The 57671-nt window shown below is 39.0% G+C and carries 53 protein-coding genes, 1 pseudogene and 1 riboswitch (2 of these 55 only partly in view); of the genes and pseudogenes, 6 read left to right on the top strand and 48 right to left on the bottom strand.

The genetic code is table 11. The annotated features are described in order from the left end of the window. From HMPREF2984_RS07710 to HMPREF2984_RS07665, 10 genes are all read right to left on the bottom strand, one after another. Nucleotides 1-564: the 5' portion of a branched-chain amino acid ABC transporter permease gene (locus HMPREF2984_RS07710; protein ID WP_049533465.1), read on the bottom strand. Its footprint begins 387 nt before the window's first position; only the first 564 of its 951 coding nucleotides appear in the window; it begins with the start codon at nucleotides 562-564; its stop codon lies off the left edge, out of view. Between the two features lie 3 nt (nucleotides 565-567). Further along, entirely contained in the window at nucleotides 568-1437 is an 870-nt protein-coding gene (locus tag HMPREF2984_RS07705) for a branched-chain amino acid ABC transporter permease (protein WP_070671001.1), read from the bottom strand. 388 nt (nucleotides 1438-1825) lie between these two features. Beyond that, nucleotides 1826-2989, bottom strand: coding sequence for an ABC transporter substrate-binding protein (locus tag HMPREF2984_RS07700; protein ID WP_003028331.1), 1164 nt, complete (start codon nucleotides 2987-2989; stop codon nucleotides 1826-1828). A gap of 82 nt (nucleotides 2990-3071) precedes the next feature. Beyond that, a complete protein-coding gene (locus tag HMPREF2984_RS07695) occupies nucleotides 3072-3341 on the bottom strand; it encodes a YlbG family protein (RefSeq protein ID WP_022525177.1) in 270 nt (89 codons plus the stop codon). Nucleotides 3342-3432: 91 nt separating this feature from the next. After that, on the bottom strand, nucleotides 3433-4047 hold the full coding sequence (locus tag HMPREF2984_RS07690; RefSeq protein ID WP_223349572.1) for an ATP-dependent Clp protease proteolytic subunit: 615 nt from the start codon (nucleotides 4045-4047) through the stop codon (nucleotides 3433-3435). Between the two features lie 88 nt (nucleotides 4048-4135). Beyond that, nucleotides 4136-4765, bottom strand: a complete 630-nt coding sequence (gene upp, locus HMPREF2984_RS07685; protein ID WP_070671011.1) for a uracil phosphoribosyltransferase — start codon at nucleotides 4763-4765, stop codon at nucleotides 4136-4138. A gap of 97 nt (nucleotides 4766-4862) precedes the next feature. Then, the gene (mgtA, locus tag HMPREF2984_RS07680) at nucleotides 4863-7517 is read right to left on the bottom strand and encodes a magnesium-translocating P-type ATPase (protein ID WP_070670999.1); all 2655 of its coding nucleotides are present in this window, start codon (nucleotides 7515-7517) and stop codon (nucleotides 4863-4865) included. A 263-nt stretch (nucleotides 7518-7780) separates the two neighbouring features. Further along, a riboswitch (M-box (ykoK) riboswitch) is annotated at nucleotides 7781-7933 on the bottom strand. A gap of 69 nt (nucleotides 7934-8002) precedes the next feature. Further along, a complete protein-coding gene (locus HMPREF2984_RS07675) occupies nucleotides 8003-9169 on the bottom strand; it encodes a MalY/PatB family protein (protein WP_070670997.1) in 1167 nt (388 codons plus the stop codon). Nucleotide 9170: 1 nt separating this feature from the next. Next, nucleotides 9171-10265, bottom strand: coding sequence for a cystathionine gamma-synthase (locus tag HMPREF2984_RS07670; RefSeq protein ID WP_070670995.1), 1095 nt, complete (start codon nucleotides 10263-10265; stop codon nucleotides 9171-9173). Between the two features lie 228 nt (nucleotides 10266-10493). After that, on the bottom strand, nucleotides 10494-12122 hold the full coding sequence (locus HMPREF2984_RS07665) for a putative polysaccharide biosynthesis protein (protein WP_003043362.1): 1629 nt from the start codon (nucleotides 12120-12122) through the stop codon (nucleotides 10494-10496). Nucleotides 12123-12207: 85 nt separating this feature from the next. Between HMPREF2984_RS07665 and HMPREF2984_RS07660 the strand changes: the two genes are divergently transcribed. Further along, nucleotides 12208-13653 (top strand): UDP-N-acetylmuramoyl-L-alanyl-D-glutamate--L-lysine ligase, encoded by a 1446-nt coding sequence (locus HMPREF2984_RS07660; protein ID WP_070670993.1) that lies wholly within the window; start codon nucleotides 12208-12210, stop codon nucleotides 13651-13653. Between the two features lie 119 nt (nucleotides 13654-13772). Here the strand turns inward: HMPREF2984_RS07660 and HMPREF2984_RS07655 are convergent, their stop codons facing one another. The 8 genes from HMPREF2984_RS07655 to treP all read right to left on the bottom strand — a co-directional run bounded on the left by HMPREF2984_RS07655 (nucleotide 13773) and on the right by treP (nucleotide 24133). Next, a complete protein-coding gene (locus HMPREF2984_RS07655; protein WP_070670990.1) occupies nucleotides 13773-14531 on the bottom strand; it encodes a CPBP family intramembrane glutamic endopeptidase in 759 nt (252 codons plus the stop codon). 106 nt (nucleotides 14532-14637) lie between these two features. Further along, a complete protein-coding gene (locus HMPREF2984_RS07650; RefSeq protein ID WP_070670987.1) occupies nucleotides 14638-15309 on the bottom strand; it encodes a DUF1803 domain-containing protein in 672 nt (223 codons plus the stop codon). Then, nucleotides 15302-15814 carry a YiiX/YebB-like N1pC/P60 family cysteine hydrolase gene (locus HMPREF2984_RS07645; RefSeq protein WP_003028341.1) on the bottom strand — a complete coding sequence of 171 codons (513 nt, stop codon included), beginning with the start codon at nucleotides 15812-15814 and terminating at the stop codon, nucleotides 15302-15304. Before HMPREF2984_RS07645 ends, HMPREF2984_RS07650 begins: the two co-directional genes overlap by 8 nt. A 49-nt stretch (nucleotides 15815-15863) precedes the next feature. Next, complete coding sequence (locus tag HMPREF2984_RS07640; protein WP_070670984.1) at nucleotides 15864-16799, bottom strand: manganese-dependent inorganic pyrophosphatase; 936 nt, start codon at nucleotides 16797-16799, stop codon at nucleotides 15864-15866. Nucleotides 16800-16943: 144 nt separating this feature from the next. Further along, nucleotides 16944-17741: a pyruvate formate-lyase-activating protein gene (gene pflA, locus HMPREF2984_RS07635; protein ID WP_070670981.1), complete on the bottom strand. Its 798-nt coding sequence runs from the start codon at nucleotides 17739-17741 to the stop codon at nucleotides 16944-16946. A 168-nt stretch (nucleotides 17742-17909) separates the two neighbouring features. After that, nucleotides 17910-20120, bottom strand: a complete 2211-nt coding sequence (locus HMPREF2984_RS07630; RefSeq protein WP_049533477.1) for an endonuclease/exonuclease/phosphatase family protein — start codon at nucleotides 20118-20120, stop codon at nucleotides 17910-17912. A 159-nt stretch (nucleotides 20121-20279) separates the two neighbouring features. Then, nucleotides 20280-21911 carry an alpha,alpha-phosphotrehalase gene (gene treC, locus HMPREF2984_RS07625; RefSeq protein WP_049533478.1) on the bottom strand — a complete coding sequence of 544 codons (1632 nt, stop codon included), beginning with the start codon at nucleotides 21909-21911 and terminating at the stop codon, nucleotides 20280-20282. Nucleotides 21912-22120: 209 nt separating this feature from the next. Beyond that, on the bottom strand, nucleotides 22121-24133 hold the full coding sequence (gene treP, locus HMPREF2984_RS07620; protein WP_070670978.1) for a PTS system trehalose-specific EIIBC component: 2013 nt from the start codon (nucleotides 24131-24133) through the stop codon (nucleotides 22121-22123). 179 nt (nucleotides 24134-24312) lie between these two features. Here treP and treR point away from each other — a divergent pair, with 179 nt between their 5' ends. After that, nucleotides 24313-25023 carry a trehalose operon repressor gene (gene treR, locus HMPREF2984_RS07615; RefSeq protein WP_059221057.1) on the top strand — a complete coding sequence of 237 codons (711 nt, stop codon included), beginning with the start codon at nucleotides 24313-24315 and terminating at the stop codon, nucleotides 25021-25023. Nucleotides 25024-25173: 150 nt separating this feature from the next. Here treR and HMPREF2984_RS07610 read toward each other — a convergent pair whose 3' ends face one another. The 4 genes from HMPREF2984_RS07610 to HMPREF2984_RS07595 form a co-directional block, all read right to left on the bottom strand. Continuing rightward, entirely contained in the window at nucleotides 25174-26514 is a 1341-nt protein-coding gene (locus HMPREF2984_RS07610) for a hemolysin family protein (protein WP_070670975.1), read from the bottom strand. A gap of 116 nt (nucleotides 26515-26630) precedes the next feature. Beyond that, nucleotides 26631-28280, bottom strand: a complete 1650-nt coding sequence (locus HMPREF2984_RS07605) for a phosphoenolpyruvate carboxykinase (ATP) (RefSeq protein WP_070670972.1) — start codon at nucleotides 28278-28280, stop codon at nucleotides 26631-26633. Nucleotides 28281-28503: 223 nt separating this feature from the next. Continuing rightward, complete coding sequence (locus tag HMPREF2984_RS07600; RefSeq protein WP_070670970.1) at nucleotides 28504-29628, bottom strand: AI-2E family transporter; 1125 nt, start codon at nucleotides 29626-29628, stop codon at nucleotides 28504-28506. A 123-nt stretch (nucleotides 29629-29751) separates the two neighbouring features. Further along, entirely contained in the window at nucleotides 29752-30189 is a 438-nt protein-coding gene (locus tag HMPREF2984_RS07595; RefSeq protein WP_049533483.1) for a GNAT family N-acetyltransferase, read from the bottom strand. Nucleotides 30190-30252: 63 nt separating this feature from the next. Between HMPREF2984_RS07595 and HMPREF2984_RS07590 the strand changes: the two genes are divergently transcribed. After that, a complete protein-coding gene (locus tag HMPREF2984_RS07590) occupies nucleotides 30253-30666 on the top strand; it encodes a MarR family winged helix-turn-helix transcriptional regulator (protein ID WP_003028354.1) in 414 nt (137 codons plus the stop codon). A 235-nt stretch (nucleotides 30667-30901) separates the two neighbouring features. On the opposite strand, the gene ileS is transcribed toward HMPREF2984_RS07590, so the two are convergent. The 13 genes from ileS to typA all read right to left on the bottom strand — a co-directional run bounded on the left by ileS (nucleotide 30902) and on the right by typA (nucleotide 45588). Beyond that, nucleotides 30902-33694 carry an isoleucine--tRNA ligase gene (gene ileS, locus HMPREF2984_RS07585; RefSeq protein WP_070670967.1) on the bottom strand — a complete coding sequence of 931 codons (2793 nt, stop codon included), beginning with the start codon at nucleotides 33692-33694 and terminating at the stop codon, nucleotides 30902-30904. 262 nt (nucleotides 33695-33956) lie between these two features. Beyond that, nucleotides 33957-34742: a DivIVA domain-containing protein gene (locus HMPREF2984_RS07580; RefSeq protein ID WP_070670965.1), complete on the bottom strand. Its 786-nt coding sequence runs from the start codon at nucleotides 34740-34742 to the stop codon at nucleotides 33957-33959. A 9-nt stretch (nucleotides 34743-34751) separates the two neighbouring features. Beyond that, on the bottom strand, nucleotides 34752-35543 hold the full coding sequence (locus HMPREF2984_RS07575) for a YlmH family RNA-binding protein (protein ID WP_070670962.1): 792 nt from the start codon (nucleotides 35541-35543) through the stop codon (nucleotides 34752-34754). Nucleotides 35544-35547: 4 nt separating this feature from the next. Beyond that, nucleotides 35548-35811: a YggT family protein gene (locus HMPREF2984_RS07570; protein WP_070670959.1), complete on the bottom strand. Its 264-nt coding sequence runs from the start codon at nucleotides 35809-35811 to the stop codon at nucleotides 35548-35550. Nucleotides 35812-35815: 4 nt separating this feature from the next. Further along, on the bottom strand, nucleotides 35816-36361 hold the full coding sequence (locus HMPREF2984_RS07565; RefSeq protein WP_003043347.1) for a cell division protein SepF: 546 nt from the start codon (nucleotides 36359-36361) through the stop codon (nucleotides 35816-35818). Nucleotides 36362-36370: 9 nt separating this feature from the next. Next, nucleotides 36371-37042 carry a YggS family pyridoxal phosphate-dependent enzyme gene (locus tag HMPREF2984_RS07560; RefSeq protein ID WP_070670958.1) on the bottom strand — a complete coding sequence of 224 codons (672 nt, stop codon included), beginning with the start codon at nucleotides 37040-37042 and terminating at the stop codon, nucleotides 36371-36373. Between the two features lies 1 nt (nucleotide 37043). Further along, nucleotides 37044-38318 carry a cell division protein FtsZ gene (gene ftsZ / locus HMPREF2984_RS07555; RefSeq protein ID WP_003043178.1) on the bottom strand — a complete coding sequence of 425 codons (1275 nt, stop codon included), beginning with the start codon at nucleotides 38316-38318 and terminating at the stop codon, nucleotides 37044-37046. A gap of 18 nt (nucleotides 38319-38336) precedes the next feature. Continuing rightward, complete coding sequence (gene ftsA / locus HMPREF2984_RS07550) at nucleotides 38337-39722, bottom strand: cell division protein FtsA (RefSeq protein ID WP_049533486.1); 1386 nt, start codon at nucleotides 39720-39722, stop codon at nucleotides 38337-38339. A gap of 122 nt (nucleotides 39723-39844) precedes the next feature. Then, a complete protein-coding gene (locus tag HMPREF2984_RS07545) occupies nucleotides 39845-40903 on the bottom strand; it encodes a cell division protein FtsQ/DivIB (RefSeq protein WP_049533487.1) in 1059 nt (352 codons plus the stop codon). Beyond that, nucleotides 40900-41970: a UDP-N-acetylglucosamine--N-acetylmuramyl-(pentapeptide) pyrophosphoryl-undecaprenol N-acetylglucosamine transferase gene (locus tag HMPREF2984_RS07540; RefSeq protein ID WP_049533488.1), complete on the bottom strand. Its 1071-nt coding sequence runs from the start codon at nucleotides 41968-41970 to the stop codon at nucleotides 40900-40902. Before HMPREF2984_RS07540 ends, HMPREF2984_RS07545 begins: the two co-directional genes overlap by 4 nt. 1 nt (nucleotide 41971) lies before the next feature. Then, a complete protein-coding gene (gene murD / locus HMPREF2984_RS07535) occupies nucleotides 41972-43324 on the bottom strand; it encodes a UDP-N-acetylmuramoyl-L-alanine--D-glutamate ligase (protein WP_070670955.1) in 1353 nt (450 codons plus the stop codon). Between the two features lie 73 nt (nucleotides 43325-43397). Next, nucleotides 43398-43682, bottom strand: a complete 285-nt coding sequence (locus tag HMPREF2984_RS07530) for a DUF3165 family protein (protein ID WP_070670953.1) — start codon at nucleotides 43680-43682, stop codon at nucleotides 43398-43400. Between the two features lie 64 nt (nucleotides 43683-43746). Continuing rightward, nucleotides 43747-45588, bottom strand: a complete 1842-nt coding sequence (gene typA / locus HMPREF2984_RS07525) for a translational GTPase TypA (RefSeq protein ID WP_070670951.1) — start codon at nucleotides 45586-45588, stop codon at nucleotides 43747-43749. Between the two features lie 176 nt (nucleotides 45589-45764). Here typA and HMPREF2984_RS07520 point away from each other — a divergent pair, with 176 nt between their 5' ends. Beyond that, the gene (locus HMPREF2984_RS07520) at nucleotides 45765-46490 is read left to right on the top strand and encodes a 16S rRNA pseudouridine(516) synthase (protein ID WP_070670949.1); all 726 of its coding nucleotides are present in this window, start codon (nucleotides 45765-45767) and stop codon (nucleotides 46488-46490) included. 19 nt (nucleotides 46491-46509) lie between these two features. Here the strand turns inward: HMPREF2984_RS07520 and HMPREF2984_RS07515 are convergent, their stop codons facing one another. The 3 genes from HMPREF2984_RS07515 to HMPREF2984_RS07505 form a co-directional block, all read right to left on the bottom strand. Beyond that, entirely contained in the window at nucleotides 46510-46890 is a 381-nt protein-coding gene (locus HMPREF2984_RS07515) for a rhodanese-like domain-containing protein (RefSeq protein WP_070670947.1), read from the bottom strand. Further along, the gene (locus tag HMPREF2984_RS07510) at nucleotides 46884-47108 is read right to left on the bottom strand and encodes a YqgQ family protein (RefSeq protein ID WP_003025724.1); all 225 of its coding nucleotides are present in this window, start codon (nucleotides 47106-47108) and stop codon (nucleotides 46884-46886) included. Before HMPREF2984_RS07510 ends, HMPREF2984_RS07515 begins: the two co-directional genes overlap by 7 nt. A gap of 274 nt (nucleotides 47109-47382) precedes the next feature. Further along, a complete protein-coding gene (locus HMPREF2984_RS07505) occupies nucleotides 47383-47910 on the bottom strand; it encodes a Dps family protein (protein WP_003032411.1) in 528 nt (175 codons plus the stop codon). Nucleotides 47911-48063: 153 nt separating this feature from the next. Between HMPREF2984_RS07505 and HMPREF2984_RS07500 the strand changes: the two genes are divergently transcribed. After that, nucleotides 48064-48723, top strand: a complete 660-nt coding sequence (locus HMPREF2984_RS07500) for a prepilin peptidase (RefSeq protein WP_070670945.1) — start codon at nucleotides 48064-48066, stop codon at nucleotides 48721-48723. Between the two features lie 162 nt (nucleotides 48724-48885). Here the strand turns inward: HMPREF2984_RS07500 and HMPREF2984_RS07495 are convergent. The 10 genes and pseudogenes from HMPREF2984_RS07495 to HMPREF2984_RS07450 all read right to left on the bottom strand — a co-directional run bounded on the left by HMPREF2984_RS07495 (nucleotide 48886) and on the right by HMPREF2984_RS07450 (nucleotide 57194). After that, a pseudogene (locus HMPREF2984_RS07495) lies at nucleotides 48886-49623 on the bottom strand (pyridoxal-phosphate dependent enzyme). 384 nt (nucleotides 49624-50007) lie between these two features. Beyond that, on the bottom strand, nucleotides 50008-50538 hold the full coding sequence (locus tag HMPREF2984_RS07490) for a VanZ family protein (protein ID WP_070670943.1): 531 nt from the start codon (nucleotides 50536-50538) through the stop codon (nucleotides 50008-50010). Further along, nucleotides 50531-51613, bottom strand: a complete 1083-nt coding sequence (rlmN, locus tag HMPREF2984_RS07485; RefSeq protein ID WP_022525296.1) for a dual-specificity RNA methyltransferase RlmN — start codon at nucleotides 51611-51613, stop codon at nucleotides 50531-50533. Before rlmN ends, HMPREF2984_RS07490 begins: the two co-directional genes overlap by 8 nt. 33 nt (nucleotides 51614-51646) lie before the next feature. Continuing rightward, entirely contained in the window at nucleotides 51647-52210 is a 564-nt protein-coding gene (locus tag HMPREF2984_RS07480; protein WP_003043206.1) for a YutD family protein, read from the bottom strand. 139 nt (nucleotides 52211-52349) lie between these two features. After that, nucleotides 52350-53405, bottom strand: coding sequence for a SepM family pheromone-processing serine protease (locus HMPREF2984_RS07475; protein WP_070670941.1), 1056 nt, complete (start codon nucleotides 53403-53405; stop codon nucleotides 52350-52352). After that, a complete protein-coding gene (coaD, locus tag HMPREF2984_RS07470; RefSeq protein WP_021001374.1) occupies nucleotides 53386-53883 on the bottom strand; it encodes a pantetheine-phosphate adenylyltransferase in 498 nt (165 codons plus the stop codon). The genes HMPREF2984_RS07475 and coaD overlap by 20 nt, the downstream gene beginning before the upstream one ends. Continuing rightward, nucleotides 53873-54421 (bottom strand): 16S rRNA (guanine(966)-N(2))-methyltransferase RsmD, encoded by a 549-nt coding sequence (gene rsmD, locus HMPREF2984_RS07465; RefSeq protein WP_180363945.1) that lies wholly within the window; start codon nucleotides 54419-54421, stop codon nucleotides 53873-53875. The genes coaD and rsmD overlap by 11 nt, the downstream gene beginning before the upstream one ends. Nucleotides 54422-54610: 189 nt before the next feature. After that, nucleotides 54611-55153 (bottom strand): ribosome hibernation-promoting factor, HPF/YfiA family, encoded by a 543-nt coding sequence (gene raiA / locus HMPREF2984_RS07460; protein WP_003032381.1) that lies wholly within the window; start codon nucleotides 55151-55153, stop codon nucleotides 54611-54613. A 77-nt stretch (nucleotides 55154-55230) separates the two neighbouring features. Next, complete coding sequence (locus HMPREF2984_RS07455; RefSeq protein WP_070670939.1) at nucleotides 55231-55896, bottom strand: ComF family protein; 666 nt, start codon at nucleotides 55894-55896, stop codon at nucleotides 55231-55233. Beyond that, a complete protein-coding gene (locus HMPREF2984_RS07450) occupies nucleotides 55893-57194 on the bottom strand; it encodes an ATP-dependent helicase ComFA (protein ID WP_070670937.1) in 1302 nt (433 codons plus the stop codon). Before HMPREF2984_RS07450 ends, HMPREF2984_RS07455 begins: the two co-directional genes overlap by 4 nt. 56 nt (nucleotides 57195-57250) lie before the next feature. On the opposite strand from HMPREF2984_RS07450, the gene HMPREF2984_RS07445 reads away from it, so the two are divergent. Then, nucleotides 57251-57671 carry the 5' portion of a YigZ family protein gene (locus HMPREF2984_RS07445; protein WP_070670935.1) on the top strand. The gene runs 215 nt beyond the window's last position, so only the first 421 of its 636 coding nucleotides appear in the window; it begins with the start codon at nucleotides 57251-57253; its stop codon lies beyond the right edge, outside the window.

Here is a 57671-nt window from a genome sequence, read left to right as displayed (position 1 = left end):
TTCACGAACTGACAAGGTTGCTCGTCCAATTGGGCTGCGCAAGAAATTGATGGTTAAAATAGTTGTGATAACTACAAAGAAATACACCATTTGCCAATTGGTAAAAGCAGGAATACCCAAGATACCTGCGGCTCCGTTGGTCAAATCGCCTCCATTGATGATTAAAATCCGAATGATTTCAGAAACCCCAAGCGTGGCAATTGCTAGATAATCGCCCTTCAAACGAAGAGTAGGAATCCCGACAATCAAAGCGACTGCTCCTGCAATCAATGCCCCTAACACCATAGCCGCAAAAAAGGCAGGATAGGTAGCAGATTTCGAACCAATAATTGCAGCTGCATAAGCACCAATTGCCATGAAGCCAGCATGCCCCAGAGAAAATTGACCAGAAAAGCCGACAATCAAATTCAACCCTACTGCTAAAATAATGTTAATACCGATTTGCTGTAAGATTTGCAAGTAAAAATCATTCAAAACTCCAGCGCTGACAAGGAGAGTCAGCAAACCGTAACCAGCAAGAAGGAGCACAAACCATAGAATATTTACTTTTACATTCTTTTTCATCGCTTACACCTTCTCTTTCACATTCTTACCAAGAATACCTGCAGGACGGACAAGTAAAATCAAGATTAAGATACCGTACACAATCGCATCGCGGAAATCTGACATACCAAAAGCTGTCGCAAAGGTTTCTAATAGACCAATGACAAAGCCCCCCAGTGCTGCTCCGGGGATAATACCAATCCCACCAAGTACTGCTGCGACAAATGATTTCAGCCCTGGTGTCATTCCCATCAAAGGCTCAAGGGAATTATAATAAAGCGCGATGAGTACACCTGCTGCTCCTGCCAAAGCAGAACCTAAAGCAAAAGTGAAACTAATTGTACGATTGACATTGATTCCCATTAGCTGCGCTGCATCACTATCAACAGAAACTGCCCGCATGGCTTTTCCCATTTTAGTTTTTTGAACGATAACCTGCAGCAATACCATTAAAATCAAGGAAATGACCAAAATCATCAATTGGATATTTGTGAGACTAATCGGACCAAAATTATAACGAACCGTTTCAATCACTTGTGGGAACGAACGAGTATTGGCCCCCACAAAATAGACCATCACATATTCCAAGAAAAATGAAACACCAATCGCAGTAATCAAAGCTGCAATCCGAGTCGAATTTCTCAGTGGACGATACGCCAGAAACTCGACCAGCACACCTAAAATTGCCGTCCCAATCATTGCCAAAATCAAGGCAAGGAAAAAATTAAGATGAAGAGAGTTAATCAGGAAATAGCCCATAAAAGCGCCCATCATATAAATATCTCCATGAGCGAAGTTGATAAGCTTGATAATCCCATAAACCATGGTATAGCCGAGAGCGAGCAAAGCATAGACACTCCCTAAAATTAGACCATTAACAAGTTGTTGGAGCATGGCCACCACACTTTCTAATTATAGTATAGAAGAAAGAACTATGTGATCGTTCACATTTTCTTATCTATTGTGAAAAAAGAGCGAGTCAAGTCATCATTTCAAAAAAATTGATTTTTCTCACTCATCTATTCTAAGTTTGAGTAAATGAGACCTTTAAACCTTTTAAGTCTCATTTCACGGTTGACTGATTTTTAACAGCTTAAAACATATCTAACAATCAATCACTATGTCTTACAAACCTTAATGAAACATATTTTTAAGACTAAGACTTTTATCCCGCCTCTTTTCTTTTAACCCGTATAAAGAGAAGTAACTATCTACGATGTTCACCATAAATAGTTACTCTTTTATACACTATAAAATATATTTTAAGCAATCCTGCAAATGATTATGGCTTAACTGTTTCAGCTGCTGTGACCTTCCCATTGTTCATGGTCATCATAAAGGCTGTTTTAACAGTATTATGATTCTTGTCAAAGCTGGTATCACCTGTTACACCTTCAAAATTCTTTGTCTTAGCAAGGTTGTCTTTGATGTCAACAGATGTTTTCGCACCTTTGGCAGCATTGGCAACAAGATAAACAGAGTCGTATGCTAACGCTGCAAATGTTGAAGGTTCTTCATTGTTGTATTTAGCCTTGTAAGCTTCTAGGAATTTCTTAGCTTTCGCTGAGACATCAACTGTCGAAGAAAAACCTGAGATGTAGTATATATTTGAGGCTTTGGCTGGAGTTGCTTGTTGGACAAATTCCTCACCATTAAAGCCATCACCACCAACGATTGGCTTATCAATTCCCATACCACGCGCTTGGTTGACAATTTTACCAGCTTCCGTATAATAACCAGGAATGATAATCGCATCAAAATCTTTTCCCTTCATCTTGGTAAGTGCTGCTTGAAAATCTGTATCACCAGCGACAAACTTTTCATCTGCAACAATCTCACCTTTGTAGGCATTACGGAAAGCTTTTGCGATACCTTTGGCATAATCACTTGAGTTATCTGTATAAAGCACAACTTTTTTCGCTTTTAACTTTTCTGTCACATATTTAGAAATGATTTTCCCTTGGAAACTGTCTTGGAAAGTTCCGATGAATAAGTATTCTTGATTTTTCGTCAAACCGTCTTGTGTCGCACTAGGTGAAATCAAAGGCACACCTGCTTTTGTCGCATTGGGAACTGCCGCTGCTGTTGCACCAGAAGTTGCAGGTCCTACGACTGCATTTACTTTTGATTGGGTTACCAAGTTAGTCGTGACAGAAGCTGCTTCTGCTGTTTCAGATTTATTATCCTTGTCAACAACTTCAAGTTTCTTGCCATCAATACCACCAGCTTTGTTGATTTCATCAACAGCCAGTTGGGCACCTTTTTGTTCGGCTGTTCCATAAGCTGCTGTTGCACCAGTTTCTTCAAAGTTGAATCCGATTTTAATAGTCTTATCAGCAACTTTTGTACCAGTTGTATTGGAGCCACCTGACTTTACTTCCCCACAAGCGGCAAGAAGGGCAACACTTGCAAGGGCAACAAATGATAGAGCAAATTTTTTCTTCATATTCTTATCTCCTCGTTCCGAAATGATATGTTTAGAATATATCGAATTATCTGACAATTGTCAAGTGGTAAATGAGATTTTTTTATATGTTTACGTTTTCTTTATCTCTAAACAAGTTTCCAACAAAGTCTGTGTCCAATTCTTGAATGTGACAAACCCGTACTTGTTTGACATATTTTTCTTTAGATAACTTTTGCATCGTCTCTTCTACTTGCTCTGTCGGAACATACAACTGGAGGTAACGATGCTTTTTAGAATGGTAGACAATATCGCCAATAGTTTCTATTTTTTTCACATCTCGATTGTAATACAAATACACAATCAAACCTGTTCGTTCTTCTTTTTTAAACATGAATTTTCTTTCTAATTTAATTTTATCATTTATAAGTATATCAAAAAAATGCCCATCAGAGGACATTTTTCGTACAGTAATAAACAAATGATTAGTTTAAATTATTATTTGCCATGATTTCATCAATGAAACCATAATCCAAGGTTTCTTGAGCACTCATCCAATAATCGCGTTCTGCGTCTTTATGTACTTGCTTAATGGTTTTCCCTGAATTATCCGCAAGGATTTTCTCCAAGTTATTTCGGGTTTTCAGCAAATGCTCAGCCGCAATCGCCATATCGGTTTGTTGCGTACCGCTACCAGTTCCGCCCATTGGTTGGTGAATCAGGTATTCTGCATTCGGCAACATGAAGCGCTTGCCTTTAGCACCACTTGAAGCAATAATGGTTCCCATGGAAGCAGCCATCCCCATGACAATTGTTTGGACATCTGATTTGATGAAGTTCATGGTATCAACAATCGCTAGACCAGCTGATACGGAACCGCCTGGCGTATTGATGTAAAGATAAATATCTTTGGTATTATCCTGCGCATCAAGAAAAAGTAATTGCGCAATAATGGAATTAGCCATATTGTCCTCAACAGGACCCGTCAGCATAATAATGCGATCTTTTAATAAGCGTGAGTAAATATCGTAGGAACGTTCTCCACGGCTTGTTTGTTCAATAACTACAGGAATCATTGTATTCTCCTTTTCATCTGATATTTTAATCTGACTAACAATTTTTAGTGAGATTTTTCAAATATGAGACTATTATAGCCTTTTGGTCAAAAAAGGTCAAACATAAAACTCATTATTTTGTACCAAAAAGACGATCTCCTGCATCTCCCAATCCTGGAACGATATAGCCGTTTTCATTCAAATGATCATCAAGGGCTGCTGTAAAGATTTCCACGTCTGGGTGAGCTTCTTGTAAAGCTTTCACACCTTCTGGCGCTGAAACAAGGCAGACAAATTTAATATTGTGTGCTCCGCGTTTTTTCAATGAATCAATGGCTAAAATAGCTGAACCACCTGTCGCCAGCATGGGATCTACCACAAAGATTTGACGTTGGCTAATGTCTTCTGGTAACTTCACAAGGTACTCAACTGGTTTTAGGGTTTTTTCGTCGCGATACATGCCAATATGTCCGACTTTAGCAGCTGGCACAAGGCTCAAAAGACCGTCCACCATACCGATACCTGCACGTAAAATTGGGACAATAGCTAATTTTTTACCAGCCAATTGTTTTTGAACCGTCTTTGTAATGGGCGTTTCAATTTCCACATCTTCTAATGGTAAGTCACGTAAAACTTCATAGCCCATCAGCATAGCAATTTCATTTACTAACTCACGAAAAGCCTTAGTAGAGGTATCTGTGCGACGTAGGATAGACAATTTATGCTGAATGAGCGGATGTGCGATCACTTGAAATTTTTCCATGATTGGTTTTCCTTCTTTCAATTTATTCTTCTTATTATATCAAAAAAACATAAAAAAGGCTCGTGACAAACAAGCCTTTTCAAAGATTGTCAATTGCTTACAACCATTCATGGTATTTCTTAATATAAAGATGCTTCACAAACGTAACACTTGCCATATACAAAATCATGACAAGGATTAAGAATAAGAAATAAGTACCGTTTAATGGAGCCACTTTTAAAAGCGTAGCAAAAGGACCATAGGGCAATAAGGTTACAAAGAACACGGCTGCTAGCGTTGTCATAACTACAGACAAAGCCGGTCTGCTTTGAATAAACGGCAGTTTAGGTGAGCGCAGCATGTAGATAACCATGGTTTGCGTCCACATGGACTCAATAAACCAACCTGTTTGGAAAATGGTGATGAACTCACTAGACATCCCATGATGATAAACAGAACCTGTCATCATCGGTGCAATGATAAAGAACAAAATCAAGAAGGTCATACAGTCAAAAATAGAACTGATTGGACCAATCCAAGCCATGAAGCGCGTGATGGATTTGGCACTCCAAATGCGCGGTTTTTGCAAAAATTCACGGTCGACATTGTCAAATGGTAAAGCGATACATGAAATATCATACACCAAATTTAACACAATCAGATGAATCGGTGCCATAGGCAAAAATGGTAGGAAAATACTTGAAATCAACAAGGAAAAGATATTCCCGAAGTTGGAACTGACTGTCATCTTGATATATTTGGTCATATTAGCATAGACTTTTCGACCTTCTACCAAGCCTTTTTCAAGCACCAACAAGTCCTTATCTAATAGGATAACATCAGCTGTTTCTTTGGCAATATCGACAGCTGTATCAACTGAAATCCCTACATCAGCTACTTTCATAGAAGGTGCATCATTGATGCCGTCTCCCATATAACCAACCTTGTGCCCATTTGCTTTCAGCTGCAAAATGATACGCGCTTTTTGGTCGGGAGATAATTTCGCAAAAACAGTTGTGGTTTCAACAACTTTGCTCAATTCGTCATCCGACATCGTTTCAATCACAGAACCAAGTAGGATATGTTCTGCATCTAACCCAACTTTCTCACAGACCGCTTCTGTGACTTTTTCATTGTCACCTGTCAAAATTTTGGTGGCAACACCATATTCTGCTAAAGCCTTGATAGCAGGCGCTGCAGAAGGTTTTGGCGGGTCAAGAAAGGCAAGATACCCTGTCAAAATCATGTCTGACTCATCTTCTACTGTGTATTCATAGTCAGCATCTAAGTCTGAGCGATAGCTGACGCCCAGCACACGCAATCCTTGTTCATTTAACTGTGCAACTTCTGCTAAAATTTCTTGGCGAATCTCTTCTGTCAAAGGAAGGATTTCCCCTTTGTCTTCGACATAATTTGAAATAGACAGCATTTCCTCCAGAGCACCTTTTGTCACCATGCTGACGACATTCTCATCATCTCGAACCAACACACTCATGCGACGACGCTCAAAGTCAAAAGGCAATTCATCAATCTTCTTAAAAGTTTGGTCCAAGTTACGAACGATTTCGTGCTTTTCTGCTTCTTTTTCCGTCCGATTGATAATAGCACGATCCATCAGATTTTTTAGCCCTGTTTGATAATACGAATTAAGATAAGCTCTGCGAAGAACGGCTAAATCAAGCTCTCCATGAATATCAAGCGGATATTCCAAAACGATCTCATCTTGTGTCAGCGTTCCTGTTTTATCCGTACAAAGAATATCAATCGCTCCCAAATCTTGAATAGCATTAAGTTTCTTGATAACAACTTTTTCTTTTGCCATAAGAATGGAACCCTTAGCCAAGCTCGCAGTGATGACCATAGGTAACATTTCTGGTGTCAAACCAACACCGACACTAAGTGCAAATACACCAGCCTCTAGCCAATCCCCGTCTGTCAGACCATTGATAAGAAAGACAATGGGTACAAGTACCAACATGAGACGAATGAGCAACCATGAAATGCTGTTCATTTCCCGCTCAAATGAAGTTGGTTCATCATAAGTATTGAGCGTTTGCTCAATAGCACCCATCTTGGTATCATCTCCAACGACCAGAACAAGGGCAATGGCACGACCAGAAATCACATTGGTTCCCATAAAGCCAAGGGCTTCAGATTCAAGCAAGCTATCTGCCTCTTTTTCCTCACATTTATCCAGCGCCATTTTTTCAACAGCATCACTTTCGCCTGTCAAGCCTGACTGTTGCACGAAGAAGTCGCGCGAATCCAAGATTAGCACATCTGCTGGCAACATATCTCCTGCACTCAAGCGAATAATGTCTCCTACCACTAATTCTGTAATTGGAATTTCCTGTTCTTTTCCCTCACGAACGACTGTCACTGTATTGACAATCATACGTGAAAGATTGCTGGCTGCTTTGTCGCTCCGCAATTCTTGCACAAAGCGAATACTACCAGACAACAAGACAAGGACAACAATGATGATAAATGTCGTCGGATCTTCTTGCCCAGGCTTTGCCAGCCAAACATTGGTCACCAAGGATACCAATGCAATGAGTAAGAGAATGACGGTAAAAGGATTGATAATGGATTCATAAATTTTTTTAAAAATTGAATCTTCTTGCCCTTTAGTCAATTCATTTTCACCATATAAGTCGCGATTTTCTTCAACTTGCTCTTCTGTCAGTCCTGCTCTGGAAGTGTTGAAAAAAGTCATCGTATCCCCTACAGACATATGAAGAGCATTTGTTAATCTTTCTTTTGCTGTTTTCACTGATTTTCTCCTCTATCTAAGACGCATCCAAGCAATAAAATAACTGCACACAGCTTTTTGCTCAGGTGTCGTTCATTTGCTAGAGTCGATTCCAAAAGGAGCATGAGGAATGCTCAGATATGGCAATCGACTGATTTTCTGTTGACTCGGGTGATCATCATTTGGCATATTCCTCACTCCTTTCCCTTACGGTTTCCTTTTTTAAAAAAATCAGTTCAAAACAATAAAATCCTACCATGAAAAACATGGCAGGACTGTATGTCTTGTGTTACCGTTCAAGCTTTAACTCCGTAGGGCAATGAAATGACATTAGTCAAAACCTTAGCGATCTCAACTGCTAACCAGCGCATAGTGTCTCCACTACTTTGCGGTAGTCATCCGTATCCCTATGGTAGCCTCACCTACCGATTTTTCATACTAACTATACTCCTCTTAAGAACGATTGTCAACCCAAAATGGCTGTTTCTGAAAATTTCTTTTCATTCTTATTGTGGCAAACAACGCACGATTCTCTTGCAAATCTCTTCTACTAAGAGTTTTGGTGTTGCAATATTTAATCTTGCATGCAACTCCCCCTCTTTTCCATAGTCACTTCCTCGATTGAGAATGACTTTGGCTTGGTCATGCAACAAAGTAAAAAGTTCATCATCTGTCAAACCATAATCGCTAAAATCAAGCCAAATTAGATAAGTTCCTTGTGGTTTCATAACTTTTAACCGCGGAGCTTCTTTGGCAAAATAATCCACCGCAAATTGAATATTTTCTTCTAAAACAGCTTTTAATGCCACCAACCAAGGTTTGCCATAGCGATAGGCCGTTTCTGTCGCAATATAACCTAAACTTGACACTTCATGGTGGTTATTGGCAAGCTGCTGACGTTTAAACCGTGCACGCAATGCAGGATTTTCAATAACAGCATAGGAATTTTTAGTCCCTGCAATATTAAAGGTCTTGGTAGCGCTAGAAAGTACCAGAGCAAAGTCTTTAAAATCCGGTGAAACAGTATTAAAGGAAACATGCTCATGACCAAACAAGGTCAAATCTTGATGAATCTCATCTGATACCAAGATAACCTGGTGTTTTTGACAAAGATGACCGATTCTTTCCAAAACCTCTCTTTCCCAAACACGTCCTCCGGGATTGTGCGGACTGCAAAGAAGATACAATTTCACATTATTTTCGACAATCTCTTTTTCTAACTTCTCAAAGTCAATCTGAAATAGACCATTTTCTTCTTTGAGAGAATTAGATACCAATTTTCGATTGTTTAAGCGAATACTACGAGCAAAAGGTGGATAAACAGGAGAATTGATTAGAACAGCGTCTCCCTCTTTGGTAAAGGCTTGAATCGCAAGAGAAATAGCTGGCACAACACCTTCTACAAAAACGATATCTTCCTTATCAAACGAATACCGATGTTCGCTCTTTTCCCAATCCAACACCGCTTGGAGTAGCTCATCACTCGCATAAGTATAGCCATAAACCAACTGCTCTGCATAGTCATGAATCGCATTTTTTACTTCCGGCATGACCTCAAAGTCCATATCTGCAATCCATGCTGGCAGCAATTGAGGATCTGTCTCTGTCTCTTTCCACTTATAAGTGTGATGAGACAAGCGATTCGGTGCTGTTTGAAAATTGTATTTGCTCATATTATACCTCCAAAGCAAATTTTAAATCTGTGATCAAGTCTTGGCTGTCTTCGATTCCAATGGACAATCGCAATAAGTCATCTGTTAAACCGTAGGATTTCCGCACTTCTGCTGGAATATCTGCGTGTGTCTGAGTCGCAGGATAGGTAATCAAACTTTCTACTCCCCCCAAGCTTTCTGCAAAGGTAAAGACTTTTAACGTATTTAGCAAATGTGGAATAACTGCTTCATTTTTGACTTTAAAGGAAATCATGCCGCCTTTTCCCGGATAGAGAACCTCTTTTACTGCTGGCGAATCTTTCAAGAAAGCTGCTACAGCTTGTGCGTTTTTTGTTGAACGCTCCATACGTAGAGACAAAGTTTTCAAACCTCGAAGCAAGAGATAACTATCAAATGGAGATAAGACAGCTCCTGTCGTATTGAGATTGTAGAATAGATTCTTATAAAGCTCTTTGTCACTCGTCATAAGGGCACCAGCCAGAACGTCATTATGTCCTCCTAAGTACTTGGTCGCCGAATGAAGAACTAGGTCAGCACCATTTTCCAAAGGACGTTGATAGATTGGAGTATAAAATGTGTTATCTACAATAACCTTTGCACCTTTTGCATGAGCTTTTTCTGCAATAGCCGCAATATCAAACTCAAGCATTAACGGATTCGTCGGGGTTTCCAGATACACCACATCTATATCCTCTGTTAAAGCCGCAAGTAATTCTTCTTCCGTATTTGCATATGTAAAGTGAAAGCGCCCTTCTTGCTCCACTTGATGAAACCAGCGAAAAGAACCGCCATAAAGGTCACGAACTGCTAGAACCTTGCTTCCAACTGGAAAAACACTAAAAGCCAAAACAATGGCGCTCATTCCTGAGCTCGTAGCTAATGCATAATCCGCATGCTCAATGGCTGCTAACGTCTTTTCCAAGCTGCTTCGCGTTGGGTTTTTCGTGCGCGTATAGTCATATCCAGTGGATTTTCCAAATTCTGGATGCTGATAGGTCGTTGAAAAATGCAAAGGAGTTGTCAATGCACCTGTTGCTTCATCTGTTTTAATACCAGCATGAGCTAAAAGAGTATCTAATTGTAATTTTTTATCCATAATAAGCTCCATAAGATCGAAATAGAATCAATCAACCTTTATTATTCTAAGTGATTCTATTGTAACATCTTACGAAAATACTGTGTTTTGTTCTTTTCAAGAGCTAGATATAGTTTTAAACTATACTGACTATTCAAAAAATTATAGAACTTGATTGCAAGAATAGCTATTTTCATTATAGCTTAATTTTTATAATTTTTCTACAACATTAAAAAGCCTTGCAGCCTTTTAATGAATATGAAATTTTTGACGTAAGGTTTGAGCTTTCTCACCAATAAAGCGGTCTAACAAACGGACTCGCAAAGCCATTGCTCCATAAATAGCGATGCCCAAGCCACCGATGATAACCAAATAAAGCATACTCGAAATGCGTCCACTTGGATGAAAAACAAAGCCAAGTACGACTTCCACAATGGCAATCAAAAGAGCCATAACTGCTGTTAAAATCCCAATCAACAAACTCCGTTTGAAGAGAATGGTTTGATTGAGTCCAGTTACTTGACGAATGTGTTGGTACATCAGAATGATTGGAACGATGAGTCCAATTGTCGTTGCCAGAAGCGGTCCATAGGCTCTAAACAGATAAATAAATGGAATTTGCAAAATGAGCTTAACAAGAACTCCATAACCAAAATAGATAATCGCTTTACGATTTTGAAAAAGCGCCTGAATCATTGGCGACAAGACAGTATAGACGCCAAGAATAATCGTCTGTAACATAGCAAAAATGAAGAGTCCTAAGGCTAAACTATCTGGTCGTCCGTAGAAAATCGTGTACAAAGGACGGGCTACTAAGACAGAACCAATCGTTGCTGGTAAAAGAAACAGCAGTAACATACTCAAATTATCTTGAACTAAGCGCGCAGCCGCCTTTAAATCACCTTTGACATAGTTTTCTGTCAGCAAGGGAATCCCCACACCGCCGATCGAAGTTGCTACTGCAATCAAAATCATGGTAATCTTATTTGGATTAGCAGAGAAATAACTGAACATAACCACCAGCTGAGAATTGCTATAATTGGTGAACCATTTCATCGTATTGATAAATGTCATCTGGTCAATGATTTGGAAAAGCTGAATAGCAGAACCCGTGATGATAAAAGGAATGGCTTCACGAATCGTATCCACCAGCAAAGCACGGCTGTTGATTTCAGCACTATTAGCCGGTTTGTGTAAGATAGATGTCAAGAGATTGGTCTTCCAAAGAAAATAAACCAAAACCGCCATACTAGCAAACATACCGACAAAGGCTGCAAAAGTAGATTGGGTCACTGCAGCAACATAATCTTTAGTGCCCAATTTCATAATGAAGAATGTTGCAAGCAACATCCAAATCACACGAATGACTTGTTCAGCAATCTGGCTCATGGCATACGGTTTTAAATTGTTAAAACCTTGGAAAAATCCACGAATGACACTCATGGCTGGAAATACTAGCACAGCCCACGACAAACTTTGCATGACCGGAATCAGCTCTTTCCCAACTCCTGATACACGCGCAAAGAACGGTGATAAAAGATACATCACAACTGCAAAAATGACCCCCAACAAGAGCATGAATTTCAAAAATTCACGAATGAGAGTAAAACTATGATCTTTTTGATCCATCGTATTGTACTTGGCGACTTGCTTGGCGACTGCAACTGGAACTCCTGCCGTAGAAATCAGAAGAAACCAAGCATAAATATTGTAGCCCATAGTAAACAATCCATTGGCTTCTGCACCGTGTTTCCCCATCCAGATATACCAAGGAATGATATAAATTGCCCCTAAAAAGCGGCTGATAAAGTTACTAGCTGTCAGCCAAGCTGTTCCTAGCAGCATTTGTTTTTGTTGATTTGTTGTTTGTTGGTCCATACATAACCTCTAAAAATAGTCTCATCTTATTATAAACTTTTCCTTTCCGCTTGTAAAACCTCGCCATTAAGTTTACAATAGAAATATGATAACAATTGAAAACGCATTAAACATTTTAAAAAACGATCACAATTTCCGCGAGATTATCGACAAGGGACAATATTTTTATCATTATCGTAATCTTGTTTTTGAAAAAATCAGCTACGACAGCCGTGAAGTGGATGCTTCCACTCTTTTCTTTGTCAAGGGTGACAATTTTAAAAAAGAATTCTTGGAAAAAGCAGTGACAGCGGGTCTACAGCTTTATATCAGTGAAATGGATTTTGAAGTGGGAATTCCTGCTCTCATAGTCAATGACGTAAAACAAGCCATGAGCCTTCTTGCCATGGAATTTTATGGAAATCCACAAGACAAACTCAAATTGCTCGCTTTTACAGGAACCAAAGGAAAGACCACTTCTGCTTATTTCGCCTATCATATCCTCCAACAAAGTCACAAGCCAGCTCTCTTGTCTACCATGAACACGACGCTGGACGGAGAACATTTCTTCAAATCTGCTTTGACAACACCGGAAAGCTTGGATTTGTTCAAAATGATGGCGACAGCTGTTGAGAATGGACGAACTCATCTTATCATGGAGGTTTCCAGTCAAGCCTATCTGAAAAAGCGGGTTTATGGTTTGACCTTTGATGTTGGCGTTTTCCTCAATATTAGTCCTGATCACATCGGACCAATTGAACATCCAACATTTGAAGACTATTTTTATCATAAACGGCTTCTCATGGAAAATAGCCGAGCTGTGGTGGTCAATAGCGAAATGGACCATTTTGAAGTTTTGGCTGAGCAAGTTGCTTCCATGGATCATGATTTCTACGGACAGCATTCAGACAATCAAATTCGTCACTCGCAAGCCTTCTCTTTTGAAACCAGCGGAAAGTTAGCAGAGAAATTTGACATTCAGCTGATTGGTCGTTTCAACCAAGAAAATGCGCTTGCCGCTGTACTTGCTTGTCTCCGCTTGGGTGCTTCCGTTGCGGACATCAAGAAGGGAATCGCAAGCACGCGTGTCCCTGGACGTATGGAAGTGCTGACCCAACAAAATGGTGCCAAAGTGTTTGTGGATTACGCACACAATGGTGTCAGTCTCGCTAATCTCCTATCGGTCGTTCAAGAACATCAAAAAGGTAAGATTATTTTGGTGCTCGGTGCAACTGGAAATAAGGGCGAAAGTCGCCGCAAAGATTTTGGTCTACTAATCAATCAACATCCAGAATTAATGGTGATTTTAACCGCAGATGATCCAAATTACGAAGATCCAATTGCCATTGCCAAAGAAATTGCTTCTTACATATCCTTTGATGTTGATATGATTGCTGACCGCGAAGAAGCTATTAAAAAAGCCCTTGGCTTAACTAGTAAAAAAGGCGATGCTGTCATTCTAGCAGGCAAAGGCGCTGATTGCTACCAAATTATAAATGGTAAAAAAGCTAACTATCCAGGTGATTATGCAATTGCAGAAAAATATTTATAGAAACTAATAAAGGTCGAGACAAACGTTTTCGACCTTTAATTATTGAAGAAAAATTACAAATTTATACTAACAAATAGAGATGCACAATTCTTTAGAAATCAAAATCTTGCTTTATGATTTTATTTTCTCCAACTAATCAAAACATACATTAGACTTGATCCATACATATCCGCAAGAGCATGTACGAGGAAGAAAGGCAAGAGATTTTTAACCTTGTATTTGTAAAGGAAATAATAGAGAAGTCCAAAACCAACACCAATCGTCAGCGCCCAGAGCATCCCCTGATAGGTATGGAAAGAAACACGAATAATTGTCGAATAAAGAAGAACCCACCACTTATATTTATCTTTTACAGAGGTCAATAAACCTAAGAAGAAAAATTCTTCATAGAAGCCATTGAGCAAAGCATAGAGAATAGCCATAGGTGTCAAATCAATAAATTTGCGGAAAATTTCCGTCAGATCAATATATTTCCACAATTGCGGATCAAAATAATTGTATTCTCCGCTAAGAGTCGTCACTGTATCCGCGAGAATCCCCATAACCGCAAAGATAAAGGGAATCCAAAAGAGTACCGACCACGATAGACGAATCGGCAACTGCTTAAAGTCAAAACGGCGAAGTATTAAATAGGCTATCGTCAAAGCTAACATGAGAAGCTGCAATTCTAAATTACTGGAATAAGCTACTCCGTCACTTGCTGTTTTACTAACTGTATCTGTTACTGCTGCCGTAGTGGACGGTGACAAGCTCGCAAGATAAAGTTCTGTTGAGCGATAGATAAATTGTCCAAATAGCAGAGCTGTCACAATGACAATATCAAACCATTTCAAATACTTCAACAGCTGAGACGGACGAATTTTTGCTAAAAGATTCACGATACCTTCCTTTCATGCAACGAAACGATTTAGTGACTACCAAATCTTGCTAAACTTAAACCTTATACTTATAAATCTATCAAATAAACCTTAAAATTTTATTATTCTAAGGTTTATCTAATGCTTTCTTTACACGAAAGGTCAATGTTTCCTTATCAAAATCCAATTTTAATTCATATTTCCCTGCTTCGTTAGGCGCAATATAACCTAAAATCACTAGAGCATCTACAAAAATATCACGCCGTTTCTGCATCAGCTCAGTTTTGCGACCATATTTTAAGAGGAAGGTCGTCATATATTTTAAAGCATACTCAGGATTTACATCTCCTACCAAATCATAAAGTTTTTGTTGCTGATTGATCAATGGATATTGTTGCTCCAGCCTGTAAAAATAATTGGAAAGCGTCAACTGCTCTCTGAGAAAATCCGTTTTTTCTACTAAAATAGCTTGGTTTGTTTGATTGGTTAAATGCGTCTCAAAACGCATATTCAACAATTCTTGATAAAGAGGACTATCATCTCGCACAAAGACTTCCTGATCCAAAGACAAAGCCGTCACATTTTCCAACAGAGGAACGCTTTGACGATAGCGTTTATTTTCCCGAAGCACATAGCCTGCCTTGATATAATCCTCTATAGAGCGATCAATATTGGAAAAGTTTGCAAATTCATGCTTTATCTCTCGCAAAGTAACATCGTCATGTCGGTCTAAGTAATTTATCAATTTATGAAAAAAGGGCTGACGTGTCAAACGACTGGGATTGATTACTTTAATCATCTAATCTTCCTTTATAAACTAATTTTTCGGATTGAGCCAATTGACTAGGATTGGTTCCCGGCTGATGAAGAGGAACAGCTAGCCCCAATTCCTTGTAATACTGCTGCCAAAAAGGAGCAATTTTCTCATCTTCATCACCGAACTGCATAGCAATAGTTTCAAAAATGGGGAGAATTTCCGCAATATATTCAGAACAGTAAAAACCTGTCGCATTTGGATAAAAGCTATTGTTATAAGGCTTGTAAAGGTGTTGTTCTGCTCTTTTCCAGACAGCTTTCGCATCTATATCAGGGAAAACATAGACACCATAACATTCATCGTCCTGTAAAAATTCCTCTATCGGCAGTTTTATGACTCCCCGCTCGCTTGTCGCATGGTAAATCCAGCCGTCAAAAAAGATCGCCACATGATTATACCGCCCAGTTGATCGCTGAATAGCTTCTGCCATATCAGATTGACTGGACACAAAAAGCAAATCCCCATTTTGTAAATCTTGAATTTTCATAGAACTATTGTATCAAAAAAGGAGCCGAAACTCCTTTTTTATTCTATTCTTAAGCATTAAAACTTTCTGTTAATTGCGGAACGACTTGTTTCTTACGAGAAACAGCACCAGCAAGGAAAGCGTGGTTGTTTTCAAGAACAAAATTGAAAGCTGCTTCTACCTTATCCATATTGCGACCGATTGCCAGGATTTCTGAGTTTGAGTTGACAATGTCGGTAATCATCAAAACGAAGTCAGAATAACCATTGGCTGCGTTTGTTTTTTCAATAGCTGCTTCCAGTTCAGCTTGACGTTCTAAGACTTCTGCAATATCAACTGTGTTGACTTGTGCTACACGAACTTGGTTTCCGTTTAATTCAAATGTTTTAGCATCAATATCAATCAATTCCTCGGCTGTTTTGCTTGCTAAGTTCGTTCCAGCTTTAAGCATAGCCAAACCGTATTCTTCCAAATTCACACCAGCCAATTCAGCTAATTCTGGAGCAATGACCTTATCACTTGGATGTGTAGTAGGTGATTTCAAAAGAAGAGTGTCTGAAATCAAACCTGAGAGCATTAGACCTGCGAGTTCTTTTGGTACAGCTACACCAGATTCTTTAAACATGCGATAAACGATAGAAGAAGCTGAACCAACAGGCTCCAAACGCATATAAAGTGGGCTGGCTGTTTCAAAATTCGCTACACGGTGATGATCCACAACGCCATACACTTCTACTTCTGCAATGTCAGAAATAGATTGTTGAAATTCATTATGGTCTGTTAAAATGACTTGCTCAACTCCTTCTGCTTTGGCAGATGTCACCACACGCGGTGCTTTTACACCAAAAGTATCCAAGACAAACGCTGTTTCTTCATTTGGAGTCCCAAGAGCCACTGCTTCTGTATCCAAGCCATAAGCTTCACGCGCAAGATAAGCAAAGGCCACAGCTGAGCCAATCGCATCTGAATCTGGATTTTGATGACCGAAAACTAAAATTTTAGACATGATCGTACCTCGTAAACTTTTTATATACTTTATTTTAGCACAATTTTAAGATTTTCACAAAGAGAGGAATAGAAAAGCACTTAATCGTCAGTTTTTCTATCTAACTTCTTAGGTGCTGGTCAACATTTCACTTTCTACTTTTGATCAACTATTATGTATGCGATTCATATACTCTGTATAGGATTCGGTTTTCATGAGTTCTTTGGCATTTTTTACTCGGTCAGCAGTTGGTGGTTTTATGCCTTCTAATGGATAAGGAATACCCAATTCACGCCATTTGAATTCTCCCATTGTATGATACGGCAGCACTTCAAATTTATCAACTGTTTTTAAGGTTTTGACAAACTCACCTAACTCTTTTAAGTCGTCATCACGGTCTGTCAAAGTCGGAACCAAAACATGACGAATCCACATTGGAACACCTTTATCAGATAGATATTTTGCACATTCCAAAATATTTTTATTAGTATGTCCTGTTACAAATTTATGCTGGGCATCATTGATTTCTTTAATATCCAGCAACACTAAATCTGTCACTTCAAGCAGGCAATCAAAAACTTTGAGATATTCTGGTGTGTTGCGGAAAGGCATCGCACAAGTATCTAAAGTACAATGAATCCCCAGCTCTTTAGCCTTGGTAAAGAGAGCCGTCACAAAATTAATCTGCAAGAGGGCTTCACCACCACTTACTGTAATCCCACCTTTTTTACCCCAAAAACCACGATAACGAAGCGCTTCTTGCAAGACGTCTTCCACCGTTCGCTCTCTTGAATTATTTGTTTCCATTGCCCATGTATCTGGATTGTGACAATATTGACAACGCATCTTACAACCTTGTAAAAAGACAATGAAACGGATGCCAGGCCCGTCAACAGCTCCAAAGCTTTCAGTTGAATGGACCATTCCTGTTACTTTTCCATAATCAATTACTTCTTTTTCCATCGTCTTATCCTCTTGAAAACGTTTTATACTATTATTATAACACTTCTTTTCTAGATAGAGGCACAATTTGTCTATTTTTTAGAAAATAATCTGTTTTTCAGTTTCATTTTCAATATTTTTCAAAAAATGAGAGAAGTCTAAAACTCTCTCGTTTATCATCTATTCCTTTTAATCCGTCACTTTCTTTCGCCAAAAGAGGGTTGCACTTAGGATGACAAGCCCTACAACAGCGACTTCAGCACCTGTTGTTCCTGTAGATGGTAAAATTCTCTTTTTAGTTGGTTTATCATCTCTATTTGGTGGAGTTGTGCTGTCACCAGAAGGTTTTGGCTCAGTTGGTTGTGTCGGTGTCGTATTACCTTTCTTCTGACTAAAATCAAGCTGTGCAATAACGGGATCGTGATCTGACGCCCGACCGTGTTCTTCCATAAAGGAAGCATTGATATGAACTGGTGAGAATACTGTTTTATCCGCAATATTTTTTGAAACAAAGATATTGTCTAAACTTTGATTGCTGCCACGGTAGAAGTAAGAATACCGATCAGCTGCATCATGATTGAGCATCATATTTATCAATTCATTACCAGCCACTGCTTTGGCAGTTTCTGAAAATTCAAAGTCATTAAAGTCACCAGTCAAAACAAACTTCAAATTTGGATTTTGCTTCAACCCTTCTTTTACAAAGGCATTCAGCAACTTAGCTTGTTCAATCCGTTGTGCCAATGTATTTTGTACTGCAGGCTGTTTTGAACCATAAACCGCATCGTCCCCGAGCTTGGATTTCAAATGATTGGCAATCACGACAATCCGTTCGCCTTTAAATTCAAATTCTGCTGCTAAAGATTTTCTAACTCTTTCAAAGACTGGATTAGTTGGGTCTATTCTGGCAGGATTTTTCACCAAATGACCGTCCTTGAAAGCAGCCGCTTCTGTGCTACTTCCTGCTTCACGTTCTACTAGCTTCACTCGTTGAGGATTGTACAAGAAAGCTACACGAATATTGGAGCCAGGTTTTCCTCCATCTGCACCGTCAACAGGAGCTACTTCGACATACTTATACTCTTTGCCGCCTAATTGTTTAATCTTAGCGGCTAACTTTTCCCCGCTTTTAACACCACTTACTGTGCCGTCATTGACACTTCCGTTATTATCTTGAACTTCTATGAGTGTGATAATATCTGGACTATGGATTTCATTGATAAAGGATTTGGCAATTTTCTCCACTTTTGCGTCAGGTGTTTCCCCCGCTGCATTGTTCGCCGAGAAGTTTTCAATATTGTAAGAAGCAATCGTCAGTTTATCTTCACTTGGGTAAAGTTTAGAAACTTCTCTTTGCAAACCACCGTCCTGCAAAGCTGGCAATTGGGTTGGCTCCAATTTAAAGACTTTACTGCGATAACTCACGACTCCAACAACATCTTCATTAAAGTAATCTTTGGCTTTGGCAACAAACCTATTTCCTACATAAACTGGAATGGTTGCCGTATTTTGCGCATTCGGACGTAAATTGACGCCACCGATATTATTTAACGGTAATTCTTGATAGCCAGCAGGCAACAGGTAGATATCTCCGCGATATTGCGGCCCAAGCACACGAGGTTTTTTAACTGTTGTCAGCATGCCTTCCAGACTTTCCCAATAGTCCAAGGCATCATGCTCTGGATCATAGACAGTCGGAGTATTGTCTACGATATCTTTTGGCATACGCTCTGAAATATTGACAGGAGCTGGTAATGCCGCTGTTCCGTCTTTTGTTACCTTTGAAGCTATCAATTGCGTGACAGTTAAGCTATCAGCTGGTTTTTTAAATTGTTGGCCCGAACGGATGCTTAGCGACTCCATGTAACCTTCTTTAACTTCACCTTCAATCGTCAATCGGTCTCCAACGGCTACTTTTTCCTTTGAAACTACATAGATAGCATCTGAAGTCTTTGTGTTCCCGTCAGCTTTGATGTCTTGTGCATAAAAGCCATATTGATCCGTTTTAGTGACGACTACATTTGACACACGCACCTTTTTCCCATTATAAGGCGATTCATGTGCTTCGCCTTGAATTTGACCAATATTGGCTACCTCGGTAAATTCCGAAGCAGCGGCTCTTGCTTCACTGCTTGAAGCTTCTGTCTTAGGTGTTGCTTCGCTTGTGCTACTTGGTTCATTCGTACTACTCGTACTGCTTGCTGAACTTTCAGAAGTTGTTTCTGATGATTGCGACTGAGTTGTCGAAGCAACAGAACTAGACTCTGAAGTCGTTGTTACAGAAGTTTCTGAACTTGAAGAGCTCGCCTCATTTGCCTGAACAACAGGACTTAGAACGCAACTAGCTAACAAAATAGCTGTCGCAAACAATACAGGCAATTGCTTTGAAGTTTTTTTCATATATTCTCCTTTACATCATAATTTGGAAATCAAATTTCCTTGAGATGTATTTTTACCGTAATTATTATAAATAAAACAGAAGGATAATGCAAGCGCTTTCTCTTGGGTTTTAAAAAATCGGCTGAACAATTCAGTCGATTTTAGGATTTATTGCTACATTTAGTGTTTATTTACAATAATTGCCAAACTTTCATAAGGTCTTAAGGTTACAACTGCTGCTGTTTGAGCTTCTTCATAATTAGAAAGGAGCACTTCGCCATTTTGATACTCTGGTAAAATATCTATCGTAATCGGATCTGGATAGAAGTTATTGAGTACCAGAAGTTTTTCGGCCCCCAATTGACGCTCGAAAGCATAAACTTGCTGACTGTCTTCATAAACTGGTCGATAGCTGCCTTCGGCAATGATAGGAAGCTCCTTGCGAAGAGCAATCAGTTTTTGATAGAAAGTGAAAATCGGGCCCTGCATCTCATTTTCAACATTGATTTCAGGATAAGATTTCCCAGCTTTGAGCCAAGGGATGCCTGTCGTAAAGCCAGCATTCGCTGAATCATCCCACTGCATAGGAGTGCGAGAATTATCGCGAGATTTGGCCTGAATAATTGCAAAAGCTTCTTCTGGTGTGTTGCCTTGCTCCAGCAGCATCTGATAGGCATTGATAGATTCTACATCCACATAATCTGCCATAGAGTCATAGTCTGGATCCACCATGCCAATTTCTTCTCCCATATAGATATACGGCGTGCCGCGAGACAGATGAATGCTGGCCGCAAGCATGGTTGCTCCTTCATTACGGAAATGCTGAACATCAACAAAACGATTTAAAGCACGTGGCTGGTCGTGGTTGTTCCAAAATAGAGCACTCCAGCCGTCATGGTCACTCATTTCCTTGCCCCATGTATGGAAAAGACGCTTGAGCTCCTCAAAATCAAATTTTTTCAAGCTCCATTTTTGACCATTTTCATAATCCACCTTTAAATGATGGAAATTGAAGGCCATAGACAATTCGTGACGTGCCGGATCTGTATAGAGAATGCAGTTTTCAATAGTAGTCGCACTCATCTCCCCGACAGTTATAAATGAGTCAGCCTGTCCGAAAGTCGCTTCATTCAGCATGTGCAAGTAGTCGTGTACAATGGGCTTGTCCGTATAGGCAGGCTTACCATCATTTTCCGGACAGTTTTCCAACACCTCATCTTTTCCAATCAGATTGATGACATCAAAGCGAAAACCTTTGACACCCTTGTCCCGCCAAAAATTGACAACTTTGAAAAGTTCTTCACGGACATGAGGATTGCGCCAGTTAAGATCAGCTTGCGTCACATCAAAAAGATGCAGGTAGTACTTGCCCATTGTTCCAAAAGGCGCCCAGGCGCTGCCGCCAAACTTAGACAGCCAGTCTGTTGGCTCATCGCGCAGAAAGAAAAAATCTTGGTAGTACGGATCACCAGCTAAAGCTTTTTGAAACCATTCATGCTCAGTTGAGCAGTGATTTAAGACCATGTCCAGCATGAAATCAATGCCGTGCTCTCTTCCAACTTGGACCATCTCTTCAAAGTCAGACATCGTTCCAAAAAGAGGGTTGACAGCTGTGTAATCTGAAATATCATAACCATTATCACGCTGCGGGCTGGGATAGAAAGGATTGAGCCAGACCATACCCACTCCTAATTCTTTAAGGTAAGGAATTTTCTCAATAATACCTTGAAAATCTCCTATCCCATTGCCGGTCGTATCTTTAAATGATTTTGGATAAATTTGATAGACGACTTTTGTCTTATCTAATGCCATTTGTCTTCCTTTTCTATTTCTAAAAGAAAGAGGTGGGGCTTGCGCTCCTCCCCTTTATCGTTGTTACTTTTATTCTTTGCTACGAGCCTTTGTGCCTCTCGTTAAGAGATTGCTGCTTGGATTTCCAGCAGTGAGGCAAATGGATTACTGAGATAAATTTGTCTATTCGTTAGATAAAATCCTGCTCACCATAGCTCGTATCAAACATTTTACCCGATTCGAGTAGCTGTCATCAGCTTATCTCCACGTCTAACAGTTCGCGGTAATGTTCCCTGTTCATCAGCCTGAAATTGCTCTTGATTTGTGATAATCACAGGTGTTTCAGTCACTAAGCCAGCTTCCTGAATAGCTGCTATATCAAAACTAACCAGTTTCTGACCTACGCTCACTCTGTCTCCTTGAGCCACATGAGCTTCAAAACCTTTTCCGTCGAGATTAACAGTGTCCATACCGATATGCATGAGCAATTCGACACCTTCATCTGACACGATTCCAACAGCATGGTTGGTTGGGAAAAGTACTGATACTGTCCCGTTCACAGGGGCCACCAGTTCTCCCTCACTTGGAAGAATGACAACTCCTTGTCCCATCACGCCTTGAGCAAAGACGGGGTCAGTTGCTTGGCTTAATTCTTTGACTTCTCCAGTAAGCGGGCTGACAATTTCTGCAAAATCCACTTTTGCTGCTGCTTCTTTAGCTTCGTCAATCGCTTCAATTTGCGGTGATTTCACACTTTCATCTTCCGTTTTTGTAAGCATACCTGTCTTGCGGAAGAAGAAGGTCAATAGCATTGGTACTACAATGGCCACCAGCATAATAAAGAAGAATGGCAGCATGTATTTAGCTTGGATAGATAAAATACCTGGAATCCCACCGATTCCGATAGCATTGGCTGTTACGTTAAAGGTTACCGATAACAGACCTGCGATAGAAGAACCAATCATCCCTGCCACAAATGGGTAGACATACTTCACATTGACACCGAAAAGTGCTGGTTCTGTAACACCTAGATAAGCAGAAATCGTTGCTGGCAGAGAAATCTGTGCTTCACGTTCATTATGACGGTTCATCAAATAGTAAGCAAACACAGCTGAACCTTGAGCGATATTGGACAAGGCAATCATTGGCCATAGTGCTGTGCCACCTGTATCTGCAACCAGCTGTGTATCAATGGCATTAGTCATGTGGTGCAGACCAGTGATAACAAACGGAGCATAGAGAGCACCAAATATCGCACCAAAGAGCCATTTAACAGGACCAGTCAGACCAGCAAGCACCGCTGTTGACAGCCATTGTCCAAGTGTCCAACCAATTGGACCAAGGACTGTATGCGCTAGAATCAAGGCCGGAATCAAGGATAAGAATGGCACAAAAATCATGGACACAACTTCTGGAATGCGTTTGCGCCAGAAGATTTCAAGATAAGATAGCGACAATCCTGCAAGCAGAGCTGGAATAACTTGTGCTTGGTATCCAATTTTTCTAACTGTAAAGAAGCCAAAATCCCACACCCAGTTTTTAGCAATTTCTGAAGCCGGTGTGCTAGCTACTGAATAAGCATTGAGCAATTGCGGTGATACCAAACAGATTCCAAGAACAATTCCCAAAATCTGACTGGTTCCCATTTTACGAGAAACAGACCAAACAATACCAACAGGTAAGAAGTGAAAAATCGCTTCACCCGGTAGCCACAAGAATGAGTTTACCCCGCTCCAGAACTGTGATACATCCACAATTGTATTGTAAATCGGAGTACCGTCTTTAGCAAACTGAGCAACACCGTCAACCATTTTTTGACCGAGCGCCTGAATCTGCACACCTTCCAGAATATTGCGGAAACCGAGAATCAGCCCCCCAACGATAATGGCTGGAATAATTGGAGTGAAAATTTCCGCCAGCATTGTCATGACACGCTGTACTGGATTCTGATTGCTTTTGGCAGCAGCTTTGGCTGCTTCTTTTGATACTCCTTCAATCCCTGAAACAGCTGTAAAATCATTGTAGAAAATCGGCACATCATTTCCGATAATGACTTGAAACTGCCCTGCATTTGTAAAAGTTCCCTTTACAGCTGGAATGGCTTCAATTGCTTTTACGTCTGCCTTCTTTTCATCTGCCAATACAAAGCGCATCCGAGTTGCACAATGGCTGACAGCTGAGACATTCTCCTTGCCGCCGATAGCCTCTAATAGCGTCTTGGCGTCTTTCTCAAATTTTCCCATTTTCTGTTTGGCTAGGCTCAACCTAACACTCTCCTTCTTTTTTTCATCATTGTACAATTGATTGATACATTTATTGTAAACGATACCAAAGATGTCTGCAAGTTGTTTGTAGTAAAAAAGGCTCTTTTTTGGTAAAATTTATTTAGTTGTATGCTAAAAAGAAAACAAGTGAGGATATCATGAAAAAATATGAACAAATTTTTAAACTCTTAGAACAAGATATTCTAAACGAGAAATATCAGATGAATGATTATCTTCCTAGCGAACACGAACTTGTCCAGACCTACAAGGTCAGCCGTGACACGATTCGTAAATCGCTTGATTTGCTTCAAAAAGCTGGTCTCATTCAAAAAATGAGAGGTCAAGGCTCTAAAGTCATCCAACAAGAACAGATTGACTTTCCCGTTTCCAACCTAACTAGTTACCAAGAACTTGTCCGACAACATGGAATGAATTCTAAAACCAATGTCATCCAGTTAGAAAAAATTACAGTTGATAAAAAATTATCCAGTCTTACTGGTTTTCCTGAATATCGTCTGGTGTGGCGGATTATTCGCCAAAGGGTCGTTGACGGGATCGCCTCCGTCTTAGATATTGATTACCTTGATAAGAGTTTTGTCCCTTCTATTAGCCGTGAAATTGCAGAGCATTCAATTTATGCTTATTTAGAAGATGAACTGGGACTACACATTGCTTACGCCCAAAAAGAAATCACAATTGATCCAGCTACCAATCGTGATAAAATATTGATGAGCATTGGAAATGACCACCATGTCGTCTCTGTCAAATCAAAAGTCTATCTCGCAGACGGACAGCAATTTCAGTTTACAGATAGTCGTCATAAACTCGAAAAATTCCGTTTCGTTGACTTTGCCAAGCGGCAAAAATGATCATGACCCTTCACAAAATTCATTCTTCAATATTTAAAATAGCCAAAAAGGAAGGATGTCATCAATCTGCTTCCTTTATATTTAATGTCATTCACATATTTATAAAAGTAAAGCAAAATTATAAATTTTGAAAAATAAAAGAAGCTGAGATCATTTCTCAACTTCTTCCTCTTCTTCTACTATTTCAGAAACTTCTACTTTGAGCTTTGTCACTCGTCCATTTTTTACCTTATCATTGGTTAAAATGAGCTTTTTGCCCTGACTTTCCACTTCATAACTCAAACGCTCTTTCACGTCGGGTATCGAGCCTACGCCCGTCAAATAATAGCCCGCAATGGTATCAACGTCATCACTTTCCAGTTCAACTTCAAAATACTCGTTAAAGTCATTCAAACTCATGGTTCCAAGGACAAAGTAAGTATGGTCAGAAACCTGATACACCTCTACTTCGGCCTTGTCTGTTTCATCATCTATCTCACCGACAATTTCTTCCAGTAGGTCTTCCAGCGTTACAAGACCAGACATACCACCATATTCATCCAGCAATATCGCCATTTGATTTTGCGTATTCCGCAACTCTGTCAGCAAATCATCCACGAAAATCGTTTCTGGCACAAAGAGCGGTTCCTGCAAAATTTTTCGTAGTACAATATTATCAAAACCATTGGTAAACGCCTCATTTAACAGACGTTTGGTGTGAATAAGCCCAATAACATTATCCTTGTCATCATCATAGACTGGGATTCGTGAGAAATTCTGCCTCAAAATACTTTCGATAATTTCCTTGGTATCATCATTGATGTCCACCATAAACGCATCGGTACGCGGCACCATTACCTCACGCGCCATCATCTCATCTAGTGAAAAAATCCCCTGCAGCATTTCAATTTCATCTGCATCCAATGTTTCTTCACTATTGGTCAGCATATACTCAATCTCATCACGTGTCATTTTCTCATCTGCATCATCAAAAGTCATGGGAGTAATTCGACTGAGCAGATTGGTAGAGGCTGATAAAAGCCAAACAAAGGGACTGACAATTTTTCCCAAGAAGATGATAACTGGCGCTGTACGAACCGCTAAGGAATCTTTGAGGTTCAGAGCGATTCTCTTTGGATACAATTCACCAAAAACAATCGAAATATAAGTCAAAATAGCAACAGATAAAAAGCTTGCAATGGCTCTTGCAGTCTCGGAATTTCCCATCCAAGAAGCAATTTCCTGACCGAGTGTATTGGCCAAACTAGCCCCTGACAAAATCGTAATCAAAGTAATCCCAACTTGAATAGTGGACAGAAAATGATTAGGATTTTCCAAGACTTTTAACAAACGAATGTATTTTGCATCGCCTTCTTCAGCTTTTTGCTCTACACGAGCGCGATTTAAAGATACCATCGCCATCTCTGCTGCTGAAAAAAAGGCATTTAAAAGTGTTAAAACTAGTAATAGTAAAGCTTGCAGTAACAAGGTCTGACTGCTAGGGTCTTCCATGAATGTTCTCTCCTCATATATAAGTAATCTTAATTATAGCATACTTTTTGACTTCTTGCACAAGGAGTGTTAAAAAGAAAGTTTGAAGGAAGATTGCAAAGAAGAAAATCGATTGTTTAGGCTTCTAAATTTTGCAGAACTGTTTCCAAGCGTGAAATTGCATCAACAGGAAGTGCCGTTTTAGGGTATTTTTGATTAAAGGCAAGCAAGAAGTTCAGCCGTACTTGCATTCTTTCTCTAAGTAATTGTTTGTAGCGAGCATCAAAATTCGGAATCGGATAGCCTTCACATTCCATGTATTCGAATCCTTCCAACGGTCCAAATGGTTTAAAATCTGCCGCTTCATCAACAATTTTTTCAACAATATTCAAGCTGACCTCTTTTGAAATTCCCTTTCCCATATAAAATCCAGTGTTGATGATATAGCAGTCGACACCAGATTCAAAGAGACTACGGAATTTCCGATAATCTTCCACCAAAGGATACACTCTAAATGGATTGGCATAAGGTTCAATGACTAAATCATCGTGCTTCCCAGTAACATTTTCAGCGTTGGAACGCTTGGTCATCAAGGTACAGCCCATCGTAGAAGCCATCAGCGGATCGTTGATTTTGACCAACGGTGGGAGAGAATCATCTTTCATAATCCAGAAAATGGCTTGAATCGGCTCATCAATTCGATCAACTCGATTTGGCGTTGCGAAACGAGACTTGACTGTCCGACCATTTCCGTTTCGAATATCTTCTGTCACTAATTTTTTTAATCCATTGTCATCCAGTGTCACACCACAATTCTGAACGGTCACAAAGAAATCTTGTTCCTTATGTCCAATTGGATAATCATTCGTTTTATCAAAATAGGACGGTTCCAAAGCAATGGAAGAGCCATCTTTGACAGAAATAATAAAGGCATCATCATGCAAAACCTTGATATCGTATTTTCCATTATGTTTGGCATGAGTCAGCGTGGATTTTCCTGAGCCAGATAACCCAAAGAAGGAGGCTACATAGTCTTTCTTTTCAGCCTCTCCTTGTTTAAAGATTTTCAAACCACCGTGACAAGCTACATATCCATTTCTAGCAGCAGTTGCCCAAGCTAAGGTTAAGGTCGCTTTTTTCAACTCACCAAAGTAATTTAAGCCCAAAATAATGACACAATTGTGCTGAGTATCAAAATAAACCAACCCTTCAGGATAATCTGGATGCTTCCATTTGGGGTCAAAAAAGACAAATATATCATTTTCATCGTACTTTTTAGAAACTCTCAAACGATTTTTAAACTCTTCATCCAAAATTTGGAAATTTAAAAGCCACGAATACAGGTTGTTAATTTCATCCTCAGGAACCATAAGATGAGCACAAGCCATGAAGGCTTCATCAAGTCCTACAACTGCATCTGCCTTATAAAATTTTCGATGATGAGCCTGATAAATTGCACTGCGTACTATCGAAAGCAACTTCTCATCTTCCTCACTGTCCCTACCAAAAATCCGTCGAGCTTTAGCCGTTCGGCCAACAACTGCTCCAGAATTCGTTAATAAAACGCGAGCATAAGAAGGCAAGCCCAATTCCTTTGTATGAATGACAGGCATATCTAAGACAACTGTCCCAGCAGCTGCGGAAGCCAATTGATACGCTTCTTCTACGGTTTTTATTGCAACAACCTGATTTTCATAAAAAGCTGTTTCAATGATTGCCTTCAAAGGAGAGAAATAAGAAGAATCTTTTCTTATTTCCTGCGGAGAATATTTACGACGTGTTACCATAAGTGTACCTCCTCTATCTTATTAGTTCTATTTTAGCATAAAAATACACTTATAGTTTTAATAAAACGTATTAGAAAGAAAAAGGAGTGGCATTCCGAACTAAATTTTGTTGCAATTAGTTTGCTTCCACTCCTCTATATTCATTATTCTAAAACATTAGGACACAGTCCTTCTGAATTTTTTATTTATCTTTCGGACTTTGAAATCATTCAACGTCATACCCTTATTTATTAATAATTCCGTACTCCTCATTTTTCTTTTGCTCCTGCGCAGCTCGGTGATTATCATATAAATTTGCTAGGAATTTTGCAATTTCTTTCAAAATAGAATAAATCGGAATCGCTACAATCATCCCAACAATCCCATAAATATTACTTGACAAAAGCAAGAGAACCATAATGGTAATGGGATGCACCTTCATCACGCCACCTACAATCCGTGGATAGAGAATATTTCCGTCAATTTGCTGCACAATTAACATATATATAACTGCAATCACCATTTTTTTCGGATCGGCAATCAGATAAGTGATAATCATCGGAATCAACCCAATGCTTGGACCCACATAAGGAATAAGATTAGCAATCATAGAAAAAATAGCAAATATCAAAGCATATTTCAGACCAATAACACTATAGCCAATGAAAGCCAACGTTCCAATAATAAACGCATCAATCGAAATCCCACTAATATACCGAGCAATCGTTGCATTAAGATCGGTCAATAATTTCGTGATGTTGAGCTTATCCCGCTTCAAAACAGTTCTTTCCAACATGGGCAGTAATTTATCCCCGTCAATTAAGAAATAGACCAAAAAGATCGGCGTCATGATGAGAATCAAAAATGTATTCACTACTGCTGAAACGACACTCCCCAGACTATTGGTGACACTATTTAAAATATTTTGCAAAATATCCACATAAGACAAATTTAACTGCTTAATAATAGACTGGATATTCAGATTTTTAAAGAGAGAGTGCTGCGATAGCTGGTTAATCCAATTTTGCAATTCTCCATAAACATTTTGACTAGAAGAAATCAAACTTGTCAACTGCGTAATCAAAATAGGTAGCAGATAAATAATGCCCAGAGCAATAATCCCAAACAAGAGAACCAAGGTAATCAAAATTCCAAAAATCCTCTTAATTTTCAGCTCTTTCTCCAGGAATTTCACTAATGGGTTCGTCACATAGTACAAAAATCCCGCAATTAGAAAAGGAATTAAAACCGTATTTAAAACGCTCACAAAAGGGGAAATCAAGCCGTCCATTTGCCGCCAGATAAAAAAGATAATGGTTAGTAGTAAGACTTCTGTTGTCCAAAAAAATAACTTACTTTTATGAAACATACTGTTCCTCCTATCAGCTATTCTATCATATTTTCCACTAAAATAGAGTACTTTTTGTAAACGACTTAAATTATTTTAGGAACAGATTCTTTCGTTTCCCACAATCAAAACTTATTTTTCCATTTATTCTCGTTTGTAAACCATTTTCACATGTACACGTGATTCTAAGATGAAGGGTTCACTAACAGCTTCAAATCCAAATTTCTCATACAAGCTCACCACCTGCTCTTGCGCCTCTATGTGGATCTCTTTTTCAGGCCATTTTTCAGCACAAGTCTCCATAATAGCTTGGACCAACTTACGACCAAGCCCTTGACCGCGAGTAGAAGCCGCTGTTACGACACGTCCAAAATGAATAGTAGTGCCCGTTTCAAATACTCTCGCATAAGCATCTACCTCGCCGACTTCATTTTCATGAAAAATATGGATAGCTTCTAAATCGTGCTCGTCCAAATCATTATAAACACTATTTTGCTCTACGACAAATGTTTCCAAACGCAATTTTAAACATTTATAAAATTCTAAGGTGGTTAATTCCTCAAATGTCCTTTTATACCACATACTTGTTTTCCCTTCTTCTTTATTATATAATAATTGTAAATGCAACTATAAAAGGAGCCTTTTATGGATTATCGTCATCTCTTTCGTCAAATGGGCATAATTTCTCGCCAAGCCATGATGAATATGAATCATGAAGCCAGCCAATATAACCTAGATAATAATCTCTTTCTTATCCTTATCCGCATTGTTGAGCATGAAGGACTGAATCAATCTCAACTTTCTCATATGGTAAAAATTGATAAAACAACACTTAGTCGCTCCCTCAGAAAACTAGAGGAAAAAGGATTTATCACAAAGAAAGTCAACTCTCAAAATAAGAAATTTAAAGAGCTCTTCCCTACGACGAAGGCTTTGCAAATCTACGACCGATTGATTGGATTTGAAACGACCTATATCCAGACTGTCATGAAAGATTTGACTTCCTCTGAACTCTTTCAATTAGAAGCCATCCTCAATAAAATAGAAAATTCTCAATGAAATCAGTATAACATGCATTAGTTGCATTTGCAACTTTAAAATTGAAAAATGACGAGGCTGGGACAAAAGTCCTTAACCTCGTCAGATTTTTATGAGTTTCTTGCAAGTCGCAGTGATTGAGTGGGTTCTATGCGGTTGATAAATCAACCTTTACAGCCCTACTCAACTGTGCGGGGATGGAACGACAAAATCAACTTTCTTCGAAATTACCGATTTTTGTCCCACTCCCTTTTGATTATTTCGTTTCAAATCCTTCTGCAACTGCTTGAGCAAAATGTTCTTCAACGATTTCTGCACAGTGGTCACAAACAATTGCATGATAACTGCGTTCTTTGACTGTTTCATCTACCCGACGGCAACGCTCACAAACTTGTCCCTCTGCATGCTCAACTGTAAAGGCTACATCCTCGAAAGCAATAGCATTTTCAGGAGCTGTTTCATCTGCGATTGTTAATTTAGAGACAATGAGAAGTTGCGCAACGTCGCTATTAACCGCTTCAAGTAGCGTTCTCACGACTTCATTTGGATAAACAGTTAAGTGAGCTTCCAAAGATTTTCCAATTACTTTTTCGTTACGTGCTTCTTCCAAAGCTTTTTGCGCTTGACTGCGGAAGTTCATAAAGGCTGTCCATGTATCCAAAATTTCTTCCTCATTAGGGAAAGTCAGCGCATCTGGCAATTCTGCTAATTGAACAAATTCTTCTGGCTCATGATCTAAGTAAGACCAGATTTCCTCTGCTGTATGTGGAAGAATTGGGGTCAACAATTTTGTAATTTTTACTAAAATATCATAAAAGACGGTCTGCATTTGGCGACGTTCCAATGATTTAGCTGCTTCAATATAGACAACATCTTTTGCAAAATCAAGATAGAAAGCTGATAAATCAACTGTCACAAAGTTTACAATCGCTTTGTAAATATCCAAAAATTCAAAATCTGCATATGCTTCACGAATCGTCTTGACAAGTTGGTTAAAGCGAACAGTCATGTACTTATCAACAGTGCGAAGGTCATCATAGGCAACAGCGTCTTCTTTTGGATTAAAATCAGAAGTATTAGCAATCAAGAAGCGCAAGGTGTTACGGATTTTTCGGTAGGTTTCAGACACTTGACCAAGAATATCCATAGAGATACGCACATCGTTGCTAGAATCCACACTCGTCACCCAAAGACGCAAGATTTCAGCCCCAAATTGTTTTTCAACATCACTTGGAACAATGGTGTTGCCGAGGGATTTCGACATCTTCTCACCTTTGCCGTCCAAAGCAAAGCCTTGTGAAAGGATTTGTTTATAAGGAGCCACTCCATGATTTGCAACAGATGTGATGAGAGAAGAGTTAAACCAGCCACGATATTGGTCAGAACCTTCAAGATACAGGTCGGCAGGATAAGTCAATTCAGGACGATTGACCACTACACCATTCCAAGAAGAACCTGAATCAAACCACACGTCCATGATGTCTGTTTCTTTAGTGAACGTACCATTTGGTGACCCTGGATGAGTAAATCCTTCTGGAAGCAAATCTTTCGCTTCTCGTTGCCACCAAATGATAGAGCCATGTTCCGCAAAGAGCTCAGCCACATGCTCAATTGTTTGCTCTGTCATAATCGGTGTGCCGTCCTCCGCATAGAAGATTGGAAGTGGCACTCCCCAAGCCCGCTGACGCGAAATGACCCAATCTCCACGGTCACGGATCATATTGTAAAGACGAACTTTACCCCATTCAGAGTGGAACTTCACTTTTTCAATCTCATCAAGAATTTCCTGACGGAATTTTGAAACTGAAGCAAACCATTGCGGTACTGCACGCCAAATAATTGGCTTTTTCGTCCGCCAGTCAAATGGATAAGAGTGAGAGATTTCTTCTTGCGCAAGGAGAAGTTGACCTAACTTTTCAATTACTGTAGGAACTACCTTGTCATAAAATTGCCCTGCAAAATCTGGACCAGCATTTTCCATCATGATACCACGTTCATTGACTGTAACGGCTACTTCTAAGCCATTTGCAATCCCAACATTGTAGTCGTCCTCACCAAAACCAGGAGCAGTATGGACAATTCCTGTACCGGAATCTAGTGTAACGTGGTCACCAAGAATCACCAATTCATCTACTTCCTCATCCCACGGGTGCTCTGTCACGATATGATTCAGTTCAGCACCGCGATGAGTTGCCAAGACCTCTACATCTTCCCAGCCGAATTTTTCAGACAAGCTATTGAGCAAGTCAGCAGCAACGACAAATTTACGACTTTCCCCAGCTGGTTTTACCACAACATAATCAAAGTCAGCACCTACTGTCAAACCGCGAGAAGCCGTAATAGTAAATGGTGTTGTTGTCCAAACCACAATATAGGTATCTGTGTCTAGCACATTTTTGCCGTCTTTTACCTTATTTGCATAGTAAAGAGAGGTTGAAATCAAATCATGATACTCAATTTCTGCCTCTGCAAGAGCTGATTCAGATGACCATGACCAATAAACTGGCTTCGCACCGCGGTAGATATAGCCTTTTTTCGCCATTTCTCCAAATACGCGAATCTGAGCAGCTTCATAATCCGGAGTCAACGTCACATATGGATGCTCCCAATCACCAGAAACACCTAAACGTTTGAAATCTTCTCGTTGTTTGTCTACTTGGCTGAGTGCGTAATCTCGACAAAGTTTTAAATACTCTGCCAAATCCATTTCTTTTCGCTTCACACCTTGCTTTGCCAGAACTTGCTCAATCGGAAGACCATGAGTATCCCAGCCTGGAATGTAAGGCGCATAATAGCCAGACATCGATTTTGAACGAACGATAATATCTTTAGAAATCTTGTTCATGGCATGCCCAACGTGAATATTTCCATTAGCATAAGGAGGACCATCGTGAAGTGTAAAGTGTGGTTTACCTTCATTCAATTCTTGACGGCGATGATACAACTTTGCATCTTCCCACTCTTTTTGCCAAAGAGGTTCTTTATTCGGCAAACCAGCACGCATTGGAAAAGCTGTTTTTCCAAGATTAAGTGTCTCTTTTAATTTCATAAGTTCTCCTTTTTCATATTAGTAACAAATTAAAATAAAAAAACCACAAATTCATCCAAAGGACGAAAATTCGTGGTACCACCTTCATTTAGATAAGAATAAGATTCCTATCCCTCTTACTCGTAACGTGAGTTAAGCGTTAAATCTTACTATTTTCAGATCTAAGTTTGCAAAATGATAATCCTAACAAAAGGGATTACAGGTCTCTCACCGTCACCTGCTCGCTGCGAATATTTTGTTAGCATCTTGTTTTTACATTTTCTTATAAAATATCTACTGATTCTGTTGAAGTAGCTTCTGAGTTTTCTGTTGAGTTCTCATCATTGGTTAAATGCAAACCCAAAACAGACTCGTCTAAAGTTTCAAATGCTTGTGTTTCTGCTAATTCACGATTTGCTTCTTCAATGCGTCTTTGTAATTCTTCCATTTCTTCTGGAGAGAACTGACGCGTCACATCCACTTCATCTTCTTCTGGAGTCGTTACGACTTCACCCAAAGCAGACTGAACAACTTCTTTAAAGGCTTCATCACTAGTCTGCAAGTAAGTAGCTGTTGGGCGAAGAATATCTTCCCATTCTGAAGAATTCACAATGCTTAATTGACTTTCAATGGTTGATTTTAAACGTTGGTGGAAAACACGCGTTTTATTTTTCAACTCTTCTGTTTCAACAGCCACTTTCTTAGCATTATCAGTCGCTTGACGAAGAATTTCATTAGCCTTGTATTTTGCCTCATCCAACAAATGTTGGGCCTCTTGCTCAGCCTTATGAACAATGTTTTCAGAACGGTCATTTGCCGCTTGTTTTACACGTTCTGCCGTATCTTGTGCAATCAATACAGACTGGCTAAGGGAATCCTTCATCTCGTCAAAATAGGTCAAACGTTCTTCCAGATTTTTAATTTTTGACTCTTGTTCATGATTGACACGAACTAAATCTTCGTAATCTTGGACAATGATATCAAGAAATTCATCTACTTCGTCAACATCATATCCTCTAAATTTGTGAGCAAAAGCTTTATCTTTAATTTCTAACGATGTAATAGCCATATTTTCTCCTTACTTACTAGACAATAATTCAACAGTTAACTTGTACTTCCCATTTTTTGAAAAGCCATTTTCTCTTAAAACTTTTACTCTCCCATATCCTCGTATACTGATCAAGTCATTCAATAACAATTGATGACTGGGATTATCCAGCATGGAATAGTTTACCTTAACTTGCTTTGTTGCTATCAGCCGAGCGGCAATGCTTCGTGACAAATGAAATGAGGCAGCTACCACTTTATCCAAACGCATACTAGAGACAAGTACATCTCTTAGCTTTGAATCAGTTTGAGCGATAATTTGTTGTGAAAAATCTACTTGCTTTAATTTTACAGGTGTCTTTGCTATCCTTGAGATATGATTGATGAAAAATTGAGTGAATTTCTTATCTACCATAATTTGTGCTCTACCTGAAGCTACAAGAATATCACCAAAAACTTTACGTTCAATCCCTAATTGATTCAATAACGTTCCCATTATTTGCGAATGGGTTAAATGGTGAAATTTATTCGCATAGCTAATTTCTAACAACTCCATTTCAAAATCACTTAATTGCAACTCATAGTAGAGAGGAGCAATAATGACTTTAGCAAATTCACTCGTATAATAATCCGAACTTGAAAATATTTGCAATTGTAAGTGATTCCCAAGATTTCGCAAAACTTCAACTTGATGTGGATTTACAAACGAAGTCACTTCAAAAGAATAAGAATCCTCAACGCGCTGCATCTGTTCTAAACTTTTATCAACAATTTCACGATCTTCTTCAGCAAAATGTTGGTATAAATGTTTGGTATTCTTCATGAATTTAAGCTAAAAGCAAAAGGGCATTCAAAATGATGCCAGAAACAAAATTCAGAAGAAAGATAACGACAAGAACCGTCCAATCAATCCCAGCAAATTGTAGGTTGAAACGTTGAAATGGTTTTAAAACAGGCTCTACTATCCGCAGAATCAACTGACCAAACGACGTTTGATAGGTACCTGGAAACCATGATAATAGAGCATACACCACTAAAATGAATGAATATAATCTCACTAAATTATAAAGTATATTTACAATCCAAACCATGCTTTTATCTACGTTTCATATCAAAATCAAATTCGCCACTTTGCAAATCATCAGGTAATTTTAAATCCTCAACATTTACAATAACATTGATTGGTGTTAAAAGGTACATTGTACTCGCAACTTTTTTAATGTTCCCTGCAAGCACATAACGTGCACCATCCAAATAGTCCAAACAACGACGAGCTTGCACTTCTGTCATATATTGAAAATCAATCAAAATACTTTCATTAACAATTAACAAATCAACAATTTCAGTTGTTTCTTCATATTTTCTTGGGTAACGAACATTGATGGTCACTTTGTCATCTGAAATCGTGCGGTGTTGTGCCAATTCTTGCTGGCGCGCATGAAGACGAGTGATATTCTCATTTGCTCCTGACCTTGTAGAAGATTGTACAGAACTACTTGCTGTATGTACTGTTCTTTCTTTAGTAGGTGTTACAGATTGACTACTCGCACGTGGTGGTAGCTCAGGCGTTTGAACGCCAGCATCTTCACCATCTTCCGTAAAGTAATCAATGAATTTATCAAATCTATCTTTAAGAGACATAATACTTTCCTATTTAAAAAATGCGGTACCAATTCTGACAAAAGTCGAACCATTTGCAATAGCTATTGTATAATCACGGCTCATTCCCATACTTAAATCAGTAAAAGGCATATTAGGTAACTGTTTACGTTGTAATCCTTGCTGTAATTGATAGGCTTGTTGGAAAATGACATTTAATTCCGCTTCATCTGCTTCAATTGGTGCCATTGTCATCAAACCTACAATCTGAATGTTTTCAAGTTTTTCTAGCTCAGGTAAAATCGTATCTATTTCCTCTACAGCAAAACCATGTTTACTAGCTTCTTTGGAAATATTTACTTGTAAAAAGCATTTAATGATATGTTCAGCTCTTTTGTTGATTTCTTGAGCTAATTTTACTGAATCTAAGGCATGGAAATAATCAACATAATTGATGACGTCTTTCACTTTCCGCCTTTGAAGTGTACCAATTAAGTGCCAAATTACACGTTCATCTTTCAGAGCCTGATATTTCTCTAGAAATTTATCAACTCGATTTTCACCGATATGATGAATTCCTGCTTTAACCAGCTCTTTAGCAGTAGAGCTGTCAACATATTTGGTGACAGCTATTACTTCTACTGAATTTTTTGAGCGATTAGCTTTTTGAGTAGCTTGCGCTACATTTTCTAAAACTTGATATGTATTCTTTGCTAAATCCATTTTATCGGTTTTTAAAGAATGGTGGTGTTTCTAATTCATCGTCATCAGAACTAGTGTCTTCATAACGTTCCACAGCTGGTGCGGCACTCGCATCTGTTGAGCGAACAATATTCTCACGACGCAAATCCCAATCACCAAATGCTGAAGTCTGTGGCGCTTCTGTCCGTTGACGACTTGGCTTTGGAACTTCAAGATTTTCAGTCAAATCAAAGTTCCGGTCATAACCTTGGCTTCCTCTAGAATTACGATTTTCACGAGTTCCAGCTGCATAAGAATTTTGTTGAGCAACTGGACGAACACCACTTACTCGATCAATTTTTTCTTGACGAACACCCGTTGCAACAACTGTCACACGAATTTCATCTTTCATGCTGTCGTCAATAGAAGTACCTAACCAGATATTAACACCATGACCTGCTGCTTGATTGACGATTTCTGACGCTTCTTCTGCTTCAATCAAGGTCATATCAAGACCACCTGTAACGTTGATGATGACATCTTCAGCTCCATCAATTGTTGTTTCAAGAAGTGGTGAATAAATAGCCTTACGTGCAGCTTCAATAACACGTTCTTCGCCACTACCAATACCAATTCCCATAAGAGCATCACCTTTATTTGCCATAACGGTTTTCACATCGGCAAAGTCAAGGTTAATAAGTCCTGGGCTTGTAATCAAGTCCGTAATTCCTTGTACACCTTGACGAAGGACATTGTCTGCTTCGCTCAAAGCTTCAAGAAGAGGAGTTTTCTTATCAACAATTTCAAGTAAATTATTGTTTGAAATGATAAGAAGTGTATCTACATGCTCACGAAGTTCATTGATTCCTTCAATCGCAAAGTTACCACGCTTACTTCCTTCAAAGCCAAACGGGCGAGTAACAACTGCAACAGTTAAGGCACCAAGACCCTTTGCAATACGAGCAATAACTGGTGCAGCACCTGTACCAGATCCACCGCCCATACCAGCAGTAATGAACACCATATCAGCTCCCGTAAGAGCTTCCGTCAACACTTCTTCGCTTTCTTCAGCCGCTTTACGACCGATTTCAGGCTGTCCTCCAGCACCTAGACCGCGAGTCAACTTTGGTCCAAGCTGAATAACGGTTTCTGCTTTTGAGCCACTCAGAGCTTGCACATCTGTATTGGCAGCGATAAATTCAACGCCTGATACTCCTTCATCAATCATGCGGTTAATGGCATTACCACCACCACCACCGATACCAATAACTTTAATTACTGCTCCTTGTGCCGCAGCTGTATCAAATGAAAATGTCATAATGTATTACCTTCTCCTTTAATCAAACATATTGCCAAGTAGATTTCGAACACGATCTGTCAATTTTTCTTTTGGTTGTTGAGATTGTGTCGGAAGTGGTTCGGGACGTTCAACTTCTTCTGCTGGTTCAGCAATCGGAGTCACAATTGTTTGTTGCGGCTGAGTAAAGCGCTGCAACGGATTGAACGACTGACTTTGTTGAGTCGGACGAGAAAATTCAACCGGTTGATGACGCAGAAGTTCATCACCGTGAACAGCAACTTGTGCTAAAACATCCACTTCAGATAGATTTCCAGCATATTCTGATAAGCTAATGACATGAGCAAAAGCTGGATTACGAATACCGATTTGATTTGGTACGTATAGTTTAACAGGAACACCGAAAACTTCTTGCGCCAATTCCACCACACCTGGTAAAATTGCACCACCACCAATAATAACAATTCCACCTGGAAGTTCTAATAAGTGTCTTCTTTCTAAATCTTGCTTGATTTGTTCAAAGATATGTTTAACACGTGCTGAAATAATTTCTGCTAAATAGCGCTCTGTTACTTCAACTGGTTCAACTTCTCCAATCACTTCCACTTGGAAGGACTCATTGCTAGCAGCAGGTACGTATGCTTCGCCATAGTTAAACTTCAAGCTTTCTGCAAGTTTTTTAGAAGTTTTTAAAACTTTTGAGATATCTTTTGTGACGTATTCGCCACCTTCTTGATAGATATTAGTAAATTGCAGTTCTTGGTTGCGAACAGAAGCTACTGTTGTTTGACCACCACCCATATCAATGACAGTTGCACCAAATTCACGTTCTCCTTCATTTAGAACAGATTTGGTCATAGCAAGCGGAGAAATGATAATATTTTCTACTTGAACTCCTGCTCGCTCAACTGTTTTTCGTAAATTATGAAGAATAGTGCGTGGTCCTGTGTAGAGAAGCCCACGCATTTCTAAACGAATGCCCATCATTCCACGAGGATCACGGATACCTTGGAAGCCATCTACAATAAACTCTTCAGGAATAAAGGTAATAACTTCACGGTCTGGAGTCATACTTTTTGTCAAAGCAGATCTCACAACATTTTCAACATCTGCATCTGTAATTTCTTTCGTTTCGCTTGTTACAGGAATCATACCTTGCGTTGGCTCAATCTGCAACAAGTTAGCAGGCAAGCCAACATTCACCAGCTTAATGGAAATACCTGCTTTTTCCTCTGCTTGTGAAATTGCAGATTTTATAGCACTTGCTGCTGCTTCGATATCTACAATGATACCATCTTTTACGCCAGCACTTTTGGCATTACTAACCCCAATTACATTTAATTCATTGTTTACGTGTTCTGCTACCAAGACCTTAATGGAGCTTGTTCCGATATCTAATCCTGTAAAAAAGCCATCTCTAGCCATTAGACCATTCCTCTCTATCTACCAAGTTTCTCACTTATCAATTTAACTATCAAAAAAGTATAGTTATTCAAAGCATATTATAACATAAAAAAATAAAAATTGGGTAGATTTTCTGCATTATTTTAGCTATTTCTATAACTAAATATTCCTGCTTCCATATCCACAACGCTTGTTTCCGTCAATTGTGGTTTAATTTTTTCATAATAAGGCAATTTTTTAGCTACTTCTGACAAAGGAACTAGAATTTTATTTCCATCTGTCATAGTGATTGTCAGCAAATCTTCAGTCGCTTTACTCGGTGTATGCTGAACCGTTTGAATTTCTGATTTGATTGTATCAGAAATACTTGATAATTGTTGCACAAATTTCTTAAGCATTGCTTTATCTGAAAAATCAAGCGTTATATAACTTTTTGGCAACTGTGATTTTTTAACCGGAGTAGCAATTTCTTCTCCACTAGATAATACTGGGAAATACTGCTCCCCAGAATAATCATACGCAACCACTGTGTATTCTGTTATTTTTATTTTAAATGTAATCGGAAATTGGTAACTTATCTCTGCTTTTTTCACCCATAGATTTGATAATTTAATATTTCTAGCATGTGCCTTTTGACTCAAATACGTCGTCAAGGTGTAATCCTCTTTTTGAATACTAGAAGCATCCAGCACCTCTGTTTTTGAAAGCTGTTTATTGCCCGTCACCTCTATGTTCTTTAATTTTGAATAGGGACTTATAAAATAAACAGCTAAAATTAACAAAATAGAACTTAGAATCAATACTGGCAAAGCACGGTAAACATGACGAGGAGCGATTTTTTCTCTTGTCTCTTTTGCTTCCTGCTTAGCTTGTTTGCGTTCTGCTTTCTTCTTTTTTCGCAAGGACGCTTTATCAAGAGACGCATCTTGTTCTTCCTCGGAGAACTCTGTTACAGTGGATTCTTCTAAGTCCTCTGATTCTGCTTCTTGAGTATCAGATGTTACTTCTGTTTTTTCATCTTCCTCGCCTACATCTGATTTTTCAGGATTTGGCAAATGCTGCTTTTTTTGCTCTGCCAATTCTTTCTCTTTTTCAGCTTCTTCTTGGGCCTTTTTTTCAAGGTATTCCTTGTTTCTTTTCTGCCACTCAGAAAGTTTTTCTGTTTTTTGCTCTTTCTGATCCTCTTGCTTCTTTTTTGTCATTTTCTTCCTTTATCCATGTCATTTTTTAAAAGGTTATAAAATTCATCTAACGATTTTATTTCGTGGGACTGTTTCATGTTTTCTTCATAAAATTCTTTCTGTTCAAGCAACTCTGTTATCATTTTTTGAAGATTCTCCAAATTCAATTGAGGCTCGTCTAATTTTTTGGCATAGCCTTTTTTTACAAAATAATCTGCATTTTCAATCTGGTCACCGCGACTTGCTTCGCGTCCCAAAGGGACAATTACATGAAGCTTTACCATAGCCAACAATTCAAAAATAGTATTAGATCCGCCACGTGTAACAACGACATCCGCCAAGTCCATCAACGGTTGATAGAGGTCAGTCACATAGGCAATTCGGTACAGATGATTTGATAATTCGTCTAAGCTAGCATCGCCTGATAAATTGATAATATTGTAATGCTGAGTTAGCTCTGCTTTATTTGCCGTTACAAAATCATTAAAAACCTTTGCTCCCGCTGACCCACCAACAAACAGAAGTGTCGGAAGGTTTTCATCAAAATGCTGCTGAATGGCTTGAATCTGATCATTTGGAGCAGTTATTTTTTCTCCTACCTTTGTTACAGCTCCCACATGCTCAATTTTTGTCAACGCATGGGCTTGTTCAAAAGTAGAATACATTTTTGTCGCACATTTGTAAGCAATTTTATTTGCTAGACCAATAGAGAGGTCTGATTCATGTACATAAACTGGAATCCCAGCTAAGCGAGCTGCAATGACAGGAGGAACCGATACAAAGCCACCTTTAGAAAAGAGAGCCTGCGGACGAACCTTTAACATAATTCCTAAAGATTGCAAAATGCCCCAAGCCACTTTGAATACATCTAACATATTTTGCCAAGAAAAGTAACGGCGTAATTTCCCCGTTGCTATAGAATGAAAAGTGATATCCAAACCTGACTTCTGGATTTCTTGGTATTCAATCCCATGCTTGTCACCAATATAGTGGACTTGCCAACCTGCTTCTAGGAATTTTGGAATGAGTATAAGGTTTAGAGTCACATGACCAACCGTTCCTCCACCTGTAAATACAATCTTTTTCATCTTAACCCTTTAATTCTTCAAATGTTGCAATAAATTCATCGCCCCGAACTTCAAAATTTGGATACATATCCCAGCTTGCATTTGCTGGACTGAGAAGAACAATGTCACCTGCTTGAGCTTCAGCAAAAGCTTTTTGCGTCGCATCTTTCACATCTGCAGCATCCATATAGCTAACACCTGCTTTATCCGCTGCTCTCTTGACACGTGCTGCAGATTCTCCAAGAATAACCATTTTCTTCAATCCTTGAATATCTGGCACCAATTCGTCAAATTCATTGCCACGATCCAGTCCACCAGCAATCAAGATAACCTTGCTATTGTCAAAACCAGACAAGGCCTTTTGCGTTGCAAGAATATTTGTGGATTTGCTATCGTTATAAAATTTAACATGGTTGATTTCACCGACATATTGAAGGCGGTGCTTAACGCCACCGAAACCTGCCAATGTTTCTTTGATGACTTGATTTTCAATGCCACGCAGTTTCGCAACTGCAATAGTTGCAAGGGCATTTTCAACATTATGGCTACCCGGAACGCCAAGCTCATCTGCTGCCATAACAGGCTCTCCACGGAAAGTCAGCATGTTTCCCTCTAAGTAAGCGCCGTCTACCTTTTCCGTCGTTGAAAATGGTACAACGGTCGCTTGCGTCTTTGCAGCCAGCTCTTTCGCTAATGTTTGATTGAAATTCAATATGAGGAAGTCAGATTTGCTCATATTTTTTTGAATGTTCCATTTAGCAGCGACATAATTTTCAAAAGAGCCATGATAATCAATGTGAGTTGGCATCAGATTAGTAATCACTGCAATCTCTGGGTGAAAGGTTTCAATGCCCATGAGTTGGAAAGAAGACAACTCCATGACCAATGTATCATTTTGGGTTGCGGTTGTTGCAACTTGACTGGCTGGAAAGCCAATATTCCCAGAAAGCAGACCATTTTGACCACCTGCAGTCAAGACTTCCGCAATCATCGTTGTCGTTGTTGTTTTTCCATTAGAGCCCGTAATCCCAATAATTGGAGCATCTGAAATCAAATAGGCTAACTCCACTTCAGTGATGACTGGGATTTTCTTTTCCAAAGCTCTCGCTACCATAGGATTGTCGTAACGAATACCGGGATTTTTGACCATCAGTTCAAACTCTTCGTCCAAGAGTTCCAAAGGATGACCACCTGTTACCACTTTGATGCCTTCTTCAAGAAGAGACTGAGCAGCAGGATTTTCCTCAAATGGCTTTCCGTCATTCACTGTGACAATCGCTCCCAACTTATCTAATAAACGAGCAGCGGATTCACCAGACTTGGCCAAGCCTAAAACTAAAACTTTCTTATTTGCAAAATTTGTAATGTGCTTCATAACATGCCTCTTTTTAATTCTTCTGTATCTATTTTACCTTTTTTTCAGAAAATAAAAAAGCCTTTACGGCTTTTTATTCTTGTCTGTTACGAAGTTTTGAGCGAAACGATACTTTTCTATCTTTTTGTGACAATTTTGAAATATCACGTAGAGAAAAATAAGCTACGCCAATCATCAAAATTCCTACGAAAAACTCAGACGGTAATTGAAAAATCTGAAATACTGCCAATCCTAATAAAATGATAAAAGCGACTAGAGCAATCACTAAAACTACTACATTTAAAGTTCCTTTAATGCTCTGCGGAGCAGCAAAAATGTAAAATAATAGAATGAGAATTCCAAAGATTAAATAAAACATTTCTGCTCCTTTCTAGCCCATCCGCTTCTTTAATATATTAGCAACGAAGCAAACCGTTCTTTCATTATTCAGCTGATTTTTTCTTTTTAGCAGCTTTGGCACGTTGGTTTTTATCAAGAATTTGTTTCCGCAGGCGGATTGATTCAGGCGTCACTTCCATGTATTCGTCATCGTTCAAGAATTCAAGTGATTCTTCCAATGTCAAAATACGAGGCGTTTTAATAACCGCTGTTTGGTCTTTCGTTGCAGAACGAACATTGGTCATTTGTTTGGCTTTTGTAATGTTGACCGTCAAGTCATTTTCACGTGAATTTTCACCAATAATCATTCCTTCGTATACTTCTGTACCTGGATTGACAAAAATCGTTCCACGTTCCTCAATAGACATGATAGAGTATGTCGTTGCCTTTCCTGTATCAATTGACACAAGAGCTCCACGACGGCGTCCTCCAATCTCACCTGGAATCAATGGTAGGTATTGATCAAAAGTATGGTTCATAATCCCGTAACCACGCGTCATAGAAAGGAATTCAGTTGAGTACCCAATCAATCCACGTGCAGGCACAAGGAAAATCAGACGTGTTTGTCCGTTTCCGGTAGCCACCATGTCTAACATTTCACCCTTGCGCTCAGAAAGACTTTGGATAACCGAACCTTGGTATTCTTCTGGAGTGTCGATTTGCACACGCTCAAATGGCTCACATTGCACACCGTCAATTTCCTTGACGATAACCTCTGGGCGCGACACTTGTAACTCATAACCTTCACGGCGCATGGTTTCAATTAAGATTGATAAGTGTAATTCTCCACGACCTGATACAATCCATTTATCTGGCGAGTCAGTCGGATCCACACGAAGCGAAACATCCGTTTGCAATTCAGCCTGCAAGCGTTCTTCAACTTTCCGAGATGTTACCCATTTCCCTTCACGACCAGCAAATGGTGAATTGTTCACTAAGAAAGTCATTTGAAGCGTTGGTTCATCAATATGGAGAATCGGCAATGGTTCTACTGCATCTGTCGGAGTAATCGTTTCACCAACGAAGATATCTTCCATACCAGATACGGCAATCAAATCGCCCGCTTTGGCTTCGTCAATTTCACGACGCTCTAGCCCAAAGAAACCAAATAACTTGGTGACACGGAAATTTTTCGTTGTACCGTCTAATTTAGAAAGCGTCACTTGGTCTCCAACTTTCACAGTCCCGCGGAAAACACGACCAATACCGATACGACCTACAAAGTCATTGTAATCCAAAAGAGAAACTTGGAATTGAAGCGGCTCATCTGAATTATCCACTGGTGCTGGAATGTGTTCAATAATAGTATCAAAAAGCGGTGCCATGGTATGCTCTTGGTCAGCAGGGTCGTCTGACATAGAAGACGTTCCGTTGATAGCAGAAGCATACACAACTGGGAAATCTAATTGGTCATCATCTGCACCCAGCTCGATGAAAAGTTCCAAAACCTCGTCCACTACTTCTGCAGGACGTGCAGACGGTTTGTCAATTTTATTAACGACAACAATCGGCACCAAATCTTGCTCAAGAGCTTTTTTTAACACAAAACGAGTTTGTGGCATGGTTCCTTCATAAGCATCAACAACCAGAACAACCCCGTCCACCATTTTCATGATCCGCTCTACTTCTCCACCAAAGTCCGCGTGTCCTGGAGTGTCCATGATATTGATACGAACACCGTTGTAAGCAACAGCTGTATTCTTAGCAAGAATGGTAATTCCGCGTTCTTTTTCAAGATCGTTGGAGTCCATTGCGCGTTCTTGCAACTCTTTTCGATCGTCCAAGGTATGTGATTGCTTCAATAATTCGTCTACTAGCGTTGTTTTCCCATGGTCAACGTGAGCGATAATAGCGATATTGCGAATATCTTCTCTTAATTTTGTCATTTTATCCTCTAAATCTTAAGTTTTATTTCTAACTGAACAATTATACCACAGATTAAGGCAAAAAACACGGTTAAACTGGGTGTAAATGTTTTCATTAGAAAATCAATGCCCTACAAATTTATTTACATTCTTTATTGCAAAATTATGATATGATAAGAAAAAACAAAGGAAACTGTATGCGTTTAGATATTCTACTAGCTCAAGCTCACATTAGCCGTAAAAAAATGAAGCAAGCTCTACTAAAAAAGAAGATCTTAGTAGATGACTGTCCCGCTCGAAAACTCAGTCAAAATGTTGATACAGGTTTGCAGACGATTACGCTAGAAGAACAACCTGTCCTTGGCAAGCCTCATCAGTATTTTATGATGAATAAACCCCTTGGCGTTGTGACAGCTAACTCCGATGCCAAATTCCAAACAGTTCTAGAACTCATCAGACCTGAAGATTTCAGTGAAGATCTATATTCTGTTGGACGGCTCGATCGAGATACTTCTGGACTGCTGTTAATCACTGATAACGGTCCGCTCGGTTTTCAATTGCTTCATCCTCAATATCATGTCACAAAAACATACGAGGTTGAAGTTAATGGTCTACTAGATGACCAAGCAGTGCAATCCTTTCAAAAGGGCATCGTTTTTCTTGACGGAACAAGTTGTAAACCAGCCATTCTTACAATTCGTTCTTCTAATCCAAACAAAAGCTGTGCTACTGTCACTATTTCTGAAGGAAAATTTCACCAAATCAAAAAAATGTTTTTAACTGTCGGTGTCAAAGTTACTTCTCTGAAACGAACTCATTTCGGAGATTTTGAATTAGAACCAAACTTAGCCGCAGGAGAATATCGAGCATTGAACCAAGCAGAACTCGAAATAGTGAGGCACTACCTAGAAAAAAGCTATTAAAAGTGAGCAATCCTTTGGATTACTCACTTTTGATTTTTCCTTTCCATCCATCTAGTCCTGTAGAGAGGATGTAAATATTTTGATAACCTTGTTTTTTCAATAGAATAGCTGCATTCATAACACGTTGTCCACGGCTATTTTCGTACAGTAAAACAGCCTTGTCCTTACGAATAGCTCCCAAACTCGTTTTTAACTGCTGTGACGGGATATTTCGCGCTCCTAAAATATGTTTCCGACGAAAATCAGCTGGGTCGCGCAAATCAATCAACTGACCTTGCCGAATCATATCACCAAATTCTGCATTGTCTACTACCTTAGCCGCACGACGAACACGGACATAGTTAAAGCCCATCCAGCCTAACATCCCAACAATAATTGCCAATAAAATCCAGTTTAACATGTTTTCTCCTCATTCTTCTTCAAATATTGTAATTCCAACTGATGTTCCTTTCGCAAGACCCGCTCAGCTTCTAGATAGTCCATTCTTTCTATCAAGCCCGCATCATAAATCCTCTCTAACTCAATTTTCATCATTTCAATATCATACAAGCGCTTACCCATATAGATAATAATGCCAAAACTTTTGAGGTATTGCTGCACATCATAAAGTGTTTTCATGAGGCTTATTTTACCAGAATTTTAGGAGTATTTCAAGGTTGAAAAGAACTCATTTTGTAAGTAAAACATTCTTCAAGTGCTCAAAAATAACAAAAAAAGCCGCCGATTGGGCGACTCTTATAGGGAGATTATTATGAAAAAGAAAAGTTTAGGATTTTTATCAAATAAAGTTAGGAGGTCTTCATCTGATGATGTTAGTATAACGCCACCTCCTTAAACTTATCTTAAATTCTAAAAGATTTTAAAAATTTATTTTCTACTCTCAAAAATTTACTTACAAACCCGGAGTTTGACCGATTTCTGCTGTTAACATCCAGATATTCTTTTCAAGTTCTGCTTTTGCACCGACAAAAATATCGTTGGTCACATCATCTCCTTCTTCATCTGTTACATCCAGAGCTTCTTGGTAGAGGCCTACCAAGTAACGGAAGATTTCGATGACACGTTCCAAACTTTCTGCAACATTCTTACTGAATTTTCCTTCTTTTTCTTCAATATTGCTGTGTTGGATAAATTCACTCAAAGTTGAATACGGCGTTCCACCTAAAGTAATCAAACGTTCACTTACTTCATCTAAAGTCGTATCCAAGGTTTCCATATACTCATCCATCTTAGGATGCCAAACCATAAAACCAGCTCCACGCATGTACCAATGTACTTGGTGAAGAGCAATGTGAGCAGTGTATAAATCCGCTACCACTTGGTTTAAAACTGCTTTTGTTTTGGGAAGAGACTTACTGAAAGACTCAACACTTGAGAAAGTTGCAACATCTTTTGCTGCTTCATTTTTTAGATTAACCATTATCCTACCTCGCTTTTATTTAGAATGATTCTAATCTTTTTGATTATGATTTAATTATAATGCTTCTAAATAAGAAAGTCAAATGATTGAACTCTGAAATTTCTTTTATTAGAAAAGTTGCAATTTTTTAGAATTATTTACGAATAAAAAAGTATGATTCATTTTTATTTTTTCTTGGTTGGAAGCATTGTAGCTTCCTTTTTAGGGCTGGTCGTTGATCGTTTCCCTGAACAGTCTATTTTCGTTCCTTCCAGTCATTGTAATGCTTGTGGACAGAAATTAGCACCTCGTGATTTAGTCCCTGTCCTTTCTCAGCTTATCAATCGACTGCGCTGTCGGTTTTGTCAGTCAAAAATTCCCATTCGCTACTTGATATTAGAGTTGGTAGGTGGTTTACTCTTTCTCGCAACTTCCTTAAGCTACTTAAATATCAGCCAGCTTGTCTTGCTCATAATGGGAATTACACTAGCTCTTTATGATCAAAGAGAACAGGAATATCCTATCCTCATTTGGTTGTTCTTTCATCTTCTTCTCCTATTTTTGGTAGGTTTTAATCTTCTAATGATTAGTTTTTTAGCCCTTGGAATCGTAGCTTTTTTCTTTGACTTACGAATTGGCGCAGGAGACTTTCTTTTTCTATCTTCTTGTTCAACTGTTTTCAAGTTGACAGAGATTCTTTGGTTGATTCAAATTGCCAGCTTAGTGGGCTTATGTCTCTTTTGCTTAAAAAAGAGAAAAGACAGGATAGCTTTCGTTCCCTGTCTTTTGATTGGAGTGATTGTTCTGCTTTTATGCAAACTGTTGCTTCAATAAAATTAGAATGACGTCCTATCATGAGGCTAGGATGGATGTATCCAGATTCAGCGGAGCCTCGAAACAATAAAGCGATGATTACAATTTTCAAATTTTAGTTTTTTTACGTCATCTTCCCAGATTTCATATTTCTGTAGGTATTTGTACTCATGGGCGTCTATTTCACTCTTGATTTTTCGTGTTTCTTTTTTCTAAGTAATCAGCAATAGCGGCCACATCTTTATCACCACGCCCAGATACATTGACGATAATAATATTGTCCTTACTTAGCTGTGACGCGCGTTTAACTGCTTCTGCAATAGCGCGGGAACTTTCAATGGCAGGAAGTATCCCTTCTTTTCGCGTCAACAATAATAGTGCATCTACTACTTCATCATCTGTCGCAGCCACATATTCAACTCGACCTGAATCTTTAAAAAAGGCATGTTCAGGACCAACTCCCGGATAGGCCAATCCAGCGGAAATAGAATAAACAGGAGCTACCTGATCATTTTCTGAAAACAAAGCATACGTTTTCATGCCAAACTTAGCAGCCGATGCAGCTGTTGCTACTCCATGTTGACCGGCTCCAGTCTCTGCGATAACTCTGGTCTTACCCATTCGTTTTGCTAGGAGAATTTGCCCTAAAACATTGTTTAATTTATGAGAACCTAGGTGATTCAAGTCTTCTCATTTGAGATAGATTTTTGCACCTCCTAAATAGTCCGTCAAACTTTCTGCAAAATAAAGCGGTGTCCCTCGACCTGCATCATCTGCTAAATAATGATGATATTCTGCTAGAAACTCTGGAGCATTTTTATACTTTTCAAATGTTCCCTCTAGCTCGTCTAATAAAACTTGAATCGGTTCTGGTACAAAGCTACCACCAAATTGACCAAAATATCCTTTATTTTCTACCATGATGTTTCCTCACAATCTTTAGCATTCTTGAATTTAAACAACAAAATACCCCCACACAAAAACTGTGTGAGGGCGTATGAGCGCAGTGCCACCTCAGTTATGGGAAAAGTAGACCTTATCCGCATATCTCTATCTTGTCTATCAACAAGCTGCACTGTAAGGTGTGCACACCGAATTTTTATTGTTTCAAATTCATATCATTTACATCAGCCCATTTCATAAATATCTACTACTTGTTTACACCTAGCACAAGCTCTCTGGAAGTATCAATTTACTACTTTTCTGATGTTTGAGCATTATTATAGAGTTTTTCTACCATTCTATCAATAAAATAGTGAAAAAACCATGGAAAAGCATCCTAAATCCGAACAATAACCCATATTTTTACTTAGAAGTCAGAAACTTATCTTTCCAATGGCTGACACAAGTTTTATACAATAGAAAAGCCAGATATCCGCCTAATGTATTTGTCCATAAATCATCTATTTCAAAAACACGATTGGCATCAATTAAAATATCTAACAAAATCTGTGTACATTCAATGAAAAGGCTTATCACAAAGCTGACAGAGAGTACACGTTTGGTATTTCGCAAGTTCGGAAACAACCAGAGAAGCTGAAAAATCAGTGGGCTCAGCAGAAATATATTCATTAGATTTTGTACAAAAACTTTGACCAATTGAAAGAAGGACGTAATTTGTCCAAGATTGACCAAAGAATTAAAGGGAATAAGGAGAACTATAATGCGTCCAAACTGCTGAATCCCCGGCGTCTCCATTCCCTTTTCTGGCACTTGAGGGAGAAAACACATTAGACATAATAATAAAATGTAGAAAATGCTTCCCCAAGTCAGAATTTTACGCCCATTAACCGTTAATTCTCCATTTGATTGCAGCCATACTTTTAACCTAAGCATGTTTCGCAAGTGCCTTCTCCTTGTCTTTCTTCATCGTATTGGAACGCAATTGGCCGCAGGCTGCATCAATATCTGTACCATGCTCCTGACGAACAACACAGTTAATGCCATTCTTTTTTAGAGTATCGTAGAAAGCCATTACACGTTCCTTGGGACTGCGACTATATTGATCGTGCTCACTAACCGGATTGTAAGGAATCAAATTGACATACGATAGCTTTTTGATGTTTTTGAGCAATTCAGCTAATTCCAATGCCTGCTCTACTCCGTCATTGACTTCATTTAGCATGATATACTCAAAAGTAACCCTGCGGTTGGTTGTTTCAATATAATATTCAATCGCCGCAAACAGCTTTTCAATTGGAAAGGCACGATTGATTTTCATAATGCTAGAACGCAATTCATTATTGGGTGCATGAAGAGAAACAGCTAAATTAACCTGCACTCCTTCATTTGCAAAATCACGAATTTTATGTGCTAGACCGGAAGTGGAAACCGTAATGTGACGAGCTCCGATAGCCAGCCCTTTGTCATCATTGACAGTTCGCACAAACTTGAGAACATTGTCATAGTTATCAAAAGGCTCGCCAATCCCCATAACCACAATATGGCTGACGCGCTCACCTTGTCCACGCTCATCAAAATATTTTTGCACCAGCATAATCTGAGACATAATTTCCCCATTATTCAAGTCACGCTGCTTTTTAATCAGCCCGCTAGCACAAAAGGTACAGCCAATATTGCAACCCACCTGAGTGGTTACACAGACCGACAGACCATAGTGCTGACGCATGAGAACTGTTTCAATCAACATACCGTCTGGCAGTTCAAAAAGATACTTTACTGTGCCGTCAGCCGATTCCTGCACCACTCTTTGCTTTAGCGGATTGACAACAAATTCATCTTCTAACTTTGCTAATAAACCCTTTGAAATGTTTGTCATTTCTGTAAAAGACTGAACCCGTTTGCGATAAAGCCACTCCCAAATCTGAGTAGCTCGAAATTTCTTTTCTCCTTGACTTTCTACCCAGTCTATCAAATCCTGACGGGTCAAACTATAAATTGATGGTTTCATTTTCTTCCTCTCTGTTCCCATTCTCAATTTCCACTATTTTTGACGAATGACAAAATGGCGCTGGCTGCTTGTTTGTTGTTGCTTCGTTGAATTTTGCTTTCTTGCTCTTTGCTTTTGATTTTGTCGCTTACTGCGCTGGCGATTTTCTCGCTTGGGTTGCTCTTCTTTATAGGAGTGAGCTTGTTTAGAACGACGTGGCTTGTTATCACTTTCTTTCTTGTGATGTGATTTTTTATCAAACGATGCGCGACGCGGCTGTAAATTTTCCAAGACAAAATAAGCACAACCATAATTGCAGTATTCTAACAAATAATCTTCTAAGCGACTGATTTTTTCCTCGCTTTCATTTGCCTTGTCATCTTTATAAAATCCACGCAAACGTAGCTGCTCGTTCCCCCAGTCACCAACAATATAATCAAATTTTGTTAAAATATCGGAAAAACGCTGATTAAAAGCCGTTATATCAAAACCTTCCTTGAAATTATCTACCAAGTCAAATTCAATTGTCTCAGTCAAAATTTTGGTTCCTATTTGCCGAAACTCCGGTCCAGGAAATTTATTGTAATTGTATAATTCAGGTGCAATTTCTTTTCGCATAGTCATCCTTTATCATCTTATTTCTTGTATTAAACTTATTTTACCATAAAAAGAAGTGTTTTTGATAGTTGAAATAGAGAAAGAAAAAAGGAGCAAAGTCAAACTTCTATCATTAACTTGCTCTTTTATTGAACTATTTTTATGACTTCTTTGTGTTCTTGAGGTAATCAATGGCATCTTGTAAAGTTTTCACGGGTACAATTTTCATATTGGTCTTAATTTTTTTAGCAGCTTCCAAAGCGGTCTCATAGTTAGTTTTCGCTTTAGGATTAGCTTTTTTAGCTTCCTTAGTAACTGGATTATTTGGTGCAAAGAAAATTTCTGCACCATTTTTTGCTGCTGAAACGACTTTTTTGTCAATCCCACCAATGTCGCCAACTTTTCCTTCGCGGTCAATTGAGCCTGTCCCAGCAATATTTCTACCGTCTCTCAATGTTGGATCTGCAATTTGCGTATAAATTGCCAAACTAAACATCAAGCCCGCACTTGGTCCACCAATACCGGCTGTTGAAAATTCAATTGGTGTGTTGCTTGTGACTTCTGTTCGGTCGATCAAGCTAATACCAATCCCGTTTTTCCCATTTTCAAGTTTGATGATTTTACCTGTAGCAGATTTCTTCTGACCGTCTTCTACATAGTTCACCTTGACTTTGCTGCCAATCTTTTGCGCTCCGACATAGTCTATCAATTCTTTTGAACTATTGAAAGTCTTGTCATTCACACCTGTCACGGTATCTGCAATATTTAAAATGCCTTTAAAAGTAGAATTCTTTGTGACTTGCAAGACGTAAACCCCTAGATATTTCAGAGTAATATCTTTGCCAGCTTTTTTCAACCCTTGGTATTTAGCTAGGTTTTGCGATGTTTCCATATAAAACTGATTGATCCGCATGTATTCTTTATCAGAAGTTCCGCCAGTCAAATCCTTCGCCGAATAAATATCTGTAAAAGGTGTCAACCAAGCATAAACCAAATGAGCAAAGGTCGCATGCTGAATCCCAACCGTTACAAAGTTGTAAGACCCTTTTTCCTTATCTTCTTTGTTGTCCACGCGCAATACCTGACGGACATCCGCTGCACCACCTGGCACCTCAATATAATAAGGCAAGGGAACTACAAAAGATAAGAAAAGCAAAATCAACCCTACTACTGCAATTATCGGCCATTTTTTAAATTTATTTCTTGGTTTTTCCATATTGTTTCTTTAACTCCTTTATGACACTTTCGGGCACATACTTTGAAATATCCTGCTCAAAGGAAATCAATTCACGAATTCTTGATGAGCTGAGATGCTGATAAGCTGGTTTGCTTATCAAAAAAATGGTTTCTATCTCAGGTGCTAATTCATGATTGAAAAAGTTGAGATTCCCCTCATAATCCAAATCCTGACTATTACGTAATCCCCGTACAAAAGTTGTCACTCCTAGCTTTCTAGCTACTTCCACTGCCAATTCATCATGAGAAGTAACAATTTTTACATTCTCCAAATGAACTAGAGCAGCTGCTATCATTTTTTCTTTCGCTTCAATACTAAAAAAACTCGTTTTCTCAAGATTATAAAAAATACCAACATAAAGGCAATCAAAGAGCTTACTAGCTCGCTTAATCAAGTCAATATGCCCCTTTGTAATCGGGTCAAAAGAGCCCGCAAATAATCCAATTTTATCTGACATAAACCGTCACCTTTGAAATTCCATATATTTTTTGCTTCCAGATACCTAGCCCTGCGATTTCTTCTGGTAAATCCACCGACTTATCTGTCTCACAAACAACCAGTACATCATCGCTCAGAAGCTCTCGTTCAATCATTTTTATAATATCTGAAACAATCTGTTCTTTTGCATAGGGTGGATCTAACAAAACCAAGTCAAACTGTCCTGTGACCAATTCAAGTGCTCGATTGGACTCCATTTTCAGAAGTTCAAATCGTTCTTTTTCCTTAGTCATGCTGATATTTTGGCTGATAATCGTTTGCGCCCTGCGGTCTTTTTCAACCAAAACAGCCGAAGCCATGCCTCGCGAAATAGCTTCAATCGCTAAACTGCCACTTCCAGCATACAAATCCAACACTCGTCCTCCATCAAAATAAGGACCAATCATATTAAAGATAGCTCCCTTAACCTTGTCTGTCGTCGGTCTGGTTGTTTTGCCTTCTAATGTTTTAAGAGGACGCCCCCCATATTTCCCTGCAACAACTCTCATAAAGAATATTATAACAAAATCTCGAAAGAATGTATCAGTTTTTCTTCTGTGATAACTGTAAGTCAATTGTTTTTTTGCTGTCCAACTTTTGGGATGCCGTTCAAACATGATGATTTTTCAATACAGTTTTTTGCAATTATCTTGAGCTGATTGCAGAGCAAATAAAAATCCCCTGATATAAATCAGAGGACTGATTGATTATCTTACTTCAAGCAAGCCAACGTCACCATCTTCACGACGATACAAAACATTGGTTGTGTTGTCTTCTACATCAGTATAGATGAAGAAGTCATGTCCCAATAAATCCATTTGAAGAAGAGCTTCTTCTAAGTCCATTGGTTTTAAGTCAATTTGTTTTGAACGAACGACTTTTGCAGGTGCAGCTTCCACTTCTTCAATGACAGCATCTGTAAATAACTGGCTAGTTGATTTTTTATTACGGTTTTTACGTTCAATTTTTGTTTTATTTTTACGAATTTGACGTTCAATCTTGTCTGTCACCAAATCAATAGAACCATACATATCTTGAGAAACATCTTCTGCACGAAGAGTGATAGAACCAAGTGGAATAGTTACTTCAACTTTGGCTGTTTTTTCACGATAGACTTTCAAGTTTACACGCGCATCCAATTCTTGATCAGCTTGGAAATATTTTTCGATTTTTTCAAGTTTAGAAACTACGTAATCACGAAGAGCTTCTGTTACTTCTAGGTTTTCACCACGGATACTATATTTAATCATATAAGTACCTTCTTTCTAAGCATTTGTTTTTCTTTATTTTATTATAACGCTTTCATTTTTTTTTTGCAAATTTTTTATCATCTGGCTAATGAAAATGTCACAATTTCTTTCACTCCCGCTTCCACTAAAATTTCCTTGGCCAATTGTAGGGTTGAGCCTGTTGTATAAATGTCATCTATCAAAAGAACTTTTGTCGGAACTTGAACATTGTCTTTTACTTTAAAACACTGCTGACTTTGCAATCGTTCCTCTCTCGTCTTGCTTGATTGAGCAATTGTATCATGCTTTTCTAAAACTTCCTTAAATGGCAACTTTGCGCCCTCAAGAAGAGCTGTTACTTGATTAAACCCTCTTGTCTGATACTTTTCGGCACTGACAGGAATGGGAACAAGCGTATAATCACGGTAAACTTTTAATTCCTTTTGCAAAACTTCAGCAAATACAGAATAAAGAGCATAATCTCCTTGAAATTTATATTGGCTGAAAAAGTCTTTCATGGCTTCGTTATATACAAAACAACTTTTATGACAAACTTCTTTTCCTTTTTCTATCCATACTTGACAATCCATGCAGACTTCACTTGCCCCGTCACGATAACACTTCGGGCAATGCTGCCCTGAAATGCGTTGAAATTTTTCAAAACAAGTATCACAGGCTCTTGCTTTTGGCTTCGTCAAAGTCAATAAATCACAAAATGTTAGTATTTCATCCAGTAGACTATTACATAAAACACATGAATTCATAAACCAGCCTCCTGATTCATCGCCTTAATTTCCTGAATAGCTCGTTCAATAGCAAAATTGGTCCCATCATGAAAAAAGATTAACTCGCCTGTCGGTCGATCCATACTGCGACCGACGCGTCCAGCGATTTGTACCAGAGCGCTGCGACTAAACAGACGGTGGTTGGCTTCTACCACGAAAACATCCACGCAAGGAAAAGTCACCCCACGCTCCAAAATCGTCGTCGTTACCAAAATCGTGATTTCTTTTTGACGAAATTTCTCTACAATTTCCAGTCGATTTTCAGTCGTCGAGGCTACAAAGCCAACTTTTTCATTAGGAAAAGTGCTTTGAAGAATCTCTGCAAATTCCTGCCCCTTTTTAATCTCAGAAGCAAAAATAAGAAGTGGAAAGCTTGCTTTTCTCTGCTTTTGAATAAACTGTCTTAACTTAGGAACTAGCTTCTTTTGACCAAGATATTTTTGAAAATCTGCCAACCAAATTTTTTGAGGAACAATCAAAGGATTCCCATGAAAACGTCTAGGTAGACTCAAACGAGTTAATTCTCCTTTAGCCACTTTTTTGTCCAACTCATCTGTGGAAGTTGCTGTTAAGAAAATCTTCGTTCCTTCTACTTTAACTGCCTGATGAACCGCATGATAAAGCATCGGATTGTCCACATAAGGAAAGGCATCTACTTCATCAACGATAAGAAGATCAAAGGCTTGATAAAATTTGAGAAGCTGATGCGTTGTAGCAATCACGAGAGGACTGCGGGAATATGCTTCTGATTCACCGTGCAGGAGTGAAATATCGCAAGTAAAATCTACTTTCAGTCTGCGATAAAGTTCTAAGCAGACATCAATTCTGGGGCTAGCCAAGCAGACGGATCCACCTTGATTGATGACTTGTGCCACCACCTGATAGATCATTTCCGTCTTTCCGGCTCCTGTGACTGCGTGAACCAAGCTATCTTTGCGTTTGGTAACCGCCTCTACAAGTCCTTGAGAAACCTTAGCTTGAAATTCTGTCAACTTTCCTTGCCATTTCAAAACATTCGCTTTGGGAAATTCTTCCTGTGGAAAATAGTATAGTTCTTCATCACTCCTAACCCTTCCTAAGATCAAGCAAGACCTACAATAATAAGCACCAATTGGTAGTTGCTGTTTTTCTTTGTCAATGGCTTGTCCACAGCGATTACAGCTTAACTTTCCTTTCTCTTCTACCATTCCAGCTAAGCTTTGTGCTTGCAATTGCAATTCTGGTGACAATTGACTTTTTGTAAAAATACGACCTAAGCAATCTTGTAATTCCGTCATATCTATTTATTCGGAAAAACTTTGGCAAAATAAAAGTTTTTTTGTAAAATGAAGATATGGAATTTAGAACAATCAAAGAGGACGGTCAAGTCCAAGAAGAAATCAAAAAATCGCGCTTTATCTGTCATATCAAGCGTGTGACAACAGAGGACGAAGTACGAAATTTTATTCAGGCTGTCAAAAAAGAACACTACAAAGCTACTCATAACTGCTCTGCCTTTATTTTAGGAGAGCGGAGCGAAATGAAGCGAAGTAGCGATGATGGAGAACCAAGTGGGACTGCTGGTGTACCTATGTTAGGCGTTTTAGAAAATCACCAACTAACCAATGTCTGTGCTGTCGTGACGCGCTATTTTGGGGGCATCAAGTTAGGAGCAGGTGGACTCATTCGGGCTTATGCTGGCAGCGTTGCCCTAGCTATCAAAGAAATCGGAAGTGTCCACATAAAAGAACAACTTGGACTAAGGCTTACTTTTT

Source organism: Streptococcus sp. HMSC066E07 (genome assembly GCF_001814695.1).
Lineage (GTDB): Bacteria > Bacillota > Bacilli > Lactobacillales > Streptococcaceae > Streptococcus > Streptococcus hominis.
The sequence above is the reverse complement of the archived record's forward strand: the minus strand, read 5'-3'. Positions and strand labels throughout refer to the sequence as shown.

What these genes read in the sequence shown, in the direction of transcription:
- HMPREF2984_RS07650 (WP_070670987.1), bottom strand. Translation starts at nt 15,309, where the DNA reads ATGATTAAAGTAATCAATCCCAGTCGTTTGACACGTCAGCCCTTTTTT.
- murD (WP_070670955.1), bottom strand. Translation starts at nt 43,324, where the DNA reads ATGAAGCACATTACAAATTTTGCAAATAAGAAAGTTTTAGTTTTAGGC.
- HMPREF2984_RS07480 (WP_003043206.1), bottom strand. Translation starts at nt 52,210, where the DNA reads ATGCGAAAAGAAATTGCACCTGAATTATACAATTACAATAAATTTCCT.
- HMPREF2984_RS07515 (WP_070670947.1), bottom strand. Translation starts at nt 46,890, where the DNA reads ATGTTAAACTGGATTTTATTGGCAATTATTGTTGGGATGTTAGGCTGG.
- HMPREF2984_RS07505 (WP_003032411.1), bottom strand. Translation starts at nt 47,910, where the DNA reads ATGGTTAATCTAAAAAATGAAGCAGCAAAAGATGTTGCAACTTTCTCA.
- HMPREF2984_RS07640 (WP_070670984.1), bottom strand. Translation starts at nt 16,799, where the DNA reads ATGTCTAAAATTTTAGTTTTCGGTCATCAAAATCCAGATTCAGATGCG.
- HMPREF2984_RS07600 (WP_070670970.1), bottom strand. Translation starts at nt 29,628, where the DNA reads ATGTTTCATAAAAGTAAGTTATTTTTTTGGACAACAGAAGTCTTACTA.
- treR (WP_059221057.1), top strand. Translation starts at nt 24,313, where the DNA reads ATGAAAAAATATGAACAAATTTTTAAACTCTTAGAACAAGATATTCTA.
- HMPREF2984_RS07705 (WP_070671001.1), bottom strand. Translation starts at nt 1,437, where the DNA reads ATGCTCCAACAACTTGTTAATGGTCTAATTTTAGGGAGTGTCTATGCT.
- ileS (WP_070670967.1), bottom strand. Translation starts at nt 33,694, where the DNA reads ATGAAATTAAAAGAGACACTTAATCTTGGAAAAACAGCTTTTCCAATG.
- treP (WP_070670978.1), bottom strand. Translation starts at nt 24,133, where the DNA reads ATGGGAAAATTTGAGAAAGACGCCAAGACGCTATTAGAGGCTATCGGC.
- HMPREF2984_RS07540 (WP_049533488.1), bottom strand. Translation starts at nt 41,970, where the DNA reads ATGAAAAAGATTGTATTTACAGGTGGAGGAACGGTTGGTCATGTGACT.
- upp (WP_070671011.1), bottom strand. Translation starts at nt 4,765, where the DNA reads ATGGAAAAATTTCAAGTGATCGCACATCCGCTCATTCAGCATAAATTG.
- HMPREF2984_RS07475 (WP_070670941.1), bottom strand. Translation starts at nt 53,405, where the DNA reads ATGGAAAAACCAAGAAATAAATTTAAAAAATGGCCGATAATTGCAGTA.
- HMPREF2984_RS07455 (WP_070670939.1), bottom strand. Translation starts at nt 55,896, where the DNA reads ATGAATTCATGTGTTTTATGTAATAGTCTACTGGATGAAATACTAACA.
- ftsA (WP_049533486.1), bottom strand. Translation starts at nt 39,722, where the DNA reads ATGGCTAGAGATGGCTTTTTTACAGGATTAGATATCGGAACAAGCTCC.
- HMPREF2984_RS07660 (WP_070670993.1), top strand. Translation starts at nt 12,208, where the DNA reads ATGATAACAATTGAAAACGCATTAAACATTTTAAAAAACGATCACAAT.
- raiA (WP_003032381.1), bottom strand. Translation starts at nt 55,153, where the DNA reads ATGATTAAATATAGTATCCGTGGTGAAAACCTAGAAGTAACAGAAGCT.
- HMPREF2984_RS07605 (WP_070670972.1), bottom strand. Translation starts at nt 28,280, where the DNA reads ATGGTAACACGTCGTAAATATTCTCCGCAGGAAATAAGAAAAGATTCT.
- HMPREF2984_RS07520 (WP_070670949.1), top strand. Translation starts at nt 45,765, where the DNA reads ATGCGTTTAGATATTCTACTAGCTCAAGCTCACATTAGCCGTAAAAAA.
- HMPREF2984_RS07530 (WP_070670953.1), bottom strand. Translation starts at nt 43,682, where the DNA reads ATGTTTTATTTAATCTTTGGAATTCTCATTCTATTATTTTACATTTTT.
- HMPREF2984_RS07545 (WP_049533487.1), bottom strand. Translation starts at nt 40,903, where the DNA reads ATGACAAAAAAGAAGCAAGAGGATCAGAAAGAGCAAAAAACAGAAAAA.
- HMPREF2984_RS07645 (WP_003028341.1), bottom strand. Translation starts at nt 15,814, where the DNA reads ATGAAAATTCAAGATTTACAAAATGGGGATTTGCTTTTTGTGTCCAGT.
- typA (WP_070670951.1), bottom strand. Translation starts at nt 45,588, where the DNA reads ATGACAAAATTAAGAGAAGATATTCGCAATATCGCTATTATCGCTCAC.
- HMPREF2984_RS07500 (WP_070670945.1), top strand. Translation starts at nt 48,064, where the DNA reads ATGATTCATTTTTATTTTTTCTTGGTTGGAAGCATTGTAGCTTCCTTT.
- HMPREF2984_RS07595 (WP_049533483.1), bottom strand. Translation starts at nt 30,189, where the DNA reads ATGTGGTATAAAAGGACATTTGAGGAATTAACCACCTTAGAATTTTAT.
- ftsZ (WP_003043178.1), bottom strand. Translation starts at nt 38,318, where the DNA reads ATGACATTTTCATTTGATACAGCTGCGGCACAAGGAGCAGTAATTAAA.
- HMPREF2984_RS07675 (WP_070670997.1), bottom strand. Translation starts at nt 9,169, where the DNA reads ATGAGCAAATACAATTTTCAAACAGCACCGAATCGCTTGTCTCATCAC.
- HMPREF2984_RS07580 (WP_070670965.1), bottom strand. Translation starts at nt 34,742, where the DNA reads ATGGCTATTACATCGTTAGAAATTAAAGATAAAGCTTTTGCTCACAAA.
- HMPREF2984_RS07695 (WP_022525177.1), bottom strand. Translation starts at nt 3,341, where the DNA reads ATGTTTAAAAAAGAAGAACGAACAGGTTTGATTGTGTATTTGTATTAC.
- treC (WP_049533478.1), bottom strand. Translation starts at nt 21,911, where the DNA reads ATGGCATTAGATAAGACAAAAGTCGTCTATCAAATTTATCCAAAATCA.
- HMPREF2984_RS07575 (WP_070670962.1), bottom strand. Translation starts at nt 35,543, where the DNA reads ATGAAGAATACCAAACATTTATACCAACATTTTGCTGAAGAAGATCGT.
- HMPREF2984_RS07570 (WP_070670959.1), bottom strand. Translation starts at nt 35,811, where the DNA reads ATGGTTTGGATTGTAAATATACTTTATAATTTAGTGAGATTATATTCA.
- HMPREF2984_RS07560 (WP_070670958.1), bottom strand. Translation starts at nt 37,042, where the DNA reads ATGGATTTAGCAAAGAATACATATCAAGTTTTAGAAAATGTAGCGCAA.
- HMPREF2984_RS07490 (WP_070670943.1), bottom strand. Translation starts at nt 50,538, where the DNA reads ATGCTTAGGTTAAAAGTATGGCTGCAATCAAATGGAGAATTAACGGTT.
- coaD (WP_021001374.1), bottom strand. Translation starts at nt 53,883, where the DNA reads ATGTCAGATAAAATTGGATTATTTGCGGGCTCTTTTGACCCGATTACA.
- HMPREF2984_RS07630 (WP_049533477.1), bottom strand. Translation starts at nt 20,120, where the DNA reads ATGAAAAAAACTTCAAAGCAATTGCCTGTATTGTTTGCGACAGCTATT.
- HMPREF2984_RS07450 (WP_070670937.1), bottom strand. Translation starts at nt 57,194, where the DNA reads ATGACGGAATTACAAGATTGCTTAGGTCGTATTTTTACAAAAAGTCAA.
- HMPREF2984_RS07565 (WP_003043347.1), bottom strand. Translation starts at nt 36,361, where the DNA reads ATGTCTCTTAAAGATAGATTTGATAAATTCATTGATTACTTTACGGAA.
- HMPREF2984_RS07610 (WP_070670975.1), bottom strand. Translation starts at nt 26,514, where the DNA reads ATGGAAGACCCTAGCAGTCAGACCTTGTTACTGCAAGCTTTACTATTA.
- rlmN (WP_022525296.1), bottom strand. Translation starts at nt 51,613, where the DNA reads ATGAAACCATCAATTTATAGTTTGACCCGTCAGGATTTGATAGACTGG.
- HMPREF2984_RS07700 (WP_003028331.1), bottom strand. Translation starts at nt 2,989, where the DNA reads ATGAAGAAAAAATTTGCTCTATCATTTGTTGCCCTTGCAAGTGTTGCC.
- pflA (WP_070670981.1), bottom strand. Translation starts at nt 17,741, where the DNA reads ATGGAAAAAGAAGTAATTGATTATGGAAAAGTAACAGGAATGGTCCAT.
- HMPREF2984_RS07590 (WP_003028354.1), top strand. Translation starts at nt 30,253, where the DNA reads ATGGATTATCGTCATCTCTTTCGTCAAATGGGCATAATTTCTCGCCAA.
- HMPREF2984_RS07510 (WP_003025724.1), bottom strand. Translation starts at nt 47,108, where the DNA reads ATGAAAACACTTTATGATGTGCAGCAATACCTCAAAAGTTTTGGCATT.
- HMPREF2984_RS07665 (WP_003043362.1), bottom strand. Translation starts at nt 12,122, where the DNA reads ATGGACCAACAAACAACAAATCAACAAAAACAAATGCTGCTAGGAACA.
- HMPREF2984_RS07670 (WP_070670995.1), bottom strand. Translation starts at nt 10,265, where the DNA reads ATGGATAAAAAATTACAATTAGATACTCTTTTAGCTCATGCTGGTATT.